At 40.8% G+C, this 57,671-nt stretch carries 57 protein-coding genes and 1 riboswitch (1 of these 58 running past the window's edge); of the genes, 42 read left to right on the top strand and 15 right to left on the bottom strand.

What is annotated here, in order from left to right; all coding sequences use genetic code 11:
• Positions 1-239: the end of a DinB family protein gene (locus tag KIH23_RS08285; protein WP_213212965.1), read on the top strand. 250 nt of this gene lie to the left of the window's left edge; the window shows 239 of its 489 coding nt (coding positions 251-489); its start codon lies off the left edge, out of view; its stop codon occupies positions 237-239.
• Here KIH23_RS08285 and KIH23_RS08280 read toward each other — a convergent pair.
• Positions 236-850: a deoxynucleoside kinase gene (locus tag KIH23_RS08280; RefSeq protein ID WP_213212963.1), complete on the bottom strand. Its 615-nt coding sequence runs from the start codon at positions 848-850 to the stop codon at positions 236-238. The two genes, KIH23_RS08285 and KIH23_RS08280, sit on opposite strands and share 4 nt — an antisense overlap.
• Complete coding sequence (locus tag KIH23_RS08275; RefSeq protein ID WP_213212961.1) at positions 850-1,641, bottom strand: hypothetical protein; 792 nt, start codon at positions 1,639-1,641, stop codon at positions 850-852. Before KIH23_RS08275 ends, KIH23_RS08280 begins: the two co-directional genes overlap by 1 nt.
• A 107-nt stretch (positions 1,642-1,748) precedes the next feature.
• On the opposite strand from KIH23_RS08275, the gene KIH23_RS08270 reads away from it, so the two are divergent.
• On the top strand, positions 1,749-2,336 hold the full coding sequence (locus tag KIH23_RS08270) for a GLPGLI family protein (protein WP_213212959.1): 588 nt from the start codon (positions 1,749-1,751) through the stop codon (positions 2,334-2,336).
• Positions 2,337-2,401: 65 nt separating this feature from the next.
• Here the strand turns inward: KIH23_RS08270 and metK are convergent, their stop codons facing one another.
• A complete protein-coding gene (gene metK / locus KIH23_RS08265; RefSeq protein ID WP_213212957.1) occupies positions 2,402-3,652 on the bottom strand; it encodes a methionine adenosyltransferase in 1,251 nt (416 codons plus the stop codon).
• Positions 3,653-3,872: 220 nt separating this feature from the next.
• On the opposite strand from metK, the gene KIH23_RS08260 reads away from it, so the two are divergent.
• From KIH23_RS08260 to KIH23_RS08235, 7 genes are all read left to right on the top strand, one after another.
• Complete coding sequence (locus KIH23_RS08260; RefSeq protein WP_213212955.1) at positions 3,873-4,676, top strand: T9SS-dependent choice-of-anchor J family protein; 804 nt, start codon at positions 3,873-3,875, stop codon at positions 4,674-4,676.
• Positions 4,677-4,771: 95 nt separating this feature from the next.
• Positions 4,772-5,647, top strand: coding sequence for a T9SS-dependent choice-of-anchor J family protein (locus KIH23_RS08255; protein ID WP_213212953.1), 876 nt, complete (start codon positions 4,772-4,774; stop codon positions 5,645-5,647).
• 150 nt (positions 5,648-5,797) lie between these two features.
• A riboswitch (SAM riboswitch) is annotated at positions 5,798-5,905 on the top strand.
• A 48-nt stretch (positions 5,906-5,953) separates the two neighbouring features.
• Positions 5,954-6,934 (top strand): homocysteine S-methyltransferase family protein, encoded by a 981-nt coding sequence (locus KIH23_RS13740; protein WP_249684864.1) that lies wholly within the window; start codon positions 5,954-5,956, stop codon positions 6,932-6,934.
• Positions 6,935-7,015: 81 nt separating this feature from the next.
• Positions 7,016-9,673, top strand: coding sequence for a methionine synthase (metH, locus tag KIH23_RS08250; RefSeq protein WP_410505131.1), 2,658 nt, complete (start codon positions 7,016-7,018; stop codon positions 9,671-9,673).
• A 125-nt stretch (positions 9,674-9,798) separates the two neighbouring features.
• Positions 9,799-10,755, top strand: coding sequence for a methylenetetrahydrofolate reductase [NAD(P)H] (gene metF, locus KIH23_RS08245; protein ID WP_213212951.1), 957 nt, complete (start codon positions 9,799-9,801; stop codon positions 10,753-10,755).
• A gap of 34 nt (positions 10,756-10,789) precedes the next feature.
• Positions 10,790-11,881, top strand: a complete 1,092-nt coding sequence (locus KIH23_RS08240; RefSeq protein ID WP_213212949.1) for an acyloxyacyl hydrolase — start codon at positions 10,790-10,792, stop codon at positions 11,879-11,881.
• A 3-nt stretch (positions 11,882-11,884) separates the two neighbouring features.
• Entirely contained in the window at positions 11,885-12,631 is a 747-nt protein-coding gene (locus KIH23_RS08235; protein ID WP_213212947.1) for a head GIN domain-containing protein, read from the top strand.
• Positions 12,632-12,739: 108 nt separating this feature from the next.
• On the opposite strand, the gene gldA is transcribed toward KIH23_RS08235, so the two are convergent.
• Entirely contained in the window at positions 12,740-13,639 is a 900-nt protein-coding gene (gldA, locus tag KIH23_RS08230; protein ID WP_213212945.1) for a gliding motility-associated ABC transporter ATP-binding subunit GldA, read from the bottom strand.
• A 117-nt stretch (positions 13,640-13,756) separates the two neighbouring features.
• On the opposite strand from gldA, the gene KIH23_RS08225 reads away from it, so the two are divergent.
• The 13 genes from KIH23_RS08225 (at position 13,757) to queA (ending at position 26,751) form a co-directional block, all read left to right on the top strand.
• Positions 13,757-14,419: a TetR/AcrR family transcriptional regulator gene (locus KIH23_RS08225; protein ID WP_213212943.1), complete on the top strand. Its 663-nt coding sequence runs from the start codon at positions 13,757-13,759 to the stop codon at positions 14,417-14,419.
• A gap of 3 nt (positions 14,420-14,422) precedes the next feature.
• Positions 14,423-15,733: an ABC1 kinase family protein gene (locus KIH23_RS08220; RefSeq protein ID WP_213212941.1), complete on the top strand. Its 1,311-nt coding sequence runs from the start codon at positions 14,423-14,425 to the stop codon at positions 15,731-15,733.
• Positions 15,730-16,011 carry a TIGR03643 family protein gene (locus KIH23_RS08215; protein ID WP_213212939.1) on the top strand — a complete coding sequence of 94 codons (282 nt, stop codon included), beginning with the start codon at positions 15,730-15,732 and terminating at the stop codon, positions 16,009-16,011. Before KIH23_RS08220 ends, KIH23_RS08215 begins: the two co-directional genes overlap by 4 nt.
• A 207-nt stretch (positions 16,012-16,218) precedes the next feature.
• Positions 16,219-17,364 (top strand): pyridoxal phosphate-dependent aminotransferase, encoded by a 1,146-nt coding sequence (locus KIH23_RS08210; RefSeq protein ID WP_213212937.1) that lies wholly within the window; start codon positions 16,219-16,221, stop codon positions 17,362-17,364.
• Positions 17,365-17,373: 9 nt separating this feature from the next.
• Positions 17,374-18,240 (top strand): prephenate dehydrogenase, encoded by an 867-nt coding sequence (locus KIH23_RS08205; protein ID WP_213212936.1) that lies wholly within the window; start codon positions 17,374-17,376, stop codon positions 18,238-18,240.
• A gap of 1 nt (position 18,241) precedes the next feature.
• A complete protein-coding gene (locus tag KIH23_RS08200) occupies positions 18,242-19,333 on the top strand; it encodes a bifunctional 3-deoxy-7-phosphoheptulonate synthase/chorismate mutase type II (protein WP_213212934.1) in 1,092 nt (363 codons plus the stop codon).
• Positions 19,334-19,569: 236 nt separating this feature from the next.
• Positions 19,570-20,925, top strand: a complete 1,356-nt coding sequence (locus tag KIH23_RS08195) for a M48 family metallopeptidase (protein WP_213212933.1) — start codon at positions 19,570-19,572, stop codon at positions 20,923-20,925.
• Positions 20,926-20,930: 5 nt separating this feature from the next.
• Positions 20,931-22,457, top strand: a complete 1,527-nt coding sequence (locus KIH23_RS08190; protein WP_213212931.1) for a DUF6770 family protein — start codon at positions 20,931-20,933, stop codon at positions 22,455-22,457.
• Between the two features lie 97 nt (positions 22,458-22,554).
• Positions 22,555-23,535, top strand: coding sequence for a ribosome small subunit-dependent GTPase A (rsgA, locus tag KIH23_RS08185; protein ID WP_213212928.1), 981 nt, complete (start codon positions 22,555-22,557; stop codon positions 23,533-23,535).
• Between the two features lie 3 nt (positions 23,536-23,538).
• A complete protein-coding gene (gene dtd / locus KIH23_RS08180; RefSeq protein WP_213212921.1) occupies positions 23,539-23,991 on the top strand; it encodes a D-aminoacyl-tRNA deacylase in 453 nt (150 codons plus the stop codon).
• Positions 23,991-24,317 carry a nucleotide pyrophosphohydrolase gene (locus KIH23_RS08175; RefSeq protein WP_213212919.1) on the top strand — a complete coding sequence of 109 codons (327 nt, stop codon included), beginning with the start codon at positions 23,991-23,993 and terminating at the stop codon, positions 24,315-24,317. The genes dtd and KIH23_RS08175 overlap by 1 nt, the downstream gene beginning before the upstream one ends.
• Complete coding sequence (gene aroA / locus KIH23_RS08170; RefSeq protein ID WP_213212918.1) at positions 24,317-25,567, top strand: 3-phosphoshikimate 1-carboxyvinyltransferase; 1,251 nt, start codon at positions 24,317-24,319, stop codon at positions 25,565-25,567. Before KIH23_RS08175 ends, aroA begins: the two co-directional genes overlap by 1 nt.
• Positions 25,568-25,701: 134 nt before the next feature.
• Positions 25,702-26,751, top strand: coding sequence for a tRNA preQ1(34) S-adenosylmethionine ribosyltransferase-isomerase QueA (queA, locus tag KIH23_RS08165; RefSeq protein WP_213212916.1), 1,050 nt, complete (start codon positions 25,702-25,704; stop codon positions 26,749-26,751).
• 291 nt (positions 26,752-27,042) lie between these two features.
• Here the strand turns inward: queA and KIH23_RS08160 are convergent, their stop codons facing one another.
• Positions 27,043-27,774: an SIMPL domain-containing protein gene (locus KIH23_RS08160; RefSeq protein WP_317197030.1), complete on the bottom strand. Its 732-nt coding sequence runs from the start codon at positions 27,772-27,774 to the stop codon at positions 27,043-27,045.
• Positions 27,775-27,874: 100 nt separating this feature from the next.
• On the opposite strand from KIH23_RS08160, the gene kynU reads away from it, so the two are divergent.
• A complete protein-coding gene (gene kynU, locus KIH23_RS08155) occupies positions 27,875-29,158 on the top strand; it encodes a kynureninase (RefSeq protein ID WP_213212914.1) in 1,284 nt (427 codons plus the stop codon).
• Here the strand turns inward: kynU and KIH23_RS08150 are convergent, their stop codons facing one another.
• On the bottom strand, positions 29,159-30,970 hold the full coding sequence (locus tag KIH23_RS08150) for a hypothetical protein (RefSeq protein ID WP_213212913.1): 1,812 nt from the start codon (positions 30,968-30,970) through the stop codon (positions 29,159-29,161).
• Positions 30,971-31,127: 157 nt separating this feature from the next.
• Between KIH23_RS08150 and KIH23_RS08145 the strand changes: the two genes are divergently transcribed.
• On the top strand, positions 31,128-32,210 hold the full coding sequence (locus tag KIH23_RS08145) for an agmatinase family protein (RefSeq protein ID WP_213213106.1): 1,083 nt from the start codon (positions 31,128-31,130) through the stop codon (positions 32,208-32,210).
• A 216-nt stretch (positions 32,211-32,426) separates the two neighbouring features.
• Entirely contained in the window at positions 32,427-33,743 is a 1,317-nt protein-coding gene (locus tag KIH23_RS08140) for an ammonium transporter (RefSeq protein WP_213212911.1), read from the top strand.
• Here the strand turns inward: KIH23_RS08140 and KIH23_RS08135 are convergent.
• The 4 genes from KIH23_RS08135 to KIH23_RS08120 are packed head-to-tail and all read right to left on the bottom strand — an operon-like array spanning position 33,740 to position 37,337.
• Complete coding sequence (locus tag KIH23_RS08135) at positions 33,740-35,272, bottom strand: cryptochrome/photolyase family protein (protein WP_213212909.1); 1,533 nt, start codon at positions 35,270-35,272, stop codon at positions 33,740-33,742. The two genes, KIH23_RS08140 and KIH23_RS08135, sit on opposite strands and share 4 nt — an antisense overlap.
• The gene (locus KIH23_RS08130) at positions 35,269-36,558 is read right to left on the bottom strand and encodes a DASH family cryptochrome (protein ID WP_213212907.1); all 1,290 of its coding nucleotides are present in this window, start codon (positions 36,556-36,558) and stop codon (positions 35,269-35,271) included. The genes KIH23_RS08135 and KIH23_RS08130 overlap by 4 nt, the downstream gene beginning before the upstream one ends.
• Positions 36,555-36,701, bottom strand: coding sequence for a DUF2256 domain-containing protein (locus KIH23_RS08125; protein WP_213212905.1), 147 nt, complete (start codon positions 36,699-36,701; stop codon positions 36,555-36,557). Before KIH23_RS08125 ends, KIH23_RS08130 begins: the two co-directional genes overlap by 4 nt.
• The gene (locus tag KIH23_RS08120; protein ID WP_213212903.1) at positions 36,702-37,337 is read right to left on the bottom strand and encodes a flavin reductase family protein; all 636 of its coding nucleotides are present in this window, start codon (positions 37,335-37,337) and stop codon (positions 36,702-36,704) included.
• Between the two features lie 245 nt (positions 37,338-37,582).
• Between KIH23_RS08120 and KIH23_RS08115 the strand changes: the two genes are divergently transcribed.
• The gene (locus KIH23_RS08115; protein WP_213212901.1) at positions 37,583-38,932 is read left to right on the top strand and encodes an FAD-dependent oxidoreductase; all 1,350 of its coding nucleotides are present in this window, start codon (positions 37,583-37,585) and stop codon (positions 38,930-38,932) included.
• Positions 38,933-39,028: 96 nt separating this feature from the next.
• On the opposite strand, the gene KIH23_RS08110 is transcribed toward KIH23_RS08115, so the two are convergent.
• The gene (locus KIH23_RS08110; RefSeq protein WP_213212899.1) at positions 39,029-39,397 is read right to left on the bottom strand and encodes a cupin domain-containing protein; all 369 of its coding nucleotides are present in this window, start codon (positions 39,395-39,397) and stop codon (positions 39,029-39,031) included.
• A gap of 8 nt (positions 39,398-39,405) precedes the next feature.
• Complete coding sequence (locus KIH23_RS08105; RefSeq protein ID WP_213212897.1) at positions 39,406-39,774, bottom strand: DMT family protein; 369 nt, start codon at positions 39,772-39,774, stop codon at positions 39,406-39,408.
• Between the two features lie 170 nt (positions 39,775-39,944).
• Here KIH23_RS08105 and KIH23_RS08100 point away from each other — a divergent pair, with 170 nt between their 5' ends.
• The gene (locus tag KIH23_RS08100) at positions 39,945-40,211 is read left to right on the top strand and encodes a hypothetical protein (protein WP_213212895.1); all 267 of its coding nucleotides are present in this window, start codon (positions 39,945-39,947) and stop codon (positions 40,209-40,211) included.
• A gap of 24 nt (positions 40,212-40,235) precedes the next feature.
• Here the strand turns inward: KIH23_RS08100 and KIH23_RS08095 are convergent, their stop codons facing one another.
• On the bottom strand, positions 40,236-41,753 hold the full coding sequence (locus tag KIH23_RS08095) for a helicase HerA-like domain-containing protein (RefSeq protein ID WP_213212893.1): 1,518 nt from the start codon (positions 41,751-41,753) through the stop codon (positions 40,236-40,238).
• Between the two features lie 333 nt (positions 41,754-42,086).
• Between KIH23_RS08095 and KIH23_RS08090 the strand changes: the two genes are divergently transcribed.
• The 13 genes from KIH23_RS08090 (at position 42,087) to KIH23_RS08030 (ending at position 53,212) form a co-directional block, all read left to right on the top strand.
• Positions 42,087-42,908 (top strand): MotA/TolQ/ExbB proton channel family protein, encoded by an 822-nt coding sequence (locus KIH23_RS08090; RefSeq protein WP_213212891.1) that lies wholly within the window; start codon positions 42,087-42,089, stop codon positions 42,906-42,908.
• A gap of 35 nt (positions 42,909-42,943) precedes the next feature.
• Positions 42,944-43,552, top strand: a complete 609-nt coding sequence (locus KIH23_RS08085) for an ExbD/TolR family protein (RefSeq protein WP_213212890.1) — start codon at positions 42,944-42,946, stop codon at positions 43,550-43,552.
• A gap of 19 nt (positions 43,553-43,571) precedes the next feature.
• Positions 43,572-44,162: an ExbD/TolR family protein gene (locus tag KIH23_RS08080; RefSeq protein ID WP_213212888.1), complete on the top strand. Its 591-nt coding sequence runs from the start codon at positions 43,572-43,574 to the stop codon at positions 44,160-44,162.
• Positions 44,163-44,183: 21 nt separating this feature from the next.
• Entirely contained in the window at positions 44,184-44,975 is a 792-nt protein-coding gene (locus KIH23_RS08075) for an energy transducer TonB (RefSeq protein ID WP_213212886.1), read from the top strand.
• A gap of 80 nt (positions 44,976-45,055) precedes the next feature.
• Entirely contained in the window at positions 45,056-45,208 is a 153-nt protein-coding gene (locus KIH23_RS08070) for a hypothetical protein (RefSeq protein WP_317197029.1), read from the top strand.
• Positions 45,208-46,122 carry a PstS family phosphate ABC transporter substrate-binding protein gene (locus KIH23_RS08065; RefSeq protein WP_213212882.1) on the top strand — a complete coding sequence of 305 codons (915 nt, stop codon included), beginning with the start codon at positions 45,208-45,210 and terminating at the stop codon, positions 46,120-46,122. Before KIH23_RS08070 ends, KIH23_RS08065 begins: the two co-directional genes overlap by 1 nt.
• 17 nt (positions 46,123-46,139) lie before the next feature.
• A complete protein-coding gene (locus KIH23_RS08060; RefSeq protein ID WP_213212881.1) occupies positions 46,140-47,816 on the top strand; it encodes a tetratricopeptide repeat protein in 1,677 nt (558 codons plus the stop codon).
• Positions 47,817-48,111: 295 nt separating this feature from the next.
• A complete protein-coding gene (locus tag KIH23_RS08055; RefSeq protein ID WP_213212879.1) occupies positions 48,112-48,744 on the top strand; it encodes a 7-carboxy-7-deazaguanine synthase QueE in 633 nt (210 codons plus the stop codon).
• A 2-nt stretch (positions 48,745-48,746) separates the two neighbouring features.
• Positions 48,747-49,136 (top strand): energy transducer TonB, encoded by a 390-nt coding sequence (locus KIH23_RS08050; RefSeq protein WP_213212877.1) that lies wholly within the window; start codon positions 48,747-48,749, stop codon positions 49,134-49,136.
• Position 49,137: 1 nt separating this feature from the next.
• Positions 49,138-49,554 (top strand): energy transducer TonB, encoded by a 417-nt coding sequence (locus tag KIH23_RS08045; protein ID WP_213212875.1) that lies wholly within the window; start codon positions 49,138-49,140, stop codon positions 49,552-49,554.
• Positions 49,547-50,704, top strand: coding sequence for an aminotransferase class V-fold PLP-dependent enzyme (locus KIH23_RS08040; protein WP_249684857.1), 1,158 nt, complete (start codon positions 49,547-49,549; stop codon positions 50,702-50,704). Before KIH23_RS08045 ends, KIH23_RS08040 begins: the two co-directional genes overlap by 8 nt.
• Positions 50,705-50,797: 93 nt before the next feature.
• Entirely contained in the window at positions 50,798-51,850 is a 1,053-nt protein-coding gene (locus tag KIH23_RS08035; protein ID WP_213212873.1) for an acyltransferase family protein, read from the top strand.
• A 126-nt stretch (positions 51,851-51,976) separates the two neighbouring features.
• Positions 51,977-53,212: a M43 family zinc metalloprotease gene (locus tag KIH23_RS08030; RefSeq protein WP_213212871.1), complete on the top strand. Its 1,236-nt coding sequence runs from the start codon at positions 51,977-51,979 to the stop codon at positions 53,210-53,212.
• 59 nt (positions 53,213-53,271) lie between these two features.
• Here KIH23_RS08030 and KIH23_RS08025 read toward each other — a convergent pair whose 3' ends face one another.
• Entirely contained in the window at positions 53,272-53,979 is a 708-nt protein-coding gene (locus KIH23_RS08025; protein ID WP_213213104.1) for a class I SAM-dependent methyltransferase, read from the bottom strand.
• A gap of 48 nt (positions 53,980-54,027) precedes the next feature.
• Between KIH23_RS08025 and KIH23_RS08020 the strand changes: the two genes are divergently transcribed.
• Positions 54,028-54,528 carry a YkgJ family cysteine cluster protein gene (locus KIH23_RS08020; protein ID WP_213212869.1) on the top strand — a complete coding sequence of 167 codons (501 nt, stop codon included), beginning with the start codon at positions 54,028-54,030 and terminating at the stop codon, positions 54,526-54,528.
• On the opposite strand, the gene KIH23_RS08015 is transcribed toward KIH23_RS08020, so the two are convergent.
• Positions 54,525-55,838: an exo-beta-N-acetylmuramidase NamZ domain-containing protein gene (locus KIH23_RS08015; RefSeq protein ID WP_410505130.1), complete on the bottom strand. Its 1,314-nt coding sequence runs from the start codon at positions 55,836-55,838 to the stop codon at positions 54,525-54,527. The genes KIH23_RS08020 and KIH23_RS08015 overlap by 4 nt on opposite strands.
• 105 nt (positions 55,839-55,943) lie before the next feature.
• Here KIH23_RS08015 and KIH23_RS08010 point away from each other — a divergent pair, with 105 nt between their 5' ends.
• Positions 55,944-57,179 carry an ABC transporter permease gene (locus KIH23_RS08010; protein WP_213212867.1) on the top strand — a complete coding sequence of 412 codons (1,236 nt, stop codon included), beginning with the start codon at positions 55,944-55,946 and terminating at the stop codon, positions 57,177-57,179.
• The last annotated feature ends 492 nt before the right edge of the window (positions 57,180-57,671 follow it).

The following is a 57,671-nucleotide window of genomic DNA, read 5'->3' as shown; positions in this document are numbered from 1 at the left end:
TGCATAGGACCTCAATAGCAGAGTATTTATCTGATTTAGAAAATTTGCTGCTATATACAGAACAAACATTTGAAAATATTGAGGACGACGAATTAGAAGAATTTGACCAAACACGTAAAATCAAAACATCTTGGGGTCAGTCTTATGATATAGAGCAAATGATGGAACACGCAGTAGTACATGTGTTGCGCCACCGTCGTCAAATTGAAAAATTCAAAAAGAAACTCGAAGTGCTCTAAAACAAGCCGTTAAGTTCGGCGTCAATGCGGTTGAGAATCATCCCTAAATCTTCGGGGTTGTTTACAAAATCAATATTATCCACATCAATAATGAGGAGTTTTCCGCGCGTATACGTTTGAATCCAAGCTTCATAACGCTCATTCAAACGACTTAAATATTCGATTGAAATGGAGTTTTCATAATCGCGTCCACGTTTGTGGATTTGTGCTACTAAATTCGGAATCGAACTGCGTAAATAAATCATCATGTCAGGCGCTTCAACCATGGTTTCCATGAGTTCAAACAACGATTTATAGTTTTCGAAATCGCGGTTGGTCATGAGGCCCATTGCATGCAAGTTGGGTGCAAAAATATGAGCATCTTCGTAAATCGTTCGGTCTTGAATGATTTTTTTTCCGCTTTGGCGAATTTGTAAAATCTGACGAAAACGACTGTTCAGGAAGTATATTTGCAAATTAAATGACCAACGTTCCATTTGGTGGTAAAAGTCATCTAAGTACGGATTGTCTACCACATCTTCAAAGTGCGGTTCCCATTTAAAATGCTTGGCTAATAATCTGGTCAATGTGGTTTTTCCAGCTCCGATATTTCCTGCAACTGCTATATGCATTAGGGTAAATTGATTTTATAATTGGTAATTCCTTGGTTGGTAAAAATAGATAAAATTTGGTCTTTATAAGTAAAATTTTTAAAGCTTTTTTTGTCGATTTCGATGAACAAACGCTTATTGTCGGTAAAATCATACCAGTACAAATCATTACCTGATTGCAAGATGATTGATTGCGTTCCTGCCCAGACAAATTGCTCGTTTTCAGGTAGTCGCCCCAGATGGTCTATTTTTCCGTATACGTCGCATCGGCTGAGTTCGCCCGAAGTATTTGCCCAAAAAAAGTAATTAAAATCAGAAGTGTAATTCTTGGGAGCGCTCCTCAAGGTTGTGCTCAAAGGTTGCCATTTGTTTAGATTATAATCGTAAAGGCCGAGTCTTTGGGTCAGACTGTTGTATATCCAGAGCCTATTGCCAGAAGCCAAACCAATAGCAGCGGGTAAAATTTCGGGAAGTTTTTCGTTGAAATTGATTTTTTGGGTTTCATTCAGTTGTGAATCGAGTATTGCTGTTGTATTTTGAGCTTCAAAAAAAACAACAATTTTAAGTGGATTCTTCAAATCTACGCTCCCAATTTTACCCAATTGCGGATTTTTGTACTGCCAAACTTGTTGATCGTTTTGTTTGATTAAAGTTTGGCTGCTGATTTTGTAAAATGCTCCGAGGGCGTCATAACCGAGGAAAATATCATCTGCTGAAATGGTTTTAATATCGCCGATTTTTGTGGCGGATATTTTTTGTGCAAAACCCATAATCGACAAAAACAAACTAATAACAAGCAATCCTTTTCTCATTTGGCTAAGGTAATATTTATGCGTTTGGTTTTGATGGTTCATTTTACAAATTATTCTAGCAACTTTGCCATCGTTTTATCATATTTGCTGTTGAAATAACTACATACATGATTCAAAATTTTGTCTTTTCACTAATCTTCACTTGTTTTTCTTTATGTTTGATACAAGCTCAAGATTTTAAAGCTACAGCTTTATATACCGAAAAAGAGATGGTCGGTTCAAATGTTTCCAAAAATTACTCTTTGATTTTTGATGTTACTTCGTCGGTTTATCAAGAAGATAATTCAACAGATATTTATTATAAAAACATCCAAGATCAAGAGTTTATTCATCAAAAAAAATCAACGAATAAGGATTATCTGATTGTCGATTCACTTGAAAAATTTGCTTGGGAACTTCAGAATGAAAGCAAAACCATTATGGGCTATCCGTGTAATAAAGCTATTTTTATCAATGAATTGACAAAGCAAACGCTAGTGGCTTGGTATACCACGCAAATTCCAACAGCTCAAGGTCCGGCTCAGTATAGTGGATTGCCGGGATTGATTCTCGAAATCAGCGACGGAAAAAAACTAATTACGTGTTCTAAAATTACTCTTTTACCTCAAGAGAAAGGTTTTATTAAAGCACCAACATTGGGCATAAAATGTACGCAAAAGCAGTTTGAAGTATGGTCAGTAGCCAAGAAAAAATAACTTTTGACGACAAATTAAAAAGCCCATCGTTAAGACGGGCTTTTTTTTATAGAAGTTTGTATATGTTACAGTTTAAAAGCTGCTTTTACTTGGTCAACATAATCTAGTTTTTCCCAAGTAAACAACTCTACCGATATTGTTTTTGGTGCGCCATTAGGTAATTTAAAAGTTTTACTCACCGTTTCAGGTTTGCGTCCCATGTGTCCGTAGGCAGCGGTTTCGCTGTAGATTGGGTTTCTCAATTTGAGTCGTTGCTCAATAAAATATGGGCGCATATCAAAAATACCTTCAACCACTTTGCTGATCTCGCCGTCGGTCATGTTGACTTTAGCCGTTCCGTAGGTGTTTACATTGATAGAAGTTGGTTTGGCAACCCCAATGGCATAAGAAACCTGAACCAAAACTTCGTCGCATAAACCAGCAGCAACTAAGTTTTTGGCAATATGACGCGTTGCATAAGCCGCAGAACGGTCTACTTTACTCGGGTCTTTTCCTGAAAAAGCACCACCGCCGTGCGCGCCTTTTCCGCCGTAGGTATCAACGATGATTTTGCGGCCCGTAAGTCCGGTGTCGCCGTGAGGCCCACCAATTACGAATTTTCCGGTTGGGTTGATGTGATAAGTGATGTTTTCATTAAACAAACTTGCGTATTGCGGATATTTGGCTTTGACTCTCGGAATCAAAATCTCAATCATATCTTTTTTGATTTTGGCCAGCATTTCAGCCTCAGTATCAAAATCGTCATGCTGCGTTGAAATCACGATGGCATCAATGCGTTGCGGTTTGTTATCATCAGAATATTCTAAAGTTACCTGCGATTTTGCATCAGGGCGCAAATAGGTAATTTCTTTATTTTCTCTTCTCAAGTTGGCTAATTCAATAAGCAAGGCATGAGATAAATCTAGCGCCAACGGCATGTAGTTGTCAGTTTCATTGGTAGCGTAGCCAAACATCATCCCTTGGTCACCGGCTCCTTGTTCTTCTTTGCTGGCACGGTCAACCCCTTGGTTAATGTCAGAAGATTGCTCGTGAATAGCTGAAAGAACACCACAAGAATTGGCTTCAAACATATACTCACTTTTGGTGTAGCCAATGCGTTGAATCACTTCACGCGCAATTTGTTGTACATCTAAATAAGTTGTTGATTTAACTTCACCTGCTAAAACTACTTGTCCGGTAGTCACCAAAGTTTCACAAGCTACTTTTGATTCAGGGTCGAAAGCTAAGAAATTGTCAATTAATGCATCGCTGATTTGATCAGCTACTTTGTCTGGATGTCCTTCGCTAACGGACTCTGATGTAAATAAATAAGCCATAATTCTAACTTTAAATTTGAAATGTTTTTTTCAGAAAGTTGGTCTGGTAAATCAGGCTAAAGAAGTAACTGCTTTAGCATTTTTTTACGAGGTTGCAATCAGAACAAATTTTTCCTCAAAAATTCGGTGCAAATGTAGCAAACCATTCTTGAAATGAAAAAAAAATTTTTTGAACATGTTTTTTTCTTAGCTTTGTGGCTAAACTTGTAAAAAACAGATTATGAAAAAACTATTACTTTCTTTGGCAGTCCTTGCTGGATTGTCTGCAAATGCACAAACAACACTTTTTCTTGATGATTTTGAAGATGGTGCAATCACTGATTGGACACTTGTTGATTCTGACGGTGATGGATTCAATTGGGTTGCTGTAAACATGACAGCGGCACCAATCTATAAAGGAATGCGCTCAGCATCTTGGATTACAACTGGTGCTCTGACTCCAGATAATTTTGCCATTACACCAGGTATCGACGTTGGTTTTGGTGGTAATTTAACACTTAGCTGGGATATTGTTTCAAGAGATGCGTCTTGGGATGCAGAAAACTATAGCGTTTATGTTGCTGATGCTAATACATCTGCGGCTATGTTGGCTGCAGGTCCAATTTTCTCAGAAACTACTTTGGATGGGGTTAACGTAATGACGCCGAGATCAATCACATTGCCAAGTAGTTTGAGCGGAACAATTTATATTGGTTTCAGACACTACGGTGTTACTGACCAGTTTACCATTGATATTGACAACGTAAAAGTAGTTGATAACGGATTGAAAACTAACGATTTCTTCTCGAAAAACTTCGCAGTATATCCAAACCCTGCTAGTTCAGTTTTGAACATTGCTTCAAAAACAAATAGCAATATCAATGGGTTGGAAATTACGGACTTAAACGGAAGAGTTGTTAAAACGCAAAATGCTGACGGAATTACTGCTGCTCAAATGAACATTTCTGAGTTAAATGCAGGTGTTTACTTCTTAAAAGTTACTACAGCTGAAGGAAGCTTGTCAACTAAAATTGTGAAAAAATAATTTTTTTAGAAACAAATATAAGCCCGCTTTTATGAGCGGGTTTTTTATTTTAATAAAGATGAATTGTGACTTTTTTGTTTAGTAAATCAAAAATCATGAAAAGATATTTATCACTCAGTATGGTAATGATAGCGATCATCGGTGTTCAGGCGCAAACTATTTTTACCGAGAATTTTGATGTTTTTCCCACTACTTGGACCAAGACCAACCAAAGTGAACCGGTAGGTATTTCAAATTGGGCACAAGGCGGGAATACTTTGTTTAATGGGGGATTTAATGGCGGTTCAACTTCTTTTACCTCGGTCAATTTTAATAGCGTGGCTATGGGCATGTCCGGAACCATCAGTAACTGGCTTATTACCCCTATGGTTAGTTTAAAAAATGGCGATGTCATTAAATTTTATTCTAGAGTTGGGGCAAACTTTAGTACTATTCCTGATCGATTAGAAGTTCGTATAAGTACACAAGGAAACAGTTCGATTACACCATCAACCGGAAGTGCTGATCTAGGCAGTTTTACTAATTTGGTTTTGTCAATTAATCCTAATCTTCAACCGTCAGTTTATCCAACCACGTGGACCGAGTTTACATATACTGTTGCGGGTTTACCGTCTGAGACTGATTGCAAACTTGCCTTTAGGTATTATGTAACCAACGGAGGCTCTGGCGGAACCAACGGAAATGCTGTTGGAATTGACGCTTTAACCATCAATCGAACTTTGAGCACAGATGATTTTTTTCAAGAGAATTTTGTGGCTTATCCCAACCCAACATCTGATATCTTAGAAATTGCCAACAACAATAATGTAATAGTAAACTCAATTGAAGTTACTGATATGAATGGTCGTGTTGTAAAACAAACAAGCGAAATGTTAGATCGAATGAACATTTCAGACTTAAACAACGGTGTTTACTTCTTGAAGATTGTCTCAATTGAAGGAACCGGAACTACCAAAATCATCAAAAAATAATTTGAGTTTTGCTCATTCAAGAAGCCTCTGATTTTTCGGAGGCTTTTTTTTATTCATAATCTTAACTACAACGTTGGCGTAATTTTTTTTAAAAAAGAGTTGCAAAAAACAAAAGCATGCGCGTACTTTGCAGCGTTCATTAACATAGTGTCGTTATCACGAAAGCGGGAGGGAATAGACCCTGTGAACGCTTAGCAACCTCTCATCACATGAGAAAGGTGCTACATTCTATCTTGTCCTGACAAGAACAGATAACTCTTGAGAAGTCCTCTCTTTCCTGATAACACATATTTACACGTTATCAGTATGTCCATCAACATCAATGAAATTCTTAAACAGCGAATCCTCGTGCTCGACGGTGCCATGGGAACCATGTTGCAGCGCCATCGGTTTGAGGAAGCCGATTTTCGCGGACAGCGGTTTAAAGATTTTCCACATCCTTTAAAAGGAAACAACGACTTACTTTCCATCACCCAGCCCGAAGCGGTCAAAACCGTGCATCGCGCTTACTTTCTAGCCGGAGCTGATATAGTTGAAACCAATACATTCTCAGGAACTACCATCGGAATGGCTGATTACCACATGGAAGATTTAGTCTATGAGCTCAATTATCAATCCGCCAAAATTGCCCGTGAAGTGGCTGACGAGTTTACCGATAAACCGCGTTTTGTAGCAGGTTCTATCGGACCAACCAACCGCACGGCTAGTATGAGTCCGGATGTGAATGATCCGGGCTTTCGTGCGGTAACGTTTGACGATTTAAAAATCGCCTATCGTCAACAAGTAGAAGCCTTGATGGATGGCGGAGCTGATTTGCTACTGGTTGAAACCATCTTTGACACACTCAATGCCAAAGCGGCTTTATTTGCTATTGAAGAAGTTAAAGAAAAACGCCAATCGGATATTCCGGTGATGGTTTCAGGAACTATTACCGATGCTTCAGGGCGTACGTTGTCCGGGCAAACCGTTGAAGCCTTTTTGATCTCCATTGCGCATATTCCCCTTTTGAGTGTGGGCTTCAATTGCGCGTTAGGTGCTGACCAATTAAAGCCGTATTTAAAACGATTAGGGCAACGTACCCAACTCAATATTTCGGCGCACCCGAATGCCGGCTTGCCCAATGCGTTTGGACAGTACGACCAAACAGCTGAAGAAATGCAAGGTTTGATTCGGGAGTATTTAAAAGAAAATTTAGTGAACATCATCGGCGGTTGTTGCGGCACCACGCCAGAGCATATTCGTGCCATTGCCGAAGTAGCTGCGGAATTTAAGCCAAGGAAAATATAGCCCTCAAATCAACCTGCAAGGTTTTTAAAATTTCCTGCAAGGTTTTTAAAACCTTGTAGGTTTAAAATAAAAAAAAACAAAGTGAAATACTTACAATTATCAGGTCTCGAACCTTTAATCGTCACTCCAGAATCTAATTTCATCAACGTAGGCGAACGCACCAACGTTACCGGCTCGCGTAAGTTTTTGCGCCTCATCAAAGAAGGAAATTACCAAGCCGCTGTTGAGATTGCCCGCGCACAAGTTGAAGGTGGTGCGCAAATCATCGACGTGAATATGGACGAAGGTATGCTCGATGGGGCAGAAGCCATGACCAAGTTTCTCAATTTAATTGCCGCCGAGCCCGATATTGCCCGCGTCCCGGTGATGATTGACAGTTCTAAATGGGAAATCATCGAAGCCGGACTCAAAGTCATTCAAGGAAAAGGCGTTGTGAATTCTATTTCCTTAAAAGAAGGAGAAGAAATTTTTATACATCATGCCAAATTGATTAAACGCTATGGAGCGGCTGTGATTGTCATGGCCTTTGATGAACTAGGTCAGGCCGATACTTACGAGAGAAGAATTGAAATTTGCCAACGCAGTTATGATATCTTAGTTCAAAAAGTGGGTTTTGCTGCGCAAGACATCATTTTTGACCCGAATATTTTTCCGGTGGCTACCGGTATGGAAGAGCACCGCCGCAATGCCGTAGATTTCTTTTTGGCGACAAAATGGATTCGTGAAAACTTGCCCTATGCCCATGTGTCGGGAGGTGTGAGTAATGTGTCGTTTTCGTTTCGTGGGAATGATAAAGTACGCGAAGCCATGCATTCGGCCTTTTTATACTATGCCATTCAACACGGCATGACGATGGGGATTGTGAATCCGGAGATGTTAGAAATTTATGACGAAATCGACCCAGAATTGCTTACTTATGTGGAAGATGTATTGCTCGACCGTCGAGATGATGCCACAGAACGCTTATTGTCTTATGCCGAAAACTTAAAATCGGATACCAAAACCAGTGAAAAAGCGGTGCAAGAATGGCGAAATAATTCGTTGCAAGAGCGACTGACCCATGCTTTGGTCAAAGGTTTGGACGAATTTATTGAAGCCGATGTTGAAGAAGCCCGTTTGCTGGTAGACAAACCCATTCAAGTCATTGAGCAACATCTCATGAGCGGAATGAATGTGGTAGGCGATTTGTTTGGCTCCGGAAAAATGTTCTTACCACAAGTAGTGAAATCGGCACGTGTGATGAAAAAAGCCGTTGCGTATTTATTGCCGTTTATTGAAGCTTCAAAAGATGGTCATTCCTCGAGTGCTGGCAAGGTTTTGATGGCCACCGTAAAAGGTGATGTACATGACATCGGGAAAAATATTGTATCTGTGGTTTTGGCATGTAATAACTTTGAAATCATTGATTTGGGTGTGATGGTGCCGCCTGAAAAAATCATCCAAGCTGCGGTAGATGAGCAAGTAGACATCATAGGACTCAGCGGTTTGATTACGCCGTCTTTGGACGAAATGGTATACCTGGCCAAAGAAATGGAACGCTTGAACATTTCCATCCCGATTATGATTGGTGGTGCCACCACTTCGCGCGCACATACAGCCGTTAAAATTGCGCCTGAATATACTGGAAGTGTTGTCCACGTAAACGATGCTTCACGTGCGGTAACCGTAGCCAGCAATTTGTTGCAGCCTGAAAATAAAGAAAACTATGCGGTACAAATTCGCCAAGAATATGACCAATTGCGCGATGGTTATTTGAACCGCAGTCGCGAAAAAGAATACTTGCGTCTTGCCGATGCTCGTGCCAACAAATTGCAATTAGATTGGACAGCATATCAACCGGCCAAACCTCATTTTACGGGTGTACAAGAAGTCAATGTTGCCTTGGCCGATTTGGTGCCGTTTATTGATTGGACGCCGTTTTTTCATTCGTGGCAGTTGTTCGGGAAATATCCGGCAATTCTCCAAGATGAAGTTGTGGGTGAACAAGCAAAACATTTGTTTGACGATGCCCAAAAAATGTTGCAGCAAATCGTTGCTGAAAATGGGTTCACGGCCAAAGGCTTGGTCGGTATTTTTCCGGCAAATACGGTAAACGATGATGATATTCAACTAGAGTACAACGGTCAAGCGGTGACATTTTTAACCCTGCGTCAGCAATCAAAAAAAACCGCAGGCGCGCCTAATATTGCATTGGCTGATTTTATTGCGCCGCAAGCATCAGGAATTCAAGATTACATCGGCTGTTTTTGTGTGACGACCGGATTTGGCGTCGATGAAAAAGCCGCCGAATTTGAAAAAGCCTTAGACGATTATCATGCAATTATGACCAAAGCCTTGGCCGACCGTTTGGCCGAAGCCTTTGCAGAATATTTGCATTTAAAAGTACGCAAAGAAATCTGGGGTTATGCCAGCGATGAACAATTAGACAACAATGCTTTGATTGCCGAAGAATACAAAGGAATTCGACCGGCACCGGGCTATCCGGCTTGTCCTGACCATTTAGAGAAACCCACCATTTGGAAGCTTTTACAAGTTGAAGAACGCATTGGCGTAACCTTGACCGAAAGTATGGCGATGTGGCCGGCGGCTTCGGTTTCGGGATATTATTTGGCGCATCCGGAGAGTAAATATTTTGGTTTGGGAAAAATCAAAGAAGACCAAGTTGAAGATTATGCTGCGCGTCGCGGTGTTACGGTTGAAGTTGCGCACAAATGGTTGGCGCCGAATATAGCGGATTAGTGAGGCTGCGAGAAGGATATAGGCAAGCACCGCGTGCAGCCGAAAGCCTGACGGCGGACTATAACACGAATAAAAAAAACGGAGCTTGCCACCGCCGGCTCGCCCAAAAAAATAAAAAACAGATTATGAAAGTTACCCAACATATTGAACAAGCACAAGGAAAACCGCTGTTTTCGTTTGAGATTTTACCGCCGCTCAAAGGCCAAAATATTCAGTCTATTTTTGACGGAATTGATCCGCTGATGGAATTCAAACCGCCGTTTATTGATGTGACATATCACCGCGAGGAATATGAGTTTAAGGAATTAGACAACGGTTTGTTGCAAAAGAAAATCGTTAAGAAGCGCCCGGGAACGGTGGGGATTTGCGCTGCGATTCAAGGCAAGTACAACGTTGATGCGATTCCGCATGTGTTGTGTGGTGGTTTTACCAAAGAAGACACCGAGAACTTGCTGATTGATTTAGACTTTTTGGGCATTGACAATGTAGTAGCCTTGCGCGGCGATGCACTCAAAACCGAAACTTATTTCAAACCCGAGAAAGACGGGAACAATTACGCCTCGGAATTGGTAGAGCAAATCAGCAATTTGAACCAAGGGATTTATTTGGATGAGGATTTGAAAAATACAGCCAAAACCAATTTTTGCATTGGTGTGGCAGGTTATCCGGAGAAACATATGGAAGCCCCGAGTTTAGATTCAGACATTCACTTTTTGAAACAAAAGATTAAAAACGGTGCTGATTACATCATTACGCAGATGTTTTATGACAACCAGAAGTTTTTTGATTTTGTCGATAAATGCCGCAAGGCCGGAATTGAAGTGCCTATTATTCCGGGGCTCAAACCAATCGCCACCAAAAAGCAGTTGAACTTGATTCCGCATCGTTTTAGTATAGAATTGCCCGATACCTTGATTATGGAAGTGGTGCGCGCCAAAGACAATGAAGCCGTCAAACAAATCGGAATTGAATGGTGTATTGCGCAGAGTAAAGAATTGCTGACAGCAGGAGTTCCGGTGTTGCATTATTATTCTATGGGTAAAGCAGATAACATTAAGGCGATTGCCAAAGAGGTGTTTTAAAATATTGGATATATTTGCCGCTTTAAGAATAAAAATGCGGATTAATCTTTTGCCTTTTTTGCTGTTGGGTTTTCTGGTTTCGGCCCAAAAAAGCAACGATTCACAAACCGTAGAAGTGCATTTTTTGCGCGGAAATATTCTGCCGCATTCTCCTGAGTTGTATCAATTAATCACTGGGCATCCTGAAGGCGTAATGGTTAATTATGCACATCAAACGCATGGCAGTGAAGAATGGCAGACGGCTTATAATTTTCCGGATTATGGCTTTTATTTTTTGTATCAAGATTTTAAAAATGAAATCTTAGGCAAAAATTACGCACTCGGAGCCAACTACAAATTTTATTTTCTCAATAGGCATTTAACGCTTTTGGTCGGTCAGGGTATTGCCATGACTACGCATCCGTACGACAAATATACCAACAGCAAAAACCGCGCTTTTGGCTCAAAATATATGGGCAATACCAACTTTATGCTCGGTTATAAAAAAAACAGAATCATTGGTGGTTTGGGCTTTGAAGTAGGTTTGTTTTTTACCCATTATTCCAACGGTCGAACCCAATCGCCCAACAGCGGCATCAATACTTATGGTTTAAATTTAGGATTGAACTACGATTTTGACTCTAAGGCTTCGGCTCGTCGCGACAGCGTGGTTCCGATGAAGCAATTTTCAGAACCGATAAAATTCAATGCCGTTTTCAGATACGGTTTCAACGAAAGCCAAGTCATCGGCAGCGGACAAAAACCGTTTTATCACGTGGGTATTTATGCCGACAAACGCTTCAATCGCAAAAGTGCGCTGCAATTTGGGCTTGACTTTTTTGCAACGCATTCTATCAAAGAATATATCAAATATCGCTCTATTGCTTATGCGTATGAACATGTTGATGCAGATACCGATTACCGTCGTGCGGGTTTATTTGTCGGACATGAATTGTTTATCCATAAATTATCAATAGAAACGCAAGTAGGCTTTTATTTTTATCGCCCATTTAAGTTAGACAAACCCTACTATGATCGACTCGGGTTTAAGTATTACTGGACGCCCAAACTCTTTACCGGAGTGGCCGTAAAAACCCACGGATTTTTGGCTGAGGCCATTGAATATGGCGTTGGTGTAAGATTATAACGTATGAAAAAAACAGTCATTTTACTTTTGATCATCAGTTTATTTGCAGGTTGCGAAAAACCTTATGACTGCATCAAACCCAGTGGTGCGCTCACTTCCAAAGTATATGAAGGCTTGTCGTTTACCAAAATCGTTGTCAGCAAACGCATCGGTGTAGTCATTACCCAAGGCGATGAATACCGTGTTGAGGTGCGCACCGGTGAAAACCTAATCAACGATATCGAGGTTACACAATCAGGCAATTTGCTCAAACTTTCAGACAACACCGAATGCAATTGGACGCGCGAGTTTGGACAGACAGTTGTATACATCACGGCGCCCAATATTACCGATATATATTCAAAGACAGAACAAGAAATCCGTTCTAACGGCGTGCTGACTTACCCCAATTTGCACCTAACATTAATGGATGCCTACGACGGATTTTCAGGAACCGGAACCGGTGATGTTATTTTAGCGCTCAACAACGAATCAGTTTTTGTTGAAAACAATGATGTGGGCCGATTTTATCTGAGCGGACATACCCATAAACTCGAGTCGAATTTTTACGAAAACGGAGGCGTTTTACACGCCGAAAATTTATTAGCCAATGTGGTTCAATTATACCACCGCGGCAGCAATGATATGCATGTACATCCTGTGGACGAAATTCATGGTGGTATTTACAATGTGGGCGATGTGCTTTGTTATTCGCGTCCGCCAGTGGCCGATGTGCACGAATATTACCGCGGCGATTTTATCTACAAATAATTTTGGGGCAGCAATTCCGGCTGTTCGCTATTATCTCCCGCTGTCGCGTGAGGATAGCCGCTGCCATCCGGGCTGCAAAGCCGTGGGCCTAGACAAATCATCTGAATTTTATTTCTTGGTCACTTCTCTAAAAAGTGTTTCGAGATTTTTGCTCTTCAAATTGAGCTGTAGTGTTTTCAGGCCGTTGTTTTGCGCCAAATCAAACACCGCAGGACGACAATCAACATCAGCATTAAAATGTAATTCCCAAAGGTTACCTTGTAGGTTTTGGCTGGCCGTTAAATAGGCCAATGCATTCAAAATTTCTGCTGAAATAGCTTGGTCAAATTCAACTTCAATGATTTGTTCTTCTAGTGTTTTAACGGCAGCTTCCAGTTTTTTATCAGTGACAATCTTGCCTTGGTCAATAATAATCACGCGGTCGCAAATTGCCTCTACTTCTTGCATGATGTGCGTTGACAAGAAAACGGTTTTGTTTTTACCCACGTTTTTAATTACCTCACGAATTTCAACCAATTGGTTTGGGTCAAGTCCGGTAGTGGGTTCATCAAGAATCAAAACTTCCGGATCGTGCAAAAGAGCATTGGCAAGCCCCACGCGCTGGCGATAACCTTTTGAAAGTTGTCCTATTTTTTTGTGGCTTTCTTGGCTCAGTCCGGTAAGTTGAATCACTTCATCAATGCGGCTTTTGGCCACGCCATACACATCGGCATTAAAAGCCAAATATTCGCGCACATACAAATCGGTATACAAAGGGTTGTGTTCCGGTAAATAGCCAATTGATTTTTGTACGTCTTTGGTTTGTGTGTTCACATCATAGCCGTTGACACTTGCGCTTCCGGTGTCGGCGCTCAAATACGTGGTCAGGATTTTCATGAGCGTAGATTTTCCGGCACCATTCGGGCCCAAAAAACCAACAATTTCACCTTTTTGAACCGAGAAAGTTACTTCGTCTAAAGCCTTTTGACTTCCGTAACTTTTACTCACCAACTGAACTTCAATAGACATACACAAAACATTTGGCACAAAAGTAAAAAAATATGTGCAGGCGCAGCGAAATATAAAAAGTTAAACCTGTATTATTTGTTTAATATTTTTATAAATTTGTTAAACAAAATTTTAATCATGGCAGCCAAGAAAAAACAATCCGTTAGTGCTGAGCAAATTGTTGATTTATACAGTCAATATGTTCTTGAGCACGGTTCAAAACCAACATCAGTATATAGTTTGATGCAAGCTTCCGGTTTTTCTGAAGCCGATTTTTACCAATATTACGCCTCGTTTTCGGCTTTAGAATCGGCTTATTTATCCGAGCTTTTTCATCATACTTTTGATTTGATACACAAATCTGCCGATTATGCTCAGTATGATGCTGCGCAAAAACTCTCATCGTTTTACTTTACCTTTATTGAAATGACCACCGCCAACCGCAGCATGGTTTTGTATTTACTCACCGAAGATAAAAACCCGTTGCATTCGCTTGAAAAATTAAAACTATTGCGCGCTGATTTTCTAAAGTTTGTGCAGCAAATTCTTCAAGCGCCCATGGCTACAGAAAGCAAGCGTCTGAACGATGTGCAAACCAAATTGGTGCATGAAGGCGCGTGGATTCAGTTTTTATCCATTTTAAAATATTGGACTGATGACACTTCAGCCGGCTTTGAAAAGACAGATGTTTTCATTGAAAAATCAGTGCAAGCCGCCTTTGATTTGGTGTATCATTCACCTATGAAAAGCGTGGTTGATTTGGGTAAATTTCTGTGGAAAGAAAAAATGACGCAGCAATAAATCATGAAAAAAATCGATTCCATCCCAACGCGCAAAATTGAACGTGTGGCCAAGCTTGTCACGACCGGCGTTAAAGTAGGCGGCAATTACCTCAAATACTACAGCGAAAAAGCCATCAATCCCGCTTTAACCAAAGATAAATTACACGAAGAAAACGCCACCGATATTTACGACGGGCTCAAAGAACTCAAGGGCAGCGCGCTCAAAGTGGCGCAAATGCTCAGCATGGAAAAAAACTTACTGCCTCAGAGTTATGTCGAGAAATTTTCGCTGTCGCAATTTTCGGTTCCACCGTTGTCGGCTCCGCTGGTGCGCAAAACTTTTAAAAACAGTTTCAAGCAATATCCCGAAGAAATTTTTGATGCTTTTACGCCCGATTCAGTCAATGCGGCCAGTATTGGTCAGGTACACAAAGCCGAAAAAGATGGCAAGCAACTCGCGGTAAAAATTCAGTATCCGGGCGTTCGCGACAGCATCCGAACCGATATTGCGCTCGTCAAACCCGTCGCGGTGCGCATGTTCAATTTGCAAGGAACTTCGGATGAATATTTTCAGGAAGTTGAAGACAAACTCACCGAAGAAACTGATTATCATCTTGAATTACAACAAAGCGAAGCCGTTCGTTTGGCTTGTAGTCAGATAGAAGGTCTAAAGTTTCCGCAGTATTATCCGGAGTATTCGTCTGATAAAATCATCACCATGGATTGGATGCGCGGACAACATCTTTCAGAGTTCTGTCAGTCTGAAACCAATGTGCAAAAGCGCCATCAAGTAGGGCAAACACTCTGGAATTTTTATATGTATCAGATTCATGCGCTGCGCAAATTTCACGCTGATCCGCATCCGGGCAACTTTTTGGTCGATGCCCATGCTCAGTTGATTGCCATTGATTTTGGTTGTATGAAGCAAATTCCCGATTCGTTTTACAAGCCCTATTTTGAAATGTCTGAGCCCAAAGTTTTAAATAATCCGGTGCTCTTTAAAGAAAAGTTATACGAACTTGAAATTCTCAAAACAACCGATTCGCCTGCTGAGGAAGCTTTCTTTACGGCCTTTTTTGGTGAGTTGCTCGCGCTTTTTACCCAGCCGATTCAGCAAGAAGAATTTGATTTTTCAGATGCCACTTTTCAGCAGAGAATTGCTGATTTAAGCGAAAAATTTACCCAAGACAAAAACCTCCGAAAAATGAATGGCAATCGCGGATCCAAACATTTTATTTATGTCAACCGAACCTTTTTTGGGCTTTATAGTTTGATGTTTGACATTGGCGCAAAGGTTCGCATCAATGATTTTCAAAAATACCTCAAAACATGAAATCATTCACCGAAATACAAATAGATCGCATCATCGAAATGGCTTGGGAAGACCGAACGCCGTTTGAAGCTATTGCGTTTCAGTTTCAACTTTCAGAAGCCGAAGTTATTGAGCTCATGCGACGCGAAATGAAGCCTTCGAGTTTTAGAATGTGGCGCGCCAGAGTGCAAGGTCGGGCTTCCAAGCATAGGCAAAAGCGAACTTTTATCAGCGGAAAATTCAAATGCGATTTACAGCGCAACATCACCGGAAACAAAATCAGCAAACGCCGGCGTTAATTTTTTTCAATTTTGACGAATCAATAACAAAAATTCCTATTTTAGCCATCACTAAATTATTTTTATGATTCTTAACCGCTATTATAACAACCCAATTGAGTACTTCCGAATGGAGGGTGGGATGGTAGTGGTTGATTGAAAAAATTATTAATTCAAAAAACAAAATACGAATCCCGGCCTTGGTCGGGATTTTTTATTTATATGCCTATGATTACAACGGCCCAAAGATTACATCAGGTTGATGAATACTATTTTTCAACCAAATTGCGCGAAGTCAGACAATTGGCTGCGCAAGGAAAACCCATCATCAACATGGGCATCGGGAGCCCTGATTTGGCTCCGCATCCAAGCGTTATTCAAGCGGTGCAAGCTGCTATGACCGAGCCGTTGGCGCATCAATACCAAAGCTATCAAGGCTTGCCCGAGTTGCGACAAGCGATGGCCGCGTTTTACCAAAAGTATTTTTCGGTAACGATTAATCCTGAAACCGAAGTGCTACCGCTGATGGGTTCCAAAGAAGGCATCATGCATATTTCGATGGCTTTTTTAAATCCAGGCGATCAGGTTTTGATTCCCAATCCGGGCTATCCGACTTATGCTTCGGTCACCAAGCTCGTAGGAGCTGAGCCCGTTTTATACGATTTGTTACCCGAGCGCGATTGGCAACCTGATTTTGAAGCTTTGGAACAACTCGATTCTTCTAAAATAAAACTCATTTGGATATCCTATCCGCATATGCCCACCGGAACCAAAGCTGATCTAGATTTGTTGGCGCGATGGGTTGCCTTGGCCCAAAAACACAATGCTTTATTGGTCAATGACAATCCGTATAGTTTTGTGCTCAATTCAAAACCAACTTCGCTTTTGCAAGTTCCCGAAGCCGACGGAATTTGTTTAGAACTCAATTCACTGTCAAAAACCTTTAATATGGCCGGCTGGCGCGTGGGGATGGTTTTGGGGCATCCTAGTTTGATTCAAGCCGTACTTCAGGTCAAAAGCAATTTTGACAGCGGGATGTTTTATGCTGTTCAAAAAGGGGCGACTGCTGCTTTACAATTGGGCGATGTTTGGTTTGCCCAGCAAGATGAAATCTATCAGAAAAGACATGCTTTAATAATGAAGATGGTTGAAAAGTTAGGTTGCACGGCCCAAGTTGATGCCGCGGGATTATTTGTCTGGACTCAATTGCCCAAGGGCGCTGAAGATGCCGAAAAATTTATAGACGAAATATTATACAGCAAGCATATCTTTGTAGCTCCGGGAACTGTTTTTGGTAGTAATGGTCAGGGCTACATCAGATTTTCACTTTGTGTAGACGAAAACAAAATCACCGAGGCTTTGTCGCGGTTTTAAAGGCAAAATATGAACGTATTCATTATAGGAACAGGACTGATAGGTGGCTCAATGGCGCTGGATATTCGAAAGCATTTTCCGGATGCAAAAATCTTTGGAATTGACGCCCATTCCAACCATTTAGAACAAGCCCAAAATATGGGTATTATTGACGAGTTGGCCACACTTGATGATTTGGCTACCGCTGATGTGGTCATTGTGTCGGTTCCGGTAGACGCTTGCCTTACTTTATTGCCCCAAGTTTTAGAGGGTATTTCTGAACAAGCCTTGGTCATTGATGTCGGTTCAACCAAATTGCCCATTTGCGAGGCCGTCGAAAATCATCTAAAGCGATCACAGTTTTTGGCCGCTCACCCAATTGCCGGAACAGAATTTTCCGGACCAACAGCGGCGGTTTCAGGTTTATTTTTCGGGAAGACGAATATTATTTGCGAGGTTGAAAAAACATCGTTCAAACTACAAGAAAAAGCTTTAGAGATATTTCAAAAACTCGGTATGCGCATTCGGTATATGAGTCCGAAATCGCACGATAAACACATTGCGTATGTGTCGCATTTATCGCACATCAGTTCATTTATGCTGGGCAAAACCGTCATTGAAAAAGAAAAACACGAACGAGATATTTTTGATATGGCCGGCAGCGGATTTGAAAGCACCGTGCGGCTCGCCAAAAGTTCTCCGGCCATGTGGACACCTATTTTTAAGCAAAACAAAAAACAAGTCATGCGCGCACTTGATGAATACATCGCCAATTTATCGCATTTCAGGAATTTGATGGAAAGCGATGATTATGAATTGGTTTTTCAAGAAATGCAGCAAGTCAATCGCATCAAAGAAATTTTAAACGGAATGCAAACCCCAACCAAAACTTTATAAAATGCGCACTTTAGAAAATCATACCCAAGCAAGACAATGGCTCGACAATTTCGGGCTTTCGCATCCATTGGTTATTGCCGGACCTTGCAGCGCTGAAACCGAAGCACAAGTTCTGCAAATTGCCCACGAACTCAATGATTCTGATGTGACTATTTTTCGCGCCGGTATCTGGAAACCACGCACTCGCCCAGGAGGATTTGAAGGCGTGGGAGCCATCGGCCTTAAATGGTTGCAACGCGCCAAAGCCGAAACAGGTTTGCTCATGGCTACCGAAGTGGCCAATGCGGCTCATGTGAAATTGGCTTTAGAACACGATATCGATGTGCTGTGGATTGGCGCTCGAACCACTGTGAATCCGTTTGCGGTGCAAGAAATTGCTGATGCTTTGCAAGGAACCGATAAAATTGTGTTGGTCAAAAATCCGGTAAACCCTGATTTGGCCTTGTGGATTGGCGGTGTTGAGCGATTATATGCTGCCGGAATCAAAAAGCTCGGAGTGATCCACCGCGGCTTTTCTACCTATGAAAAAACCAAATACCGCAATATTCCCGAATGGCAAATTCCGATTGAATTGCAAAGCCGTTTTCCTGATTTGCCGCTCATTTGCGATCCGTCGCACATTACCGGTAAGCGCGATATGATACAAGAAGTTTCGCAACAAGCGCTCGATTTAAACTACGACGGGCTTATTATTGAAACCCATATTGATCCGGACCATGCGTGGAGCGATGCAGCGCAGCAGGTAACTCCGACGGTTTTGAAGCAAATTTTTAAAGATTTGCGCATCAGAAATCTCACCACTGACGCATCAGATTTTCAGATTCAAATGGCCAAACTCCGCACCGAGATTGATGCAGCCGATAGTAAATTGCTCGAAATTTTGGGCAAACGCATGCAAGTAGCCGAAAAAATCGGAGCGCTCAAAAAAGAAAAAAACATCGCGGTTTTGCAAAACAAACGCTGGAACGAAATCTTGCAGAAAATGACCCAAGAAGGCAGTAGCAAAGGTTTGAGCGAAGATTTTATCTTACGTCTTTTTAAAGCCATTCACCAAGAAAGCATCAGCCATCAAGAGCAGGTGATGAATCGCTAACAAATTCAAATATTTTTAAACCTCCTTATTTTGGGAGGTTTTTTTATTATATTGGCCCCGTTCAACCTATCTAGTAATCTTTAGTTCTTAGTTACAGTTCTACAGAAGTTTATTCTATCAGTATAGAAACTGATTTTTTACAATTCAAGAATCAATATCAAGTTGATTCAGCTGACTACAAACAAAGAATTGCTGTCCAAGCTTTAGAGCTTTGACTACGATAGTAGTTATTTGTTATGAAAGCATTTCTGATTATTACTCTTTTACTTTTTAACCCTGTTTTGTTTTTTGCACAAACTTCAATGGCTGTTAGATATGAGCCATTTAGCAAAGATTCTTTAGTTAATTTTATTAATAGAGTTTCGGATAAAAAAATAACCAAATTCAATTCGAAGTATAAGAAAGATGTTAAAGCGATTCTTCTTGATCGGAATGAGCGGATGGTAGAAAAAATCAAAGACAGCGGTTTTATTTTTGATTCCAAAATCAATCAATATGTAGGCAAAATTTTTAAAGAAATTTCTGCTTCGAATCCATCTATAGTTCCTTCTGATTTTTATTTTTTGGTTGACAAATCTGGTGTCCCTAATGCCTCATGTTATTGGAATGGCATTTTTACCATTAACCTTGGGTTGTTGAATTTTATTCAATCTGATGATGAATTAGCCGCTGTTATTGCCCACGAAATAGCTCATTATCAGCTTAATCATTCTGAAAACTCAATGTTGCGAAATCTTGATTTACTTCACTCAAAACAAACCAAAAAAAAGGCAAAAGCAATCAATAGAGCACATTATGGGAAAAATAGAGCTTACCTTGATTTGATGGAAGAGCTCAATTATAATTTTACCAAACGCAGTCGTAAAGATGAGCTTCAAGCAGATTCGTTGGGTTTTGTTTTTTTTAAGAAGACTAGATTCCAGAAACGAGCTTTTGTGACTGCCTTAGAGAATTTAAAAAATGCAGACAGTATTGTTTTCAACGAAAATGCGCAATTAAAAGTGCATTTTAATTTTGAGAATTACCCTTTTAAAGAGGCTTGGTTAGTTAAAGATGAGGCTTTATTCAACATCAAAGAGAGTGCGAGTGATTATAAATTTGATAAAGATTCAATGAAAACCCATCCGGATATTCCACTGCGTATTGAGGTAATCAAAAAAATGCTGATCGGCACAGATTCTGAATCGAAAAGTTCAAATGACTCTCTACCGGAAATCAAAAAAAGAGCTTCACTTTTGGTTGTTCAATCTGCAATTGATGCTAAGCAAATAGATTTTGCGCTCTATCAAACTCTGGTTTTATACAATCGAAAAGAAGTAGATGAAAAAACCTTTTGTGCTATTACGGCTAAGCTTCTTCAAAGTATTTATCAATTAAAAGAGCAACATAAATTTGGGCGCTATATTTCGACCATGAGTGCTTTTTCAGACGAAGTCAATTTAGATGAGCTTAGGCAGTTTTTGCATAATCTCGAATTAAAGAACATCCGAAAAATCGGAATGAATTTTTGCCAAAAACATGCTGATGTAATGGGAAACGATTCTGATTTTATTCAAGTTAAATCCTATTTTAATCAATTAAATCAAAAATAAATTTTATGAAACTAAAATGTTTATTTGCCTTAAGCTTGCTTTTTTCTTTACAGGCATTTGCTCAATTAAGCTCGATTAATGGTGTGGGCACTTTTGAAATCAGAAATGCCGGAGCTATTCTGGATAAAAACCGAGATGTTGACGGTTATTATTTTTATTATGTAATGGACAAACTCAAAGGCGGAAACAATGAGTTTGCAATTCAAATTTTAGATAAAAATCTTAATGAAGTTGCCAAGAAATCCTATGTTGATAACAAGAATACCTTTTTGATGAAATCTAGTTTCAACAATCAGGCAATGATGTTTGTGACATGTAATTTAAGAGAGAAAAAAATTGAGCTTTTGACTTTTGATAAAACCGCCAATCAAAAAGAATCTGTAAAAATTCCTTTGGAATCGAATGAAATTAGATACTTACAAATGCAACAACAAACGGGTGATTTCAATGTTCTTTTTCCGGTAGACAACAAGGGTTTTTTGTTTAATAAATTCGAGGATAACAAAAAAATGGGATACTCACTCAAGTATTATCCAACCGACGGAGGTAAAGCTTGGGAGTACAATTCGCCTGAAGACAGTAAAGAAATTCTTTCGATTAATCCTATTGAAGTTAATGAAAAATATGTAGTTGCTCTCGAGGCCAGTCGACCTAATATTATGTCTCGTAAAATTACAATCAGAACCAAAGTAATTGACGTAAACACCGGAAAACTGCTTTTTGAAAGAGAAAACAGCAGACAGAACAAGCCTAGATTAATCAACAACGCTTTTCTGACCGAAAATAATGATTTGATTTTGATGGGTGAATATTTCAAAGATGGCGATAACATTCTATCAGATAAAAGTTTAGGTCTTTTTTCCGAAATCATTGACATCAATGGCAATACTAAAAAAGAAGTTTTTAACAGTTGGAAAGACGATATCTCAAAGTTGACCAAATCATCGGGTAATTTTATTGACGAACGCGGATACGTCTACTTTCACAAAATTGTTAGAACTCAAACCAACGAATATTATGCTATTGGGGAATATTTTAAAAAGACTGTTAGTGCTGCCGGGATTGGTCTGGCAATTTTGAGCCAAGGTAATGCTGCCACTACGCAGCTCACAATTTCAGATGCAGTGGTTTTCAAATTTAACTCAGACTTTAAATTGGTAAAAATTCAAGATTTCGCCAAAAGCGTTTCGAGAGCGCCAAGTATTTCTGATTTCGGAAGCCCGCAGTTAAATGCTAATGCCCTTAAATCTTTTGGTGCATTTGATTATGAATATACCCAAGTTGACCCGGTTAATGATCGTTTCTTTTCTTGTTTTATTGATTACGAAAGACTCAAAGGGGAGAAAAATAAAAACGCATTCAAGACCATTATCTACGATGAAGGAACGCTTAGCGAAGATAAAATTTATCTGCAGCAAGAGGGAAAATCTTTTAGGGTATTACCCGCTAAAATTGGCAACGTTCTGTTAGTTGAATATGACAAAAAGAAAAAAGAGATTAGCTTACATCTCGAAAAAATCAACATCAAATAAGCGCAAAGGCAATCTTCTCGATTGCCTTTTTTATTTCATCCAACATGCGTTTGTGCGTGGGCTATTTTTTTAAATTTGCTTCGGCTAAAAAGCATACATGACAGGAATCGTATACAAATCAACCGGAAGTCATTATTGGGTTAAATCTCAAGAAGGAAATTTTGTGGAATGTCGCATCAAAGGCAAATTCCGAATCAAAGGCATCAAAAGCACCAATCCGATTGCGGTGGGCGATGTGGTTGATTACGATTTAGACACGACTACCGATGAAGTTATAGGGCAAATTCACCACATTCACGAGCGCAAAAATTACATCGTGCGCAAATCAGTGAATCTGTCTAAACAACTGCACATCATCGCCTCAAACATTGATGTTGTTTTTTTGTTGGTGACTGTGAGTAATCCGCCCACAACTACGAGTTTTATCGATAGGTTTTTAGTTACCGCTGAAGCTTATGGCATTGAAGCCGTTTTGGTGTTCAACAAAATTGATGCGCTTGATGAGGCCCAACTCGACGAACAATTGTATTTACAGCATATTTACTCTGAAATCGGTTATCAATGTCTGCGCGTTTCAGCCTTGCAAGCCAAAGGAATCGAGGCGCTCAAAGAACTCATGAAAGGAAAAGTTTGTATGTTCTCTGGCCATTCAGGTGTTGGGAAATCAACTCTGGTCAATGCTGTAGAACCCGGATTTAATCTCAAAACAACTCAAGTTTCAGAACAAAGCGGACAAGGCCAGCACACCACCACTTTTGCCGAAATGTTTGACGTTTCGTTTGGTGCGCAAATCATTGATACGCCGGGCATCAAAGGTTTTGGAATTGTCGATATGCTACCTTCAGAAGTCAGTGGCTATTTTCCGGAGTTTTTCAAACGTCAATCGGCTTGCAAATTCAACAATTGTTTGCACAAAGAAGAACCGCATTGCGCCATCAAAAAAGCGCTTGACAACGATGAAATTGCTTGGTCGCGTTACCGTAGTTATATACAAATTCTCGAAGGCGAAGACGAGCATTATCGCACCGATATTTACAACGATGATCGATTGGCCAGTGACCAAACCAGACAATCTTAAAGCATGAAAATCGTAATTCAAAGAGTCGCGCATGCCTCGGTGGTTATTGACGGAAAAACCAAATCTGAAATCGGTCAAGGTTTACTCATTTTGCTGGGCATTGAACAAGCCGATACCACTGAAGATATTGATTGGCTTACGCATAAAATAGCGAATCTTCGCATTTTCAACGATGAGCATGGCGTGATGAATTTATCGGTGAACGATATAAACGGCGAGGTGATTGTTGTGAGCCAATTTACTTTGCATGCCTCGACCAAAAAAGGACACAGACCATCATACATCAAAGCCGCTCGGCCGGAAACTGCGATTCCGCTTTATGAAGCATTTTTACAAAAGCTGGAAACCGTTTTAAACAAAAAAATCGGCAGCGGAAGTTTTGGTGCCGACATGAAAGTTTCACTGCTCAACGACGGGCCGGTGACGATTATTATAGATTCAAAAGACAAACAATAATGGATATCAAAAACGCCCAACTCGAAGTAGACAATTGGATCAAAAACCACGGAGTTCGCTATTTTAATGAACTTACCAACATGGCACAACTCACCGAAGAAGTCGGCGAAGTAGCTAGAATTATTGCGCGCAGATACGGCGAGCAATCCGAAAAGGAATCTGATAAAAACAAAGATTTAGGCGAAGAACTGGCCGATGTAGTTTTTGTCGTGCTCTGTTTGGCCAACCAAACCGGCGTTGATTTGCAAGCGGCTTTTGATAAAAAAATGGATGTCAAAACCAAGCGTGATCACGATCGTCATCACAACAACGAAAAGCTCAAATAGTGACTATCAAGTTGTTCACATCCCAACTTGGTTTGAACACCAAACTTTTTATTTCAGGCTCTAAATCTGAAACCAATCGACTTTTGTTGTTACAGGCTTTATATCCTGAATTAACCATCGAAAACGCTTCTGATTCTGACGATTCAAAAGCCATGCGCGAGGCGATTCAGCAATCAAGGATCAACCATCAACCATCAACCATCATCAACGTGCATCACGCCGGAACCGCCATGCGTTTTCTCACGGCCTATTTTGCCACCCAATACAACGGCGAGGTTGTCTTGACCGGTTCTGAGCGCATGCAACAGCGTCCGATTAAAATTTTGGTCGATGCCTTGCGAACACTTGGAGCAGAAATTTTTTATCTCAAAGATGAAGGTTGTCCGCCACTGCGCATCATCGGAAAACAAATTAACGAGCATCATGTAACTCTTTCTGCTGATGTGAGCAGTCAATATATTTCGGCTTTGTTGCTCATCGCTCCTAAGCTTAAAAACGGATTAGAGCTCACTTTAGAAGGATCAGTTACCTCATTGCCTTACATTGAGATGACGCTTTCTTTATTGCAAGCGTTGGGTATAGAAACATCATTTAAAAACAACGTCATTCGCGTATGGTCTGCGTCTGAATTAAAGCAAAATCACATAGTGGTTGAATCAGATTGGTCATCGGCTTCCTATGCGTATTCATTAGTCGCTTTATCAGACATCGGCACCCAGATGCAGCTTTCAAATTTTAAGCAAAACAGCTTTCAAGGCGATAGTGCGCTGGTGCATTTATATGCTTCATTAGGCGTTCAGTCCGAGTTTTTGCCTGAGAACATTTTACAACTCACCAAAGTTTCAGCACCAACAACCGATGATTTTCAGGCCGATTTAAACCACAGTCCGGATATAGCGCAAACCATCTCAGTCACTTGTCTCGGATTGGGAATCACTTGTCAAATTTCAGGATTGCACACGCTCAAAATCAAAGAAACCGACCGACTTTATGCATTGAAAACCGAACTTGAAAAACTCGGAGCTGAGGTGCACATCACAGACAATTCACTTGCATTCAAAGCGACCAAAAATCTTCATCAAAACATTTCTATCGCCACTTATCAAGACCACCGAATGGCCATGGCTTTTGCGCCTTTGGCTTTGCGTGTGCCTATTATTATTGAACAAGCCGAGGTAGTTTCAAAATCCTATCCCGCCTTTTGGAATGATGTTCAAAAAGCAGGTATTCAAATTGAGCAGAGCTTCTAAGCCCGCTGCTGGTGCAAGCTTCAAAAAATAAATCCCGATTTACTTGACAACGCCTATATGGGCAACGTATATTTGCCGCCGGTTGTTTGAAAATTAATAAACTTCAGAACCACCAGCAAAACGAACTGTTCTATATGAAATTATCACACTTCAACTTTAATCTGCCCAAAGAATTATTGGCAGAATTTCCGGCTGAAAACCGAGACGAGTCAAGACTTATGGTTGTGAATCGCGCAGCCAAAACCATCGAGCACAAAATGTTTAAAGACATCATCAATTATTTTGATGACGGAGATGTTTTTATCATCAACAATACCAAAGTTTTTCCGGCTCGTTTATACGGAAACAAAGAAAAAACCGGAGCGCGTATTGAAGTATTTTTGTTGCGTGAGCTCAATGCTGAACAGCGTTTGTGGGATGTGCTGGTTGATCCGGCGCGTAAAATTCGTATCGGTAATAAACTTTATTTTGGCGATGACGATTCACTCGTAGCTGAGGTGATTGACAACACCACATCACGCGGTCGTACCTTAAGATTTTTATATGACGGTTCTTATGAAGAATTCCGTCGCAAGCTCAAAGAATTGGGCGAAACTCCGATTCCAAAATACATCAACCGCGAAGTTGTGCCCGAAGATGCCGAGCGTTACCAAACCATATACGCCAAAAACGAAGGCGCAGTAGCGGCACCTACAGCAGGTTTGCACTTCTCAAAACATTTGATGAAACGCCTTGAAATTAAAGGGGTCAATTTTGCCGAAGTAACTTTGCACGTTGGTTTAGGAACCTTTAATCCGGTTGAGGTTGAAGATTTGTCAAAACACAAAATGGATTCAGAAGAACTCTTCATTACCCAAGAAGCATGTGATGTGGTCAACAAAGCCAAAGCAGATCGAAAAAGAGTTTGCGCTGTCGGAACCACTTCCATCCGAGCGATTGAAAGCTCCGTTTCATCGGCTAAAACGCTCAATCCGTTTGTGGGTTGGACCAACAAATTCATCTTTCCGCCGTATGATTTTAGCATTGCCAACTGCATGATTACTAATTTTCATACACCAAAATCAACTTTGCTGATGATGATTTCGGCGTTTTGCGGACACGATTTAATGAAAAAAGCCTACGATGAAGCCATCAAAGAAGGCTACCGTTTTTACTCCTACGGTGATGCAATGCTGATTATTTAATCAAGCCGTTTCACCCGAATATAAATTAAAAATCCCGTTTCATGCGGGATTTTTTATGGTCGGTAGTTTACAATTAACAGTGTTTAAGCTACAGAGCGAACTTAAAATTTCTAAATCTTCTCCGTCTCTTTTGTCTTAAAGCGCAGCGATCTTTTCTGCTTTTTTGGGCGTGCCACCGGCTCCGCTTCGCTGCGCCGCTGTCAGGCTGTTCGCTTTAGTCCTCGTTGCTCGTGCCTCGCAACTGTGGGCTACCGCTGCCATCCTTCACGCGGGCGTATGCGCGGGCAGGCATCAATCCACCTGATACATCAACTTCACCGTAATATTGGCGGTTTTGTTTTTTGAAGTTGTATTAAACGAGCCTCCGTATGAGAAATCTTCTGATGAATTTTGACCGGTAATCTGAAAAACACCCATATCTGATTTTTTCAAATTTCCGAGGCTGGCTCCGGCATTTTGCGCGATGCTTTCGGCGCGGATGCGGGCATCTTTGGTCGCTTCGGCAATCATCTTGATTTTGAGTTCGGCCAGTTTGGTATAATAATATTCCGGCGGATTCGAGTAAAACTCTACACCTGAATTAATCAATTCACTCGATTGACGCGAAATTTCTTCAATACTGTTGACTTCTTTTGATTGAACCGTCACGGTTTGCGTGAGGTTAAAACCGGTAAAAGTTTGCTGGCGTGTGGTGCCGTTATCGTTGTATACATAGTCAAAATCTTTGCTGAAATTCACCGCTGAAAAAACAATATCTGTAGCGGCAATTCCTTTGCTGACCAAATAATTCTTGATTTTTTCACGGTCGGCATCCAATGAAGCATAAGCATCTTTAAGATTCATGCTTTTCTTTGAAAATGATCCGCTCCAAACAATCAAATCCGAGGTAAAATCTTTCTTGCCCAAACCCGTCACGCTAATGGTGTCATTGCTCTGGTTTCGGTTCTTAAAAGCATTCGAAAATAAAAAGGCGGCCACAACAACGGCTACCGCAATAATCAGGGTGTTGGCTTGGTTTTTCACGATCTTGAGATTTGATGTTAAAAGTAGTTTTTTTGGTCAGATAATTCTCTAACGGCTCAATTTAAATTTTGTTATTTTTACGCACCTTAAAACAATGGTCATGGTTTTTGAAAACACCCGCACATTTGCCCAACAACTCGATGCGCAAGATCCGCTCAGAGCCTATAAAAGCGAATTTATATTTCCGCAACACAACGGTAAAAACGTTATTTACTTTACCGGAAATTCACTCGGTTTACAGCCCAAAAGAACGGCTCAGTATGTGCAAGATGTGATGGATGATTGGGCCAACTTGGCGGTTGAAGGCCATTTTTATGCCCAAAAACCTTGGTGGGATTATCACGAGCGTTTTTGTGAACCGTTGAGCAAAATTGTGGGCGCTTTGCCTTCAGAAGTTACCGTAATGAATACCCTGACGGTCAATTTGCACTTGCTGATGGTTTCGTTTTATCAGCCGCAAGGCCAACGGTATAAAATTATTTGCGAAGAAAAAGCATTTCCTTCTGACCAATATTTGTTGCAAACTCAAGTGCGTTTTCACGGCTACGAACCTGCTGATGCCATTGTTGAAATTAAACGCCGCGAGGGCGAGCACAACATTCGCTTGGAAGATGTTTTGGCCAAAATTGAAGAAGTAGGCGATGCGTTGGCTTTGGTTTTTATAGGTGGCGTGAATTATTATACCGGACAAGTTTTTGACATGCAACAAATCACCGCTGCCGGCCACGCTCAAGGTGCTCTTGTGGGTTGGGATTTAGCCCATGCCGCCGGAAATATTGAAATGAACCTACACGATTGGCAGGTTGATTTTGCCAGTTGGTGTAGTTATAAATACATGAACTCAGGCCCGGGAAATGCTTCGGGTTGTTTTGTTCACGAAAAACATCACCACAACAAAAAACTCCATCGTTTTGCCGGATGGTGGGGTCACAACAAAGAGCGTCGCTTTAAAATGGAACCCGATTTTGATCCGGTAGCCGGTGCCAACGGTTGGCAAGTGAGCAATCTGCCGATTTTGTCGCTTGCGCCTTATTTGGCATCGGTTGATATGTTTGCCGAAGTAGGCATGCCCGCACTGGTAGCCAAACGCAACCAAATTACTGCCTACCTTGAGTTTATTTTACAGCAAATTGATGCCGAGGTGGATAGCACTTTTGAAGTCATTACACCTAAAAATCCTATAGAACGCGCCTCACAACTTTCGGTGTTTTTGCATGGCGAAGGCCGCGCTTTGTTTGATTATCTGATGTCCAACGGTGTGATTACCGATTGGCGCGAACCCAATGTGATTCGATTAGCGCCGGTTCCGTTATATACTTCTTATGAAGATATGTACGATTTTGGACAAATCCTCAAAGCGGGCATTTTATCTAAAGCTCAATAACTAACTGCAAACCGCTACAGCTTCGAGTTCGATGGCTTCAAGCTCGGTTTCGGCCTGAGCTAGTTGTTGCATGATTTCGCTGCGAATTTGGCTAAAACAAGTCGTTTGTCGAAACAAGTTTTTGTAATAATCTATTCCTTGCAAAAGATTGTTTTTGAACGATTGCCATTTTTTGATCTGCGCTGAATTGGCCTTTTCGAACTGTTCACATAATTCATTTTGCAGATAAGAAACGTATAAGCTCAATTCTTTCATCAAAAACATCGGTCGGTTTTTATCTGCTAAAACTTGGGCATTTCCGTAGATGTGACGCACCATTTCGCTCAATGATATTGCTCGATCAAAATAGGCCAAATTCGGCCCCGGACATATCACCACGCCTTGTGCCTGACCTTTAATCGGCATATTGTTTTCAAGATACGATGCATTGGCCAGCGCCACACACAAGCAAGCTTTTTCGGTGATTTTACTTTTTAAACGATCATACTCAGCCGCTGATAAGGTTTCTTTTTGCTCGTTTAACACATCGAGTTTCAGGTCTTGATATTTTTTTGATGCCGTACAAATGCCTTGGTCGTCGTATTCTTTGCTCAGCGCTAAGAGTTTCTTCGGACAAGAACTTCCGGCTTTGTTTTGCTCGACGCGCTTGCGTTTGTGCATTTCATTGGTGGTGCCTTTAACCGTATTAAACGGAACGCCCAAAGGTGAAATGTGGCTCAAATAAAAATCAGATTCTTGTGCTTGCGCTAATAGTTTTCGCGTTTCGGCATCCACCGAAGTAGCTTCGGGCACGAGCAAAAACGGAGAACCCCAACCCACAGAATCCAAGGCGTAATGTTCTAATAAAAATTCGTGTTCTTCAGCGGTTCCCACACCACCTTGTGCGGTTATTTTAATGGGTAAAGGTTGCTCGGGAATCGCTTTTTGTTTGTGTTCGAGTGCTTTGGTCATCAGCGCAAATGCCGAATCAATCAGCTCGTTTTTTTTCTGTTTGAATTCTTCTAAAATCGGTCCCATCAAATAACCATCGGTAGCAAAAGCGTGTCCGCCGCAATTCAAGCCCGATTCAATGCGGTATTCTGAAACCCACAAACCTTTCTTGGCCAAGAAATTTCCCTGAATCATCGCCGAGCGAAAATCGCTTACTTTGAGGATGATTTTCTTTTTTAATTGTCCGTTTTCATCCGGATAAAAATCTGCGAACGATTCGAAATAGCTGTATAATCTGGGGTTCATTCCGGCCGAAAGCACTACCGATGAATTCAAGTTGCTCAGTGCAAATCCGCGCAAAGCAGCATGGGCATCATTGTATTCAGTGCCCAACGGTGTGTTTTTGTCAAAGTTTTCTTTATCAACTTTGGTCATGATGTTCACATCAATAGCACCCGGATGCAAATGCGTTTCGATGTATTTTTTGAATCGTTCGGTTTGCAGCGCACCTTCGTCTATGAGTTGATTTAATTGGGCTTTGATTTCAGATTGATTCGGAAGCATCGCCAAATAATTTTCAAGTGCCGTTTTGCTTTCGGCCAACTCAACTTTGAATGATTCAAATTTTTCTTTGACCAATTCATCCATCAAATTCAGATAATGCGTGATGCGTTGCGCTCTGAAATCGTCCATTTTCTGACTGATTTCGGTATACGGTTTTTTGAATTTTTCACTGTAAAAAGCCCGCATCCGCTCAATGAGTTCATCATCGGTAATAGCCACTACCGATGAGATGCCGAAATGCGCCAAGCGAATCGGAGTGTCAATCGTAAAAGCGAGCCCCATAACGGGAATGTGAAAAGTATGAAGTGATGGTGTCATATGCCGTTTAATTTTAATAATCCGTAAAAATCAGCATTACCGCGCATTTAAAACCTGACAATTGTCATGCATTAGAAATTGTTGGTTTTCTTTTACAATCGAATCAATGCGATTATCTTTGCGCGACCAAAACAAATTTTCAATTGTTGATTATATCATGACCAAACAAGAAATCATCGCCAGCTTTGATCCGTCGCAACCCGGCTTGGCCGATCAAACTATATTCGGATTGCCTTTTTCATCACAAGACAGTGAAATCATCGTGGTGCCTGTGCCGTGGGAAGTTACTGTGAGTTATGGCTCAGGAGCATCTGAAGGGCCGGAAGCTATTTTTGAAGCTTCATTTCAGGTTGATTTGCACCATCAAGATTTTCCGGAACTCTGGAAACTCGGAATTCACTACGATGACCACGAACTCATCACTTCATGGGCGCAAAAAAGCGTTCAATATAAAGCCATGGCGCAACCCATCATTGAAGCTTTAGAAAGCGGAGCATCAATTGAAGAACACGCCCAATTAAAAGCCGATTTGCACACCATCAACCAAGCTTGTGCCGATTTGCACAGCCAGGTGCGCGAACGAATTTTGTATTGGATGCAGCAAGGGAAAAGAGTTGTTTTGCTCGGAGGCGATCATTCAACGCCGCTGGGTTATTACCAAGCGCTTGCCACCCAACACGACAATTTCGGGATTTTACACCTAGATGCACATATGGATTTGCGTATTGCTTATGAAGGATTCACGTACTCGCATGCGTCGATTATGTATAATGCGTTGCAGATTCCGCAAATTAGCAAGATTGTTCAAATTGGCATTCGTGACTTTTGCGCGCAAGAAGCCGAAGTGGTTCAATCACAGGCCGGTCGTGTTCAAGTGCACACCGATGCTGATATGAAAGCCCAAACCTTCAAAGGCATGACTTGGGATGCCCAATGCGATCAAATCATTACTGCTTTGCCACAAAAAGTAGCCGTCAGTTTTGATATTGATGGTATGTATGCTTGGTATGGTCCACATACGGGAACACCGGTTCCAGGGGGTTTTTCGTACGAACAAGCCGCTTATTTGTTCAACAAATTGGCGCAAAGCGGAAAACAAATCATCGGAATGGATTTGGTTGAAGTAGCTCCGGGCGAGGACGATTGGGACGGAAACGTCGGCGCGCGTATGTTGTATCATATGTGTGGTGTATGGGCTCTGAACAACGGTCTTGAAGTCGGAAAGAGAATTACTTTCTAGTAAGTCATATAACATTATTTATAAAACCTGCTCTTTTGAGCGGGTTTTTTTATTTTTCAGAATAGGTGTCTGTGTAAAAATGGATGTTATTTTTAAAGAATACCCTAAAATTTAATAGGGTATATTTCTAAATTGATAAAAGTAAATCAAACATAGCTTCAAATTTTTAGGGTGTAATTCAATTTTTATAATTTTAGTTTCCTTAAACTACTATTTATGAGAAGAATCGTCCTTAGTTTTACACTCGTTTTACTTTTATTACTCAGTTTATTTTCGCATATCATATTTGACAGCGCGTCTAACCAACTACCGGTTACGGCACAATTTGATACCGGCGATACCGCTTGGATGATTGTTGCTACAGCGTTGGTTTTGCTCATGACACCCGGTTTGGGTTTTTTCTATGGCGGGATGGTCGGCAAAAAAAATGTCATCAGCACCATGATGCAAAGTTTTATGGCCATGGTGATTGTAACTGTACTTTGGGTGGTGGTCGCTTTTGGTTTGTCGTTCGGTAGCAGCATCGGCGGGCTTATTGGTAACCCAACTGATTATATCTTTTTTCAAAAAGTAAGCGTTTCGAGTGTTTGGCCTTTGGCGCCCACGATTCCTTTTTTATTGTTTGCTTTATTTCAAGCCAAGTTTGCCATCATCACCCCGGCTTTGGTGACCGGAGCCTTTGCCGAACGCATTCGCTTTTGGGCTTATTTGCTGTTTATGGTTTTGTTTATTCTGTTGGTGTATACACCGCTGGCGCATTGCACTTGGCATCCTGAGGGGCTGTTGTTCAAAATGGGTGTACTCGATTTTGCCGGCGGAACCGTCGTACACATGAGTGCCGGTTGGGCAGCACTCGCCGGGGCTATTTTTCTCGGAAAACGAAAAACACAAAACACCAGTCCGGCGCGCATTACTTATGTATTACTCGGAACCGGTTTGTTGTGGTTTGGTTGGTTCGGATTCAATGCGGGCTCGGCCATGGGTGCCAACACCATTGCGGTTCAAGCGCTTGGAACTACTACAGTTGCTGCAGCCGCTGCCGCGATGGCTTGGGTGTTTCTCGATAAAATTTGGGGGCACAAACCTTCGGCGATGGGCGCTTGTATCGGCTCGGTGGTTGGTTTGGTAGCGATCACTCCGGCGGCGGGTTATGTGAGTATGCCGCATGCAATATTCATCGGGATTTTTAGCAGTTGGGTGAGTAATGTGATGGTTGCCAAATTCCCGAAAGGCAAAATTGACGATGCGCTTGATGTGTTCAGTTGTCACGGAGTAGGCGGCATGGTCGGTATGGTACTCACGGGTGTTTTCGCTTCCAAACAAGTCAATCCCGCAATCACCGATCAAGGTTTAATTTTTGGCGAAACCACTTTATTTTTTAATCAATTGGTTGCCTTGGTTTTGGTTTCGATTTTTGCTTTTACGATGTCTTATGTGGTGTTTTTTGTGGTCAACAAACTAACGCCTTTGCGCGTGAGCGAAGAAAAAGAAGCGCTCGGACTGGATATTACCCAACACGGTGAAAACCTCTAAAAAGCATCCGGATTTTGAATGATTTTTTCAGCGCGTTCAAGCAAGGCTGCGCGTTGTTCCGCTGGCATTTTGTTGAGCTGATGATACATCATCGCCATTCTTGGATTGTCTTGAAACAATGGTCTATTCACCTCGACAAAATGCCAATATAAACTATTGAAAGGGCAAGTTTTTTCTCCGGTTTTTTGTTTGACATCATAGGCACAACCGCTGCAATAATCGCTCATTTTTTGAATATAACTACCCGATGAAACATAAGGCTTGGTGGCAATGATTCCGCCGTCGGCATACTGACTCATACCTCGTGTATTGGGCATTTCAACCCATTCAATAGCGTCGATGTATACGCCCAAATACCAAGCGTCTACTTGGTCGGGATGAATTTGTGTAAGCAACGCAAAATTTCCAATCACCATGAGCCTTTGAATGTGATGTGCATAAGCATCGTTCAGACTTTGCCCAATCGCATGCTTGAGGCAGTTCATTTTGGTTTGGCCTGTCCAGAAAAATTCCGGAAGTTGATTTTGATGCCCAAAGTAGTTGAGTGATTGATATTCGGGCATTTTGGCCCAGTAAATTCCGCGTACATATTCGCGCCAGCCCAGAATCTGTCTGACAAAACCTTCGATTTGCGGCAAACTGATTTTTTGCGGATTTTGCTCAAAAGTATCAATGGCTTTCTGAATGACTTCCATTGGTGAGAGCATTTTGGTGTTCATCGCAAACGACAAGCGCGAGTGAAACAGATATTTTTCACGGCTGTGCATCGCGTCTTCGTAATCGCCGAAATGTTCTAATAAATGCGCACAGAAATAATCCAGTTGCTGCAAACATTGCTTTCGGTTGATGGGCCAATCCAAATGTTTAGGATTGATGTGGCCAAAATAATCCATGTTTTGCGCATCTATTTCTTGATGAATTTCGCGCACATCATTTTGAAAAATAGCCGCGAGCGGAACCAGATGTTCTCCTTTGTATTTTTTGCGGTTTTCGTGGTCAAAATTCCAAGCGCCGCCCACCGGAGCATCGCCTTGCATCAATATGTGATGTTTTTTGCGCATTTGTCGGTAAAAGCTTTCCATGAGCCATTGCTTTTTTCCTTTAAAGAAGTTACCCAACTCGGTTTTTTCGGTCAAAAAATGTTCGGTTGAAAAACATTCATAGGCAATAGGCAAGCAGGTGCAAAATTGATTGAGTTGCTCGTCTAATCGATATTCGTCGGGTTGTTGATATTCAAATTTTTGAATAGATAATTCGCCGATCAAATGAGAGAGAATTTCATCAAGCGGTTTTTTCGCCCAATCGTCACCAATTTTAAAGTAACGCACTTGATGTTTTTGAGCCGTCAGTTCTTGAGCAAAGCATCGCATCGCAGCAAAGAAAGCGGTGATTTTTTGAATATGATGTTTGACATAACTCGTTTCTTGATGCATTTCAATCATCAAATAAGTAATATCGTCAGAGGTTTTTTGATACCACGAATGTTGCGCATGGAGCTGATCGCCCAAAATAAGTCGAAGTGTTTTCATGATTGGTTCAGCCAGAGTTTTTGAAAATTTTGCTCGGGATCATACATCTCAGCCTGACGCTTGATGTTGAACATTCGATCGCGCGGATCGTTGCCCACACCGGCATTATAGATCCAGTTTCCGTAGTTGCTGTGCACGTCGTAATCTATGAGCATGCTTTCAAAATATGCGGCACCGATGCGCCAATCTTCTTGCCATTGTTTGGCCCAAAAACTCGCTACATTTTGTCTGCCGCGGTTGCTCATAAATCCGGTGTTGCGCAGTTCCATCATGTTGGCGTTGACAAAAGGTTCGGGTGTTTTGCCCTCGGCCCATTGCTTGAATTTTTGCGGATTTTGTTTCCAAGAATAAGCGCGACTCAGAATTCCGCCCAAATAAAAAATCTTGTTGTGGTGTTTGAGTGAAATATATTTGAAGTAATCGCGCCAAAGCAGTTCAAAAATCAACCAATAAGTGTCTTCAGTTTTGGTCACCGTGCGTTCGAATTTTTGCACAGCTTCATAAATGGTACGCGCCGAGATGCTTCCGTTGGCGAGCCACAGCGATAATTTTGAACTGTAATCGGCATCGATGAGCCCGTTGCGGGTTTGCTTGTAGCGCGACAGATTTTGGGTTTCAAATAAGTAATGGTCGAGCCTATTGAGCGCATGGGTTTGTCCGCCCTGAAAAGGCACCGACGAGTTGGGATGTGTTTCAAAATCTTCAAAGCCCAAATCAGTCAATGACGGAATTTTACCTTGTGGTTCGCGGTAGTTTTCAATCGGCATTTTTGGCTCGGGCAACGCTGCTCGCACACGGCTGAGTTGTTCGGTTTTTTTGCGGAATTCGGTAAAAACTTCGGGCAATTGCGCTATGGTTTTGAATGGAATATCTTCAGGATGAAACAAAAACTGATCGTAGTTTTGAATCCATTGCACTTCTTGGATGGTGTTTTTTCGAACTTGATGAAAAACCTTTTGTTCTTCAGCGGTCCACTCGGTCATTTTATAGACGCGGTTGATGGCGTTTTGTTGGATGAAGTTCGAAATAAAATCTTCGGGCTTTTGAAAAACAACCTCAAGCGGAATATGGATTTTTTTGAGCGATTGTTGTAAATCAGTCAAGGTCTCCAGCAAAAAGCGGGCGCGGAATTTCTCGGTTTTTTTAAAGCCGAATTCGGTGTATTCAAACCAGCTTGGATCTAAGCAATAAACCGCTTGAACGCTTTGATTCTCTGCGCAGGCTTTGCTGAGTGAAACCTGATCGTGTGTGCGCAAATCTTGGGTAAACCAAACGAGTGCTTTCATGAATTTGTTTTTTTATTTTGTCGACAACGATCGCTGCAATACAGCACAGCATTCCAGTTGCGTTCCCATTTTTTGCGCCAGCTAAACGGACGCTCGCAAACCGGACAAATTTTGCTGGGCAAATGGGGTTTTGTATGGGCCATTTATAAAATTGAATAAACAGGTTGATTGGGGCGCGCATAGGCAAATCGGTCGAGGATATTGGGCAAAGCATAACCGTCGAGACCATTGATGACGACTACTTGCGCCTGGTCAAGCCGAATCCAACCATCTTGGTGCAAAAGCTCGTCTTGGATAAAGATTTGCTCAATTGATGCAACAATCATGATGGTATTGTTCTCTGCGATGGGATATTCATTGAGGTATTTGCAATACAGTTGTACCGGGCTTTGGGCTACAAACGGAATCTTAAAATCTGCTCTGATTTGTGGGCATAAATCGGTTTGGTCAAACTCAGAAATTTCAGCCGGATAAGCCGCAGAACTATGGTGGGCGCTCTGGATTTGCGCCGCGGTAATGTGGTTGATGGTGAAATACTCGGTGGCGCGGATGTTTTGATAAGTGTTTCTGGGCACGACCGTTGGCCGAACAATGAAACCAATCAAGGCCGGATCGCTGCCCAAATGCGTAACGCTGCTGAATACGGCTACATTGTTGATGCCGCTCTCAGATTGCGACACGATGAGGTTGGCCGATTTGTATCCGGTGCAGGAATTGATGAGGTTGAGCCGATAGATGCGATCCATTTGTTGGATTTCGGCTTGTGAAAATGATTTCATGTAGGATGGTTTGAGCCGCAAAAATACAGTTTGTTTAATAAAATAAATAAAAAGTTAAACAAAATTTTCAATCGCGTGAAGGATGGCAGCGTTAGCCCGCAGCGCAGCGAGGACTAAAAGCGAACAGCCTGACAGCGGCGCAGCGCAGCGGAGCCGGTGGCACGCCCCAATAATAAATTTCAATTTTATGCGCTGAGCCAATATTATTCGCTACTTTTGACGCGCTTTTACGATGCAATTTCATCATGCAACAATCTAAGAAAATCGCAGTGGTCGGGTCGGGCTTGGTAGGCTCACTTTTGGCTATTTACCTCAAAAAAGCCGGACATACGGTTCATGTTTTTGACCGCAGCCCGGATATTCGCACCGTTGAATTCTCGGGGCGTTCGATTAATTTGGTGATGTCAGACCGCGGTTGGAAAACCCTGCAAGATATTGGCTTGGATGATGAAATCAGACAAATCGGGATTCCGGTAGACAAACGCGCGATTCACATGCCTGATCGTTCGCTCAACGAGCAATATTACGGCAAAGAAGGCGAGGCGATTTTTTCGCTTTCACGCGGTTTGCTCAACCGTAAGATGGTTGATTTGGCCGAAGCAGCAGGCGTTGAATTTTTCTTTGAGCACCGTATTTGGGATGTTACTTTGAGCGATGCTACTTTGCACATTGGCGAAACCGAACGCGGCGAGTGGAACGAACTCGATTATGATTTGGTGTTTGGTTCAGACGGAGCGTTCTCACGCGTGCGCCACAGAATGCAGCGTCAGAGTATGTTTAATTATTCACAGGAATTTTTAAAACTCGGCTATAAAGAATTACATATTCCGGCCAATGCCGACGGCTCGCACAAACTCGATAAAAACTCATTGCATATTTGGCCGCGCGGCGAATATATGCTCATGGCGCTGGCCAATACCGACGGTACGTTTACCTGTACTTTGTTTATGCCGCACGAAGGCGAAAACTCATTTGCACAACTCAAAGATCAAGAAACCTTGGAAGCTTTTTTTGCGGAACATTTTCCGGATACGGCCGAGGTGATTCCTGATTTGGTGCATGATTTCTTTAAGAATCCAACGAGTTTTTTAGTAACCATGAAGTGTTTTCCGTGGACGTATCAAGATAAAGTGGCTTTGATTGGCGATGCTTGTCATGCGATTGTTCCGTTTTACGGACACGGTATGAATGCCGGTTTTGAAGATATTACGATACTCAACCAAATGATGCAGCGCTACGGCGATGATTGGCAAATGATTTTTTCGGAATATGAAAAATCGCGTAAGCCCAATGCCGATGCGATTGCCGAACTGTCGTATCGCAATTTTATGGAAATGAGTACCAAAACCGCCGATGCTCAGTTTTTGCTTCAGAAAAAAATTGAGAAGTGGTTTTCAGAAAAACACCCTGATAAATGGTTGCCGCTGTACAGTCGCGTGACGTTTAGTTTGCGTCCGTATTCAGAGGCGTTGGCGTTGGGCAATCGTCAGAACGAAATTATGGAAACTGTTCTCAAAACGATTCCGGATATTCAAAACCGCTGGAATAGTCCTGAGGTGGAACATAAAATTCTTGAGTTATTGGTTCATTCTTAGGGCGGCTGTTCCGGCTGTTCACGATATCTTTTGGCTTGAACCCCAACCCAAAAGGATGCTGTTGCCATCCGGGCCGCGCTGGCGCAAACGGCAAAATTACGCTTCTTCTCGATGCACTTTGGTAAAGTCAAATGCCGGTTGACAAATCGCGATATATTCACAGGGCTCATCAAACGGATTGGCATATTGCACACGCACATTTTTTTCAATTTTGATGGATTGTCCGGCTTCTAGCACAATCACTTCGCCCGCAATAGTGAATTGCTTTTTGCCCGAAATGATATAAGTGTACTCATCAAATTCGGGTGTTTGATAAGGTTCGCTCCAATGCGGCGGTGCAATCATGTGCGCCATAGAAATGTCCGGGTTGTTGGTGGCTGCGCGACCGTGGTGTTCTTCAATGAGTTTGCCATCGGTGGTGGGCACAATAAAAGGCGATTTTTGAATTTGATAGTTTTTGTTCATTATGAGGATTATTTTTTAAAGATAAAATACACCGCCAACACCAAAAAGCAAAAGCCAACGGCATGATTCCATCTAAAGGTTTCGTTTTTGAAAAACAACATAGAGAATAGCACAAAAATAACCAGTGTGATGACTTCTTGAATGACTTTAAGCTGCATTAAACTAAACGGTCCGCCATTGCCTTCGTACCCAATTTTGTTGGCCGGAACCTGAAAGCAATATTCAAACAACGCCAAGCCCCAACTAACCAAGATGATTGTGATAAGTCCGGCATTTTCAAACCATTTGAATTCTTTGAATTTTAAATGGCCATACCAAGCCATAGTCATAAAGATATTAGATAGGATTAAAAGCCCAATGGTGTATATGCTTTTCATATTTTCATTTGTTTTAAACTGCTCAAAAGATGCATTTGGTCGGTGATTTCGGCTTGTTTTTTTTGCAAAACGATTATTTTAACATTTGGTCGAAAATCTTCTTCATTATCAATTGTTTAGCTATACTTTAGCTGAAAATTAACCTATTATTTCATTTAAAATTCTTCCCCATGACTGCGAACATGACCACTTTAGCACTAAACCTTTTAATTTCTGAAAGAAGAAACCATAGACTTGTTTTTGCCGGTAAAATTATTGAACTTCTTCAACAAAACAGCCCGAATTCTGAAGATGAAAAAAATCGAAAAGAAGATTTTGTTTCAGTAATTGGCAAATGTATACAAAACCCGAATTGTGATGACAGGGGATTGTTCTTTGAATACGCTCAGTATTATGCTGATGCTATTCACGGAAAAACAGTTTCTGCTTTGGCATAAAATATAAATCGTTTTTCGCAGTGTTTATTTTTTCAACATCTTACTTAAAATACTAAACGCTCCGCGAATAAAAGTAGCGCTAGTGACTACTTTTAAAACTGATTTTCCAATCATTTGAGCCGTATCTGACTCTTGCTTAGTGGTTTCTTTTGGGGCCTCGGCAGTTTCAGCTGCGGCTTGTTCTTGTGCGGCTTCGAGCTTTTTACTCAGCATTTCATAGGCGCTTTCACGATCAATATCTTGACTGTATTTCTTGACCAATTTTGATTGTGTGTTGATGACGTCAATCTCATTTTGTAGTAAAACATCCATCCGGCTTTGTGGGGCGCTCAGCATCGTGGCAGCGAGTGGTGTTGGACTTCCTTTTTCATTGAGCGCGGTTACCAATGCTTCGCCAATGCCCAATTCTGTAATGATTTGATCTGTCTGATAAAAATCAGATAGCGGATAATTGTCGGCGGTGAGTTTGATGGCTTTTCTGTCATTGGCTGTAAAAGCTCTGAGTGCATGCTGAATTTTCAAACCCAATTGCGAAAGCACGCCGCTCGGAATATCATTCGGGTTTTGTGTGATGAAATATATCCCGATGCCTTTCGAGCGAATCAGCTTGACAATCGTCTCGATTTGTTCGAGCAAAGTTTGGCTGGCTTGGCTAAAAATCAAATGCGCTTCATCAATAAATAAAACCAATTCCGGGCGATCTGCATCGCCTTTTTCGGGCATTTGCTGATATATCTCGGCCAGTAAACTCAGCATAAAAGTCGAGAATAATTTAGGTTTGTCTTGAATGTCATTCAATCTAAGGATGTTGATATAACCCATTCCGTTTTGGTCAAATCGCATCAAATCAGCAATGTCAAAAGATAGTTCTCCAAAAAAGAAATCGCCGCCTTGTTGCTCTAGCTCAATGATTTTGCGCAAGATGGTTCCGGTAGTTGAAGGCGATATTTTTCCGTAGTTGGCCTCAATTTCTTCTTTGCCTTCTTCGGTAATATAATTGATGACTTTTTTGATATCCTTTAAATCTAAAAGCGGCATCTGATGATCGTCGCAATATTTAAAAATGACCGAAACTACGCCTGATTGTACATCATTCAAATCAAGAATTCTCGAAAATAAAACCGGCCCGAATTCTGAAATAGTGGCTCTGAGTCTAACGCCGGGCTGCTCTGAAAGCGATAAAAGTTCTACCGGATATTTTTGCGGCGCAAACGGAATGTTGATTTTTTGATGTCGTTCAGTGATAAATGATTTTTCTTCTCCCGCTGCTGCAATACCGCTAAAATCTCCTTTGATATCCATCATCAAAACCGGCACGCCCATGGTTGAGAGTTGTTCTGAAAGCACTTGGATGGTTTTGGTTTTACCGGTTCCGGTGGCGCCGGCAATGAGTCCGTGACGGTTGAATGTTTTGAGCGGAATTTTAATTTGGGCCTGAGCTTGTACCTCACCATCGAGTATGGCAGCGCCAAGTGCTACACTCTCGCCTTGATGATTATATCCCTGTTGGATTGAATTTATAAAATCTGAAGTTCTTGACATTGTTATTATATATTAAGGTATGCGAGTTGTTTTTTATACATGATAAAATGCTGATGGCAATTTCAATACGATTTCTTCGTTTATGTACAGATTAACAGGTTGTGAAATTCTCAAAAATTTCTAAAAATGACTGATTTAATCACAGCAAAAAAACAACTTTTATTTGAATTGCGGCAGAGTTGATAATAGAAACAAACTGCTGATTTTATTGGGCTTCAATTAAATTTCAATTAAATTAAAAAAAGTTTTTTTATTAGAACTAAAAAATTAAATTTGCTGCTATTCAAAATTTATTTACAACTAAAACTAATAAATCATTTAAAATTTAAAAAAATGGCAAACGTTAAAAAAGAAGGTGGTTCAAATTTAGGAGGAATGTTCTCTGGAATCGTAATTGTAGCTTGTATTTTTGTAGGAGTTCTTGTTTGGAATTTCATCATGGGTGCTGGTTCTAACTTTGAAGGAGGCGTAAACACTGGAGCTCCACTTAAAGGAAATTATTTAGCAATGGTTTACAAAGGAGGTCCAATTGTTCCTGTTTTGATGGGATTGTTATTAATGGTGGTTGTTTTTTCAATTGAGAGATATTTTGTAATCACTAAAGCAACAGGAAAAGGAAACTTGGATCAATTCATGAAATCTATCCAAGCTAGTGTAACTAAAGGTGATATTGACGGAGCCTTAGCAGCTTGTGACAAACAACAAGGTTCAGTAGCTAACGCTATTCGTTCAGCTTTAGTTAAATACCAAGACGTTAAAAAAGAAGGATTCAACAGTGAAGAAGCTGCTGAGACTATCCACAAAGAAATTGAAGAAGCTACTTCGCTTGAAATGCCAATGTTGGAGCAACACATGACTATTTTGTCAACTTTGGTTTCTTTAGGAACACTTGCCGGATTGTTAGGAACGGTAACAGGTATGATTAAAGCGTTTGCCGGATTAGCTGGTGGTGGCGGAGCAGATTCTGCTGAATTAGCAAATGGTATTTCTGAGGCTTTGATCAACACAGCTACTGGTATCTCAACTTCAGCTTTGGCGATCATCGCTTACAACTTCTTTACTTCCAAAATTGATACTTTGACTTACTCTATTGATGAGGCAGGTACAACCATTGTAAACACATACAGACACTTTAGAGGTAGCTTAAAACAATAATTTGATATTTATTTATCAATAATAATATATAGACTATGGCAATAAAAATGAAAAAGAAGTCAACATCTACCGATATGACGGCGATGTGTGACGTTGCATTCCTTTTGCTTACGTTCTTTATTTTGACTGCTACTGCTAAAGTTCCTGAAGTAATGCCTGTAGATACGCCTGCATCAACTGTTCAGACGAAGTTGCCAGAGAAAGATTTGGCTACTTTGACAGTGGGTAACGGTAAAGTATTTTTTGATGTCAAAGGAAAAGATGTTCGTGTAAGAACACTTGAACTCATGGGCAACAAATACGGCGTTAAGTTTTCTGAGGAAGATCAAAATAAGTTTGCGATTATGGAAAGTTTCGGCGTTCCGGTTCAAAATCTCAAACAAATTTTAGATATGAAGCCTGCTGATAGAAAGAATGTTCAACAACCCGGAATTCCTAAAGATTCTTTAGATAATCAATTGGCTGAGTGGGTTCAGAATGCTCGTATTGCCAATATAGAGTTGCACGACAAAGAGTTGGAACTCGCTATTAAAGGTGATGCTAAAGAAGAATATCCCATCATCAAAAGAGTCATGGATATTTTACAAGACCAAAAAATCAATAGCTTTAGTTTGGTTACTGGTTTGAGAGGAAAAGAAAAATAATTTTATAAAAATATATTAGATGGCTGAATTAAATACCGGCGACGGCGGTGGTAAAAAAGGCAGTGGCAAAGTCAGAAGTAAAAAGCAAAACTCTAAAGTTGATTTAACAGCGATGGTAGATTTGGCTTTCTTGCTGATTACTTTCTTCATGCTTACTACTACGTTGTCTAAACCCCAATCGATGAATTTGGGTTTGCCTGATAAAGACCCAGACAAGGATAACAACAAAGATGTTAAGGTAGATGAAAATCGTACCATGACTATATTGTTGGGTGAAAATAACAAATTGGTTCGATATGTAGGTTTGTTAGCTACTCCTGTTTCTGGAGGAGCGCCTAAAGACTTCGCTTATGGTAAAGATGGTATCCGAAAAGAATTGCTTGATCGTAAAGAAAAAGTACTTCAATATACCGGAAACAAAGACAAAGGAATGATTGTAATCATTAAACCAAGCAAAAAATCAAAATATCGCAATTTGGTTGATATTCTTGATGAAATGGCGATTGTCAATGTGCCAACTTATGCTATTGTGAATGAGTTTACTCCAGAAGAAAGCAAATTGATCAATGGCGGATCGGCTGCAGCAGCATCTGAAACTCCTAATCCTTAATCTAATTAAAAAAGAAAAGACATGAAATTAGATTTATTAAAAAATCAATGGCTTGAAATCGTTTTTGAAGGACGAAATAAATTATACGGAGCATATTATCTTAGAGCAAACAACGGGAAAACGACCATGAGGTCACTCATTATTGGAGGTATTATTTTTACCTTTTTAGTGAGTATTCCTGTGTTGGCTAATTTGCTCCCAGATGGTTCAGATGATGCAGTTTTAGATCAAAAAATAACGACTGTAAAACTGCCACCGAAAGAAAAACCAAAAGAAAATCTTCCGCCACCACCACCGCCGCCACCAAAAGTGGATCAGGTAAAATTTGTTAAGCCTGTGGTTGCTAAAGCAGAAGAAGTAGTTGAAGAACCACCTAAAATCAAAGAAATCGTTGATAAAAAAATCGGCGCTGAAACGATCAAAGGTGATCCGGATGCTGAGTTAACGGTTGAACCTGTGGGTAATGGGCCGAAAGAAGTAGTTGAAGAAGACAACAACATCTACAACACGGCGGGTATTGAGGTAAAACCTGATTTTCCGGGTGGACTTGAAAAATTCTACAAATTTGTAGGAAAGAATTTCCAAGCACCAGACGATGAAGATTTCCCTGGCGGAAAAGTGTTTGTTACGTTTGTGGTTGAGAAAGACGGTTCACTTACCGATGTAAAAGTTCTTCGTGATGCAGGTTACGGAACAGGTAAAGAAGCTGTTCGCGTTCTTAAGTCTTGTCCGCGTTGGAACCCAGGAGAACAAAATGGTAAAAAGGTAAGGGTTTTGTATTCATTGCCAATTACAGTTAACAGAGCTGAGTAATGCTTAGAAACATATCTAAAAACTTCATGAAGAAATCGCTTAAAGAGCGATTTCTTCTCGTTATAGGCATATTGTTTTTTATGTCTTATTTTGTTTTAGGGCTCATGATTATTTTTTTAAAGAAATTGCCCATTTCACTCAATGCTAATGCACGTTGGGCGTTTGGAATTTTACTCATCGTATACTCATTTATACGTTTTGTGCGTTTAATGAAATCTAATCAAGAAGAATAATGAAAAGAATATTCGTTGTTTCAGTTTTAATAGGCATTACCCTTATTGCGGTCAATTGCAAAAAGACTGAGGTTAACAAACAAGTTCACTCTAAAAAAGAACAAGCCACAGTATTAGTCGATCAAACGCTTCAGCCGATAGTTGAAGATTTAGTGATGATTTTTGAAGATCGTTATCCTGTGAAAATCAATTTAGAAGTACGGCCTGATGCTCAAGTTATTTCATCATTAGCCAATGATTATAAAAAAATGGCCATCTTGCCTAGAGATTTAACAAGTGATGAAATCAAGTTCTTTGATGCCAAAAAGATGCATCCCAAAATGACACCTTTTGCCAAAGATGCCATCGCTTTGATCACCCAAAAGTCTAGTCAAGATACTTTAATCAGTATGCAACAAATTGTTGCATTGATGCAAGGAAAAGCCGTTGGGCATTTCAAAGGATTGGTTTTTGACAACCCCAATTCAAGTACAGCGCGTCAGCTTTGTGCACTTGCGGGTCTGACCAAAATGCCTGAAAAAGGAGTTTTTTCATTCAACACACCCAATGAGGTTTTTAACTATGTTGCGCACAACACCGGAATGGTAGGAGTTGTCGGAATTAATTTTATCTTTGAGCCCTCAAATGAAATTCAAGACAATTTAAACCAAATCAATGTGTTGCGTGTTAAAGGCAGTAAAAACACAGAGTATTATTACCCAAGTCAAGATAATATAGCCTCGGGCAAATATCCTCTGGCACGTGATTTGTTTATCGCCAATTGTCAAGGGAATACAAGTTTCGGAATCAGATTTTCAAACTTTATAACCAGCGATGTAGGTCAAAGAATTATATTAAAATCCGGATTGGTTCCGGCCATTTTTCCGACGAGAAAAATCCAAATAAGAAAAACCATTACAAACCCAAGTAAATAAATTTAAAATAACCAACCATGAACACTTTAAAGATTTTTAGCCTGTTGTTATTAGGAACAGCTACCATCAGTCAAGCTCAAGATATTGAGCAAGCCAAAAAAGCGATGGATGCAGAACAGTATGAAAAGGCAAAATCAATGCTCAAATCTATTATCCAAGCCAAACCTGCCAATGGTAAAGCTGCCTTCTTTTTAGGAAATGTATACCTAAAACAAAACATCGAAGATTCTGCCAAAATATATTTTCAAAAAGGCCTTACAGCCACTGATGGTGGTCGTTTAAATTACATCGGTTTAGGTCAAATCGATTTAGACAACAACAATCCAGCTGCTGCCAAAACCAATTTTGATTCGGCTACCAAAGACATGAAAAAGAAAGACATAGAAGAATACATCTATGTTGCTAAAGCCTACATGAACAGTGACAAACACGATTATAAAACGGCTTTAGAATATCTCAACAAAGCCAAAGCGATCAATCCAAGCGATGCATTGACACAAATGGCTTTAGGCGATGCTTACTACGGTGAGAAAAACCAAAACGAAGCTTATGCGGCTTATCGCAATGCTTTTCAAACTGACCCAACCTTAATTCGTGCCAAAATGCAATTAGGTGTTTTACTCAAAGGAGCCAAGTCATATACTGAGGCTGTCAGAGCTTTTGATAATGTAATTGCTGCCGATGCCAATTATGGTCCGGTTTACCGCGAGTTGGCCGAAACCTATTATTACTGGGGCAACAACGAACCCAAAAAATACAACGAATACATTCAAAAAGCCTTGAGCTATTATGAAAAGTACATGAGTATGACTGATTACTCACTTACTTCAAGAATGCGTCATGCCGATTTCTTGATTTTAGCAAAAGATTACAAAGCGCTTGAAGTTGAGGCCAATAAAATGAAAGAGCTAGATAAAGTTAACCCAAGAATCTTACGTTATTTAGGTTATTCTGCATACGAAAACGGAAATGTTGATGTAGCCATTAAATCATTACAAGATTTTATCGGTAACCCAAGCAACAAAATCATTGCTCGTGATCATTTGTATTTAGGTTTGGCTAAACTCAGAAAAGCCAATAACCTTGAAACCAAAACCCTTGATCAAAACATGTTCAATGCCGGAGTGGCCGATATCAAAAAATCAGTTGAAATGGAAATCAACATGACCAATGATTTAAGCGAAGTAGGCAAAAAATTCTACGAGCAAAAATTGTTCAAAGAAGCATCTGTAATTTATGAAATTGCCACAAGCAATATCAACTCAAAAAATTATTTACTAGACAACTTTTACCTTGGCAACTCATTGTATTACAACAATACTCGAAAAGACGTCGTAAAACCAGATCCGATTGAATTGCAAAAAGCCGATGCTGCTTTCGGAAGAGTTATAGAAGCTTCACCAACCACTCAAGATGCTTATATTTTTAGAGCGCGTGCCAATCGCTTGCTCGAAAACGAAGAAATGATCATCAAATACTACGAAGATTACCTCAGAGTAGTAACTGAAAAAGGCCCCGATGAAGTAACCAAAAACAAGGCTAAATTCATCGAAAGCTACAACAACATTGCAGCAAGTTATGCCAATACCGATGTAGCCAAAGCCAAAGAGTATTTCAATAAAACGCTAGCGCTTGACCCAGCCAACACCTACGCAACAGAATCATTAAAATCTTTAGGAAGCGGTAAAAAATAAATCTAAACAACCTTTAAAAACCGATGGCCCAAAGCTGTCGGTTTTTTTATGCGTAGCTTTTTCCTGCTATGCGTTTCAAGCTTTTGGTCGTACGGTCTTTTTGTATCGGCTGGCCAAAGCTTCCGCTGGTCGCTCTGGCCAGTCGGCAAAAACAAACCGTCCGTCAGCAAAGGCTTTTCACTGCTATCAGGGCTAGAAAGCGGCTCGTCAGCATAACTTTACATGCTGCCAGATTGTTTTTCGCGTTTTGTCTTTGCGGAGCTTGATGCAAAGCGGTTTTTCCTATCTTTGCCCCATGTTAGCAAAAGAATCCCAAATAGCCGTTGAAAAAGGCACCATGCTTCCGCTCATGGAAGAGTTTTACACCATTCAAGGCGAAGGCTTCCACACCGGAACTGCTGCCTATTTCATCCGCATTGGCGGCTGTGATGTAGGTTGTCATTGGTGCGATGTCAAAGAAAGCTGGAACGCCGAGTTACATCCGCCAACATCTATTGAACCTATTGCGCTCAATGCTCAAAAATATGCCGATACCGTTGTGATTACCGGTGGCGAACCACTCACCTGGGATATGCTTCCGCTCACGCAATTGCTTCACGATAAACAACTCAAAGTGCACATAGAAACTTCTGGTGCTTATCCAATTACTGGCACTTGGGATTGGTTTTGTCTGTCACCCAAAAAAAACAAACTACCGGTTCAAGAAGCTTATGATCGTGCCGATGAATTAAAAGTCATCATATACAACAAGCACGATTTTATTTTTGCCGAAGAGCAAGCTTCAAAAACCAATCCGAACGCCATCCTATTTCTGCAACCCGAATGGAGCAAAAAAGACGAAATGACTCCGCTTATTGTTGACTATGTCATGAACAACCCAAAATGGCGCGTGTCGTTGCAAACCCATAAATATTTAAACATTCCATAGTTATGAAAGCCAAGAATCTTTTTTTAACTCTCATTTGTTTTGTTTCCTCTATTTCTTTTGCTCAACTTGGTGGTGAAGATGAAGTTTACCTCAATGGTGGTGAGCTTGTTCAAGCCAAATTCCAAGGTGGCGGATTAGAAAAGTTTCAAGAATTTGTCCGCAGTAATTTTGATTATACCAAAGTCAAAAAAGCGGGTTCAATGCTGGCTTCTTTTACCATAGAAACTGACGGCTCTGTCAAAAAAGTAAAAATCCTCAAAATGATTGATGTTGATTCAGGCGTTGAATTTATGCGCGTTTTGAATTTGTCTCCTAAATGGGAACCGGCCAAACGCGGTGGCAAACCAGTCAGTATTGAAATTAAATATCCAATGAACTTTACAAGTCGCTGATATGAAAAAGACAATGGGTATTCAGTTGTGTTGCATCTTATTGCTTTTGACAACCCATTTGGTCAAGGCACAAGATGAAACAACTGCACCTGAAGCACCCGTTTTAGAGCTCAAAGAGGTAGAACAACCGCCAGAATTTCCGGGTGGAACAGATCGTTTTTACGACTATTTCAACAGCAAATTTAAAAAGCCCGAAGTTCCGGATTTGATTGGTAAAGTCTTTATTTCATTTATAGTAGAACCCGATGGAACGCTCACAGACCTCAGTGTTTACAGAGATATTGGTTTTGGTGTAGGTGAGCAAGCACTTCAAATCGTCAAAGAATCCCCACGTTGGATAGCGGGTCGTAAAGAAGGCAAACGCGTGCGGGTTCATTACATACTTCCCATCGGAATTTACATAGGTAAACATGATTAAATCACAATTTTATCTCGATCCTGAAATCACTTTTCTCAACCACGGATCGTTCGGCGCTTGTCCAAAACCTATTTTTGAGAACTATCAATATTGGCAAAGTGAACTAGAAAAGCAACCGGTTCGTTTTCTTCAAAAAGAGTTGCCGGGTTATTTAAAAACATCCAAAAAGGCATTGGCTGAATATATTCATTGCGCGCCTGAGGATTTCTTTTTTACGCCCAATCCAACCACGGCCATCAATACGGTCATGCGCAGTATCAAGTTGCAACCCGGCGATGAAATCCTCACCACCAACCACGAATATGGCGCGATGGATAGAACCTGGAACTACTATGCTCGCCAATCGGGAGCTCAATATATTCGCCAAAATATTTCTTTACCCATTACTTCAAAAGAACAAATCTTAGAACAATTCTGGAGCGGCTATACATCCAAAACCAAAATTGTTTTTCTCAACCAAATATCGAGTGCTACTGCTCTGATTTTTCCGGTTAAAGAAATTTGTGAAAAAGCCAGAGCTTTAGGATTAATCACCATCATTGACGGAGCGCATGTTCCGGGGCATATTGATTTAAATCTTTCAGAACTCAATCCGGATTATTATACCGGAACTTTGCACAAATGGATGCTAGCACCCAAAGGCTGTTCGTTTTTATACGTCCGAAAAAAACTTCAAGACAGCCTTGATCCCTTAGTGGTGAGTTGGGGCTATGACAGTGTTTCGCCCGGAGCAAGTCGTTTTCTGGATTACCACGAACAACAAGGAACTCGTGATATAGCTGCTTTTTTGACGGCACCGACAGCGATTCAATTTTTAGAAGAGAATAATTGGCCCGAACATGCTCAAAAATGCAAACAGATCATTATAGATGTTTACGCTGATTTTTGTGCGTTGCTTGGTTCTGAACCTATTTGTCAGGTAACTTCAGAATTTTTTGGGCAGATGTGTAGTATTCCCATCAAAACCCAAAAGCCTTTTGAACTCAAAGAAATGCTCTACAACCAATATAAAATTGAGATTCCCGTGATGCAAATTGACCACGGTATTTTTCTTCGAATTTCATTAAACGCCTACAATGACGAGCGCGATTTAGAGATTTTGAAAAACGCTTTGATTCAAATACAGGCAACTACAGATTTACTTCAGTAGTTATTTCTGGCAATGACTTCATAAAAATCTCAATTTAGTTTGTATCATTGTAAAGATAATTGACTCGATTTTGATGATTAAATCATACCTCAGATGAAGCTTAAATATTACCATAACCTTGACGGATTTAGAGCTATTGCAGCGTTTGGAGTTGTTATAGCGCATTTCTTTACACTTGAACGACTAGGTGGCTTGTCAAGCTTATTCGCCTTGGCACAACAAGGTAATTCTGGGGTTTCACTTTTTTTTGTACTCTCGGGTTTTGTCATTACCCGAATTTTATTGCAATCAGTCAATAGCCCGCGGTATTTTATTAATTTCTACGGTCGAAGAACATTGCGCATTTTTCCGCTTTATTACTTAGCGCTTTGTTGTTATGTATTTATTCCGGCTTTGTTGCATTGGGTAAGCACTTTTCCGCCGATTTCTGAAAGTTGGTATCATTTTGCTTACCTACAGAATTTTGCTCGAACCTTTAATTGGCCGAGCCAAGGCCCTGGTCATTATTGGTCTTTGGCGGTCGAAGAACATTTTTACCTTATTTGGCCGGCAGTTGTTTATGCTTGCCGGGGAAAATACCAAGAAAAATTACTCGCCGTTTCCATCGGATTTATAGCTATGGCAGCAGCTTTGCGTTGGCTGATGTTTAGTCGCGGTATGGATATAAATGTATTTACTTTTACCCGTTTAGATCAGCTTTCGATGGGTTGTATTCTTGCAATATTAGAAAGTCGTGGATGGCTTGAAAAAGCGGGTCGAGATAAAACTTTTTTAGGATTGATGTTTCTGGGCATATTGAGCATAGGAATTTGTAGTAGAGGCTCTGAACTCATGATGAATGTCACCAAACACTTAGCTTACGGATTACTTTATTTTGGTCTTATCGGATATGCCATTACAACCACTTCAAATCACTTGATGAACCGTTTTTTAAATCATTCGGTTATGCAATATTTGGGCAAAATAAGTTATGGCTTATATGTTTGGCATGTCTTGGTCTTAATGTTTTTTGAGCATTATGTAACACCGGGCAATAGTTTGATTGATTTTATTATGGTTTCAGTTGTCTCAGTTGCTGTTTCGGCCTTGTCTTGGCATTTTTATGAAAAGCGATTTTTATCTTTAAAACGATACTTCGAACATTAGTTCATGAGCTTTCTTGTTGAAATTCAGCTTTATGAACATCAAAAAGGGTGGGATTAAATATTAAAAAAGCATATAACAGTTTGAATTATTGTTTGTAATATTGCCGAGTAAAACCAACCATTTATTATGAAAAAGCAAATTACCCTACTAATGGCTCTTTTGTCACTCACGGCTGTTGCACAACGCAAATGTGCGACGATGGACAAATTGCGCGCACGTCTTGAAGCCGATCCGGCCTTTGCTGAAAAGCACCGTGAAATGATAGATTATATCCGCAATCCCGAAACACCTAGAGCAGTTTTTAACAGAGGTGTTAATCAACCGGCTACGGTTGTAACTATTCCGGTAGTATTTCATGTTTTGTATGCCAACAGTTCGCAAAACGTAACCGATGCACAGATTCAAACACAATTAGACGTGCTCAACAAAGATTACCGAAAACTCAATACTGATTTTACTGCGGTGGTTCCGGCAGTTTTTCGCCCAATGGCAGCCGATATGGAAATTTTATTCTGTAAAGCAACCCGAACCCCGGCAGGAGCTTCAACTACAGGAATTGTCAGAAAACAAGTTGCTTCAAATTTCAACATGGAAAGCAATTATTATAAAACTTCAGGTGATCCGGCTTGGGATCCGAGTAAATACCTCAATATTTGGGTAGGAAATTTAGGAAGTACTATTTTGGGCTTTGCCTATTTGCCAGGTGATGCTCCAACAGTTGGCGAAGATGGTTTGTGTATTAATTACACAGCTTTTGGTACAACCGGTACTGCGGTTGCTCCATTTAACAAAGGGCGTACGGCTACCCATGAAATTGGCCATTATTTTGGTTTAGATCATCCGTGGGGTAATGGCGCATGTAGTGGCGATGACGGCGTTGCTGATACTCCGGCTACCTATCAAGAGTATTATGATTGCCCAACATTTCCTACCAATGCCAATGCTTGCTCTAACACAACTAATGGCTCAATGTTCATGAATTATATGGATTACGTTGACGATGCATGTATGGCTATGTTTTCTAACGGACAAAAAACAGTGGTTCAAGCTACTTTGTCTGGCCCGCGCGTGAGTTTGCTTACCTCAAATGGCTGTGCTGCTTTAGGATTAAATGAAGTTGAGGCGATTCAAGCCATTGCTTGTTATCCGAACCCAGCGTCAAAATATTTCATGATTTCATCGCCACAAACCATGATTGATGAAGTAGAAATCTACAATGATTTAGGGCAATTGGTTAAAACCCAAAAACTCACTCAATTTAACAACGAAATCAACATCGAGTCATTGGCTTCCGGAACATATTATTTGCGTATTTACAACCAAGGCGAGTTTGTAAAATCAGACAAAATCATCAAGAAATAATCTTCTTAGATATAAAAACTAAACCGGAAGTTGTCGCTTCCGGTTTTTTTATGTTCAAATTATATCCAAAGTTTGGCTAAATAATCAAAATGTTCGCCTTCTACAACCAATTCACATTGCAAACCATTCGCATGCGCGGCATTCTGTAAAGTGTTGTAATCAACATACAACCAGTCAAAAGGTTCTTCTTGCTGTCCTTTGTAGGTGATGTTAAAAACAACCTCGCCATAATACGATTCAATAGACGGAATCCATTTTCCGCCATCTTCATCTTCGTCAAACATATAAATAATATCAGAACTGTCTATGAGCATCTGGCCGCCGGGCGCCAACAATGATTTGAGTTTTTGCAAAAAAGCAGTCATGTTTTTGAGTTTGCCAAAAATTCCGATGCCGTTCATCATCAGTAATAAGGTGTCGTATAGTTCCCCTTCAATTGCCATGACATCACTTACGCGCGTATTTTGAATTCCGCGCAATTGGCAGGCTTTGATGGCCTGTTCTGAAATATCGATGGGAAAAACTTCACAAGCGCTATTTTCTTGTAAATACAAACTGTGGCTTCCGGCGCCGCAACCAATGTCAAGGACTTTTCCGCGCGCCATTTGTAAAGCCTTTTGTTCTAGTTGGGGCATCTCTGAAAATGACCGAAACAAATAAGCCACGCTCATCGGATCGGCTTCTGAAATTGAAGTTTCGGTGATAATGTCTTCGGGTTGATTATTGGTTTGATAATCGAGGATGGCTTGGCCAAACAAATCTTTTATCATAGAGTTTGTATTAAGTTGTTTACTTTTGACGCAATCAATTGTATTATGGGGTTAAAACCATCCTTGAACGATATTCAAAAGCTAGCCAAAGATAAGCAGAACGAAAACAAAAAGTATTTCGATAAGCTCAAAAAGAAACCGCCCAAAAATCTCGATTACTTAATGCAAGATTTGCACACGGCAGAGTTTCGCAAAACCGATTGTTTGCAATGTGCCAATTGTTGCAAAACGACCGGCCCGCTTTTTACTTCAGCCGATATTGAACGTATTGCCAAGCATTTTAAACTAAAACCACAACAATTTATTGAGCAGTATTTGCGTATTGACGAAGACAATGATTATGTGTTGCAAAGTGTGCCGTGTACTTTTCTCGATGCCGAAAATTATTGCATGATTTACGAGGTTCGCCCCAAAGCTTGCCGCGAATTTCCGCATACCGATCGTCAGAAGTTTTATCAAATTGCACCTTTAACACTCAAGAATGTAGCTATTTGCCCTGCGGCGTACAACATCGTCGAAGAAATGAAAAAGCGTTTGCCGCTTTAGTTGGTATTCAAGAAACTGTCCGGATAAATCAAATACTTTTGGCGCATTTCTCTAAATTTACTCAAGCCTGATTTCCAAGTAGCGCGAATTTCTTCTTCAGACATCCCGCCTTCAATTTGTTTTTGCAGTTTTTTGCTGCCCGCGAGTTTGGTAAAATACGAGTTAAAGAATTTCTCAGGTTGTTCGGTATTTCGATAAGCATCAATGAGCCATTTGAGTTCTAAATGACTGATTTTAGGAATGTGCGATAAATCTTCGCCACAACATTCTTTACCGTTTTGCGGCGGCTCTTTTGAACCGGCATTGGGTTTGGGTGTAAAACTGTAGTGATAAGAGGTCAAAAAAGGCGAGCCGTATATCTGAAATTGTTTATCGGTTCCGCGGCCCACGCTTACGTTGGTTCCTTCAAAAAAACACAAACTCGCATACAAATTAATGGCTTGATCGTTGGGCAAATTCGGCGAAGGCCTTACCGGCAAACTATACGGCATTTCACGGCGATAGTTCTCGCATGGGACAATCTTGAGCGGACATTGCAAACTGTCTTTGAGCCAACGTTCACCGTTGATCATCAACGCATATTCGCCAATGGTCATGCCGTGCAATACCGGAATCTCGTGCATCCCCACAAAACTGCTGTATTCTTTTTCCAAAATGGGTCCATCGACTATAGCGCCATTCGGATTGGGCCGGTCTAATATAATCAGTTCAATGTTGTTTTCAGCGCAAGCTTCCATCACATAATGCAACGATGATATATAGGTGTAAAAACGTGCGCCAACATCTTGCAAATCAAAAATCAATACCTCAATACCTGACAATTGTTCTTTAGAAGGTTTTTTGCTGTTGCCGTATAACGAAATGATCGGAATACCTGTTTTGGTGTCTTTGCCATCTACAATCAATTCGCCATCGGCACCTTCTCCGCGAAAACCGTGTTCGGGCGCAAAGATTTTAACCAAATCAACTTTGGTTTTTTGCGTCAGATAATCAACAATATGCATCGTCTCTGATTTCATACCCGATTGTTGCATATGGTTAACCGTATCTATATAAGTATAAGGGTATTCATAAGTAATTTGTCCACTCGGATTGGTGAGTACGCCTACTTTTTTGTTGCGCAACAAGCTTAGATAACTCTCGGTATTTTCGGCGCCGGTCAAAAATTTAGTCGATGTAACTTTGCTTTTAACCATAACCCGAGGTGGCAGCGAAGGATTCACTACGGTAGCTTGTGGCGTTTTACAAGCGCTGACCATCAATAAAAGCGTCATCAGCCCAAACCAAACCGTCGGTGGGTGTTTGCTCAAAATACCGCTTTTTGTTTTATATGTCAAAATCATGCGTCAGAATTAATCCCCCCAAATTCGGTAAATCGTATCTAAAGCTGTACTTTTGGGCCAAAACACACCAGATTGAATCTCGAATATTTTATTGCCAAGCGGCTTGTGACCGATAAAGGGCGTAAAAGTAGTATTTCTGCCCCAATTATAAAAATTGCCATTGCAGCCATTGCCATCGGAATGATGATGATGATTGTATCGGTGGCCACCGGCATTGGTTTACAACAAAAGATTCGCGAAAAAGTTTCGGCTTTCAACGGTCATATCATCATTTCTAATTATGATGACAACCAATCGCAAGTAAGTGTGATGCCGTTGTCGATTCATCAAGATTTTTATCCGAAGTTTACCAAAGTCAGCGGAGTTAGTCATGTACAAGCGGTGGCCAGCAAAGCCGGAATCATTCGTACGGCAGATGCTTTTGAAGGAATTGTTTTCAAAGGTGTGGGCCAAGATTACCGTTGGAAAAACATCGGCGAATATATCATTCAAGGCCGCAAGCCCAACTTGTCAGGTGCGCTCAACAATGAAGTACTCATTTCTGAATATTTAGCCCAACGGCTCAAACTCAAACTGGGCGATACGTTCAATACGTTTTTCATGAAAGAAAGCGGAAACCAATTGCCTAATTTGCGCGTTTTTAAAATAGTCGGTATTTACAATTCGGGTTTGCAAGAGTTTGATTCTTCTTTTTTAATGGGTGATATCCGTCATGTGCAACGCATCAATAAATGGACGGCAGATCAAGTCGGCGCGTTTGAAGTTTTCTTAGATGATTTCACCGCCATTCAAACCAAAGGAAAAGAAATCTACGAAAACATCAGCTCAACACTTGACAGCCAAACCATCGCCGAGAAATACTACTTTATATTTGAGTGGCTCGAATTGTTTGACTTCAACATCATCGTAATTCTCGTGGTCATGATTGCCGTGGCCACCATCAATATGGTCGTAGCTTTGCTCGTGCTCATTCTCGAAAGAACCCAAATGATCGGCATTCTCAAATCGCTCGGAGCAGCCAACTGGAGCGTGCGCAAAATATTTCTCTACAATGCCTTTTATCTCATCATCCGCGGATTATTTTGGGGCAACCTGCTCGGTGTCGGGCTCGTGCTCATTCAACAATACACCGGCATCATTCAGCTCAATCCCGAAAATTATTACGTAAGCGTTGCGCCGGTATCGCTCAGTTTCAGCTATTGGTTGGCGCTCAATTTGGGCACAACGGTCGTTTGTTTGCTGGTGCTTTTAATTCCGTCGTACATCATTACCAAAATTTCACCGGTCAAAGCCATTCGGTTTGATTAGGTTTATTTGGGCGTGCCGGCTCGTTGTGTTTTGATTTTTCAGTAAAACTAAATCGCTCGCCGTCGGGCTTTACGCAGTGCGCGGCACTTTCCTTCAATCCCTCACGCGTACTGATACAATTCAAGCATTTATCAAAAATGAAACTTTGAAAGATACCTGAAGTCCATCGGACTTCCTCCTCTTAATATCAAATCTCACGCAGGCCTTGTTATTCGTTAAAACGTTTAATTTTTCCAGAAAAGTTATTGTTCGTTATAAGTTGGGCAATTGTGTTTATCATTTAGGTGTATTTCACAGCAAAGCCCGATGAGCAATAAAACTTCAAAAAAACTTTACCGATTAAGTTTCCGGTTTTCAGTTGGTTAAAAAAAACCTTTAAATTTTTTCAATAAAAAGTTTGGATAAGAGAAAAAGGTTTGTACTTTTGCACCCGCTTTGAGAATGAAGCGGGAATATAAACAAGTTCATAGACATATTGAATTGACAGCCGTT

This window comes from Flavobacterium sp. CYK-55 (assembly GCF_018413465.1).
Lineage (GTDB): Bacteria > Bacteroidota > Bacteroidia > Flavobacteriales > Flavobacteriaceae > Flavobacterium.
This window is presented reverse-complemented; position numbering and strand designations above follow the sequence as displayed.

What these genes read in the sequence shown, in the direction of transcription:
- KIH23_RS08280 (WP_213212963.1), bottom strand. Translation starts at nt 850, where the DNA reads ATGCATATAGCAGTTGCAGGAAATATCGGAGCTGGAAAAACCACATTG.
- KIH23_RS08275 (WP_213212961.1), bottom strand. Translation starts at nt 1,641, where the DNA reads ATGAGAAAAGGATTGCTTGTTATTAGTTTGTTTTTGTCGATTATGGGT.
- KIH23_RS08270 (WP_213212959.1), top strand. Translation starts at nt 1,749, where the DNA reads ATGATTCAAAATTTTGTCTTTTCACTAATCTTCACTTGTTTTTCTTTA.
- metK (WP_213212957.1), bottom strand. Translation starts at nt 3,652, where the DNA reads ATGGCTTATTTATTTACATCAGAGTCCGTTAGCGAAGGACATCCAGAC.
- KIH23_RS08260 (WP_213212955.1), top strand. Translation starts at nt 3,873, where the DNA reads ATGAAAAAACTATTACTTTCTTTGGCAGTCCTTGCTGGATTGTCTGCA.
- KIH23_RS08255 (WP_213212953.1), top strand. Translation starts at nt 4,772, where the DNA reads ATGAAAAGATATTTATCACTCAGTATGGTAATGATAGCGATCATCGGT.
- KIH23_RS13740 (WP_249684864.1), top strand. Translation starts at nt 5,954, where the DNA reads ATGTCCATCAACATCAATGAAATTCTTAAACAGCGAATCCTCGTGCTC.
- metF (WP_213212951.1), top strand. Translation starts at nt 9,799, where the DNA reads ATGAAAGTTACCCAACATATTGAACAAGCACAAGGAAAACCGCTGTTT.
- KIH23_RS08240 (WP_213212949.1), top strand. Translation starts at nt 10,790, where the DNA reads ATGCGGATTAATCTTTTGCCTTTTTTGCTGTTGGGTTTTCTGGTTTCG.
- KIH23_RS08235 (WP_213212947.1), top strand. Translation starts at nt 11,885, where the DNA reads ATGAAAAAAACAGTCATTTTACTTTTGATCATCAGTTTATTTGCAGGT.
- gldA (WP_213212945.1), bottom strand. Translation starts at nt 13,639, where the DNA reads ATGTCTATTGAAGTTCAGTTGGTGAGTAAAAGTTACGGAAGTCAAAAG.
- KIH23_RS08225 (WP_213212943.1), top strand. Translation starts at nt 13,757, where the DNA reads ATGGCAGCCAAGAAAAAACAATCCGTTAGTGCTGAGCAAATTGTTGAT.
- KIH23_RS08220 (WP_213212941.1), top strand. Translation starts at nt 14,423, where the DNA reads ATGAAAAAAATCGATTCCATCCCAACGCGCAAAATTGAACGTGTGGCC.
- KIH23_RS08215 (WP_213212939.1), top strand. Translation starts at nt 15,730, where the DNA reads ATGAAATCATTCACCGAAATACAAATAGATCGCATCATCGAAATGGCT.
- KIH23_RS08210 (WP_213212937.1), top strand. Translation starts at nt 16,219, where the DNA reads ATGATTACAACGGCCCAAAGATTACATCAGGTTGATGAATACTATTTT.
- KIH23_RS08205 (WP_213212936.1), top strand. Translation starts at nt 17,374, where the DNA reads ATGAACGTATTCATTATAGGAACAGGACTGATAGGTGGCTCAATGGCG.
- KIH23_RS08200 (WP_213212934.1), top strand. Translation starts at nt 18,242, where the DNA reads ATGCGCACTTTAGAAAATCATACCCAAGCAAGACAATGGCTCGACAAT.
- KIH23_RS08195 (WP_213212933.1), top strand. Translation starts at nt 19,570, where the DNA reads ATGAAAGCATTTCTGATTATTACTCTTTTACTTTTTAACCCTGTTTTG.
- KIH23_RS08190 (WP_213212931.1), top strand. Translation starts at nt 20,931, where the DNA reads ATGAAACTAAAATGTTTATTTGCCTTAAGCTTGCTTTTTTCTTTACAG.
- rsgA (WP_213212928.1), top strand. Translation starts at nt 22,555, where the DNA reads ATGACAGGAATCGTATACAAATCAACCGGAAGTCATTATTGGGTTAAA.
- dtd (WP_213212921.1), top strand. Translation starts at nt 23,539, where the DNA reads ATGAAAATCGTAATTCAAAGAGTCGCGCATGCCTCGGTGGTTATTGAC.
- KIH23_RS08175 (WP_213212919.1), top strand. Translation starts at nt 23,991, where the DNA reads ATGGATATCAAAAACGCCCAACTCGAAGTAGACAATTGGATCAAAAAC.
- queA (WP_213212916.1), top strand. Translation starts at nt 25,702, where the DNA reads ATGAAATTATCACACTTCAACTTTAATCTGCCCAAAGAATTATTGGCA.
- kynU (WP_213212914.1), top strand. Translation starts at nt 27,875, where the DNA reads ATGGTTTTTGAAAACACCCGCACATTTGCCCAACAACTCGATGCGCAA.
- KIH23_RS08150 (WP_213212913.1), bottom strand. Translation starts at nt 30,970, where the DNA reads ATGACACCATCACTTCATACTTTTCACATTCCCGTTATGGGGCTCGCT.
- KIH23_RS08145 (WP_213213106.1), top strand. Translation starts at nt 31,128, where the DNA reads ATGACCAAACAAGAAATCATCGCCAGCTTTGATCCGTCGCAACCCGGC.
- KIH23_RS08140 (WP_213212911.1), top strand. Translation starts at nt 32,427, where the DNA reads ATGAGAAGAATCGTCCTTAGTTTTACACTCGTTTTACTTTTATTACTC.
- KIH23_RS08135 (WP_213212909.1), bottom strand. Translation starts at nt 35,272, where the DNA reads ATGAAAACACTTCGACTTATTTTGGGCGATCAGCTCCATGCGCAACAT.
- KIH23_RS08130 (WP_213212907.1), bottom strand. Translation starts at nt 36,558, where the DNA reads ATGAAAGCACTCGTTTGGTTTACCCAAGATTTGCGCACACACGATCAG.
- KIH23_RS08125 (WP_213212905.1), bottom strand. Translation starts at nt 36,701, where the DNA reads ATGGCCCATACAAAACCCCATTTGCCCAGCAAAATTTGTCCGGTTTGC.
- KIH23_RS08120 (WP_213212903.1), bottom strand. Translation starts at nt 37,337, where the DNA reads ATGAAATCATTTTCACAAGCCGAAATCCAACAAATGGATCGCATCTAT.
- KIH23_RS08115 (WP_213212901.1), top strand. Translation starts at nt 37,583, where the DNA reads ATGCAACAATCTAAGAAAATCGCAGTGGTCGGGTCGGGCTTGGTAGGC.
- KIH23_RS08110 (WP_213212899.1), bottom strand. Translation starts at nt 39,397, where the DNA reads ATGAACAAAAACTATCAAATTCAAAAATCGCCTTTTATTGTGCCCACC.
- KIH23_RS08105 (WP_213212897.1), bottom strand. Translation starts at nt 39,774, where the DNA reads ATGAAAAGCATATACACCATTGGGCTTTTAATCCTATCTAATATCTTT.
- KIH23_RS08100 (WP_213212895.1), top strand. Translation starts at nt 39,945, where the DNA reads ATGACTGCGAACATGACCACTTTAGCACTAAACCTTTTAATTTCTGAA.
- KIH23_RS08095 (WP_213212893.1), bottom strand. Translation starts at nt 41,753, where the DNA reads ATGTCAAGAACTTCAGATTTTATAAATTCAATCCAACAGGGATATAAT.
- KIH23_RS08090 (WP_213212891.1), top strand. Translation starts at nt 42,087, where the DNA reads ATGGCAAACGTTAAAAAAGAAGGTGGTTCAAATTTAGGAGGAATGTTC.
- KIH23_RS08085 (WP_213212890.1), top strand. Translation starts at nt 42,944, where the DNA reads ATGGCAATAAAAATGAAAAAGAAGTCAACATCTACCGATATGACGGCG.
- KIH23_RS08080 (WP_213212888.1), top strand. Translation starts at nt 43,572, where the DNA reads ATGGCTGAATTAAATACCGGCGACGGCGGTGGTAAAAAAGGCAGTGGC.
- KIH23_RS08075 (WP_213212886.1), top strand. Translation starts at nt 44,184, where the DNA reads ATGAAATTAGATTTATTAAAAAATCAATGGCTTGAAATCGTTTTTGAA.
- KIH23_RS08070 (WP_317197029.1), top strand. Translation starts at nt 45,056, where the DNA reads ATGTCTTATTTTGTTTTAGGGCTCATGATTATTTTTTTAAAGAAATTG.
- KIH23_RS08065 (WP_213212882.1), top strand. Translation starts at nt 45,208, where the DNA reads ATGAAAAGAATATTCGTTGTTTCAGTTTTAATAGGCATTACCCTTATT.
- KIH23_RS08060 (WP_213212881.1), top strand. Translation starts at nt 46,140, where the DNA reads ATGAACACTTTAAAGATTTTTAGCCTGTTGTTATTAGGAACAGCTACC.
- KIH23_RS08055 (WP_213212879.1), top strand. Translation starts at nt 48,112, where the DNA reads ATGTTAGCAAAAGAATCCCAAATAGCCGTTGAAAAAGGCACCATGCTT.
- KIH23_RS08050 (WP_213212877.1), top strand. Translation starts at nt 48,747, where the DNA reads ATGAAAGCCAAGAATCTTTTTTTAACTCTCATTTGTTTTGTTTCCTCT.
- KIH23_RS08045 (WP_213212875.1), top strand. Translation starts at nt 49,138, where the DNA reads ATGAAAAAGACAATGGGTATTCAGTTGTGTTGCATCTTATTGCTTTTG.
- KIH23_RS08040 (WP_249684857.1), top strand. Translation starts at nt 49,547, where the DNA reads ATGATTAAATCACAATTTTATCTCGATCCTGAAATCACTTTTCTCAAC.
- KIH23_RS08035 (WP_213212873.1), top strand. Translation starts at nt 50,798, where the DNA reads ATGAAGCTTAAATATTACCATAACCTTGACGGATTTAGAGCTATTGCA.
- KIH23_RS08030 (WP_213212871.1), top strand. Translation starts at nt 51,977, where the DNA reads ATGAAAAAGCAAATTACCCTACTAATGGCTCTTTTGTCACTCACGGCT.
- KIH23_RS08020 (WP_213212869.1), top strand. Translation starts at nt 54,028, where the DNA reads ATGGGGTTAAAACCATCCTTGAACGATATTCAAAAGCTAGCCAAAGAT.